A 56,680-nucleotide genomic window follows, 5' to 3' on the forward strand; every position below is an offset into this window, starting at 1 on the left:
AGCGAGATGACGACGACGAAAGCGCGGTAGTTCGGCAGGAACATGAAACCGAGATTGGTGCCGCCGGCAAGCTCGCGCGGAACCGAATAGGGCTGACCCGCCGCACCGTAAAGCCAGCGGAACGTGCCTTCCACCACCAGCGCCAGGCCGAAGGTGAAGAGCAGCCCATACAGCGGATCGAGATCGTAAAGCCGCGACAGTAGCAGGCGCTCGATGATCGCGCCGAAAAGTGCAACGACAAGCGGCGTCACCAACAGTGCCCACCAGAAGCTGATGCCGAAATATTGCAGGCCGAGAAAGGCGACGAAAGCGCCAAGCATATATTGGGCGCCATGGGCGAAATTGATGACGCGCAGCAGGCCGAAAATGACGGCAAGGCCGAGCGACAGGAGCGCATAGAACGACCCGTTGATGAGGCCGATCAGCAATTGCCCGAGCAGGGCCTGAAGCGGAACGCCGAAGAGCATCGTCATCGTTAAACCCCCAGCACTTTATTGAGTTCGCCCATGCGGCCGGAAAGCTCGCCCACCGGAAAATTGCTGACCATCCGGCCATGATCCATCAGGTAGAAACGATCCGCGATGCGGCTGGCGAAGCGGAAATTTTGCTCGACCAGAACCACTGTCATGCCACGACTTTTCAAGGTCTTCAGCACCTCGCCGATGCGCTGCACGATTACAGGCGCAAGCCCTTCGGTCGGCTCATCGAGCAGGAGAACCTTGACCCCTGTGCGCAGGATGCGCGCCATGGCCAGCATCTGCTGTTCGCCGCCGGAAAGCTTGGTGCCGGGGCTCGCCCGACGTTCGTAAAGATTGGGAAACAGCTCGTAGATTTCATCGAGCGTCATGCCGCCGGATGCGACGACGGGCGGCAGTTTCAGATTTTCCTCGACGCTCAGTGTCGCGAAGATGCCGCGCTCTTCCGGCACGAAACCGAGGCCGTATTTCGCCGTGCGATGCAACGGCACCGGCATCAGATCCTTGCCGCCGAGCTTGATCACGCCCTTGCGGTTGCGGATGATGCCCATGATGGTGCGCAGCGTCGTGGTCTTGCCAACCCCATTGCGCCCGAGAATGGTGATGGTTTCGCCTTCGCCGACGGTCAGATCGACGCCGTGCAGCGCCTGGCTTTCGCCGTACCAGGATTTCAGGTTGGAGACTTCGAGCATTGCCGCCATATCACGCCTCCTCCGTGCCCATATAGGCCGTACGCACGCGCGGATCGGCGGATACGGTGGCGTAATCGCCTTCCGCCAGAATTTCGCCCCGCTGCAGCACCGTGACCTGATGGCAGATATCTGCCACGACCTTCAGATTGTGTTCGACCATCAGCACCGCGCGCGTTTTGGCCACATCGCGGATGAGATCGGCGACATGCGCGACATCCTCGCCCCCCATGCCCGCCATCGGCTCATCGAGAAGCAATACCTTCGGGTCGAGCGCAAGCGTGGTGGCGATTTCAAGAACGCGCTTGCGACCGTAGGAAAGATCGGCCGCAAGTGCATTTTTTTCCCGTGTCAGGCCAACCGTTGCGATCAACTCCTCGGCACGTGCATTGAGCCTGTCGAGTGAAGAGAGCGGCAGCCAGAATTGCGTTGAAAGGTTATTCGGCCGCTGCAACGCCACCCGCACGTTCTCAAGAACCGTCAGATGCGGAAACACCGCCGATATCTGGAAAGACCTGACGAGACCGAGCCGCGCCACCTTGTCCGGCGGCGTCTTTGTTATATCCGTTCCCATGAAGGTGATCGCCCCGCCTGTCGGCTGGAGAAACTTGGTCAACAGGTTGAAGACCGTGGTTTTGCCGGCGCCGTTCGGACCAATAAGTGCATGCACGCGGGCATGATGGACGTCGAGATCGACGTTTTTCACGGCCGCGAATGCGCCGAAGGTCTTGGAGAGACCGCGCGCCGAAAGCACGACGCGGGGTTCCGCCTGACCGGCAGGGGCGGGAGCGATCATCATGAAGTTCCCCCTTTTTACTGCGTTACCAGCGGGCAACCGCTTTTTGCGGGGTCCATGAAGGCTTCCTTGCCGGGGATCGTGGCAAGCACCTTGTAGTAGTCCCACGGCTGCTTGCTCTCATCCGGCTTCTTCACTTCCATCAGATACATGTCGTGGATCATGCGGCCGTTGGCGGCCACATGGCCATCCTTCGAGAAGACGTCGTTGACAGGCATTTCCTTCATGGCCTTTGCCACAGCGTCAGCATCGTCGGTGCCGGCCTTATCGATGGCCTTCAGGTAATGCAGCACGGCGGAATAGGTACCAGCGTGTACCATGTTCGGCATGGCGCCGGTGCGTTCCTTGAACCGTTCGCCGAATTTGCGCGATTCATCGTCGCGGTCCCAATAGAACCCTTCCGTCAGCGTCAGGCCCTGAGCCGCTTCGAGACCGAGGCCGTGCACTTCGGCAAGCGTAAAGAGAAGGGCCGCCAGCCGCTGCCCGCCCGCAACGATACCGAATTCAGCGGCCTGCTTGATGGCGTTGGAGGTGTCGAGACCGGCATTGGCAAGGCCGATGACCTTCGCGCCTGATGACTGCGCCTGCAACAGGAAGGAGGAATAATCCGTAGAGGCCAGCGGATGGCGCACGGAACCCAGCACCTTGCCGCCATTGGCCTTGACGAAGTTGGACGTGTTTTCTTCCAGCGAATAACCGAAGGCGTAATCCGCAGTCAGAAAGAACCAGCTGTCGCCGCCCTGTTTCACCAGCGCACCGCCGGTGCCGACTGCCAGCGAATAGGTGTCGTAGGCCCAGTGGAAACCATAGGGGCTGCACTGCTTGCCCGTCAGTTCCGTGGTCGCAGCGCCCGTGTTGATGGTGATCTTCTTTTTGTCCTTCGAGAGAGCCTGCACGGCAAGGCCCACCGAGGAAGAGGTCAGTTCCATGATCGAATCGACCTGTTCGGTGTCGTACCACTGCCGGGCGATGTTGGAGGCGACATCCGCCTTGTTCTGGTGGTCAGCCGTTACCACTTCCACCGGCGCGCCCAGCACCTTGCCGCCAAAATCCTCGACCGCCATCTTCGCGGCCTCATAAGAGTATTTACCGCCGAAATTGGCGTAGACGCCCGACTGGTCGTTCAAGATGCCGATCTTGACCTTGCCGTCCGAAATCTCGGCAGCGTAAGCGGCGGTGCCTGCCGCCAGTGCCATGGCCGTGGATAAAACGATACTCTTGCGCATGACTTCTCCTCCCAGAGATGATTGCGAGCCTCAGATAGGTCTGTGCAACGGTGAACGAAGGCGCATGGCGATCGTCCCACGGTGTTGCATCACAACGGTCGCGCCACCCTCCTCAAAGCAGCGCCTCCCTATGTAGACTTCTCGAATTCGGCCGTTGACACAAGAGCGGGGCATCATCAAATTGCGAACAGGAACTGTTCATTTTTGAACAGACCTGGCAATGGAGACCGAATTGGCCACGCCTTTTACCTGGGACGACCTGCAATATTTTCTGGCGGTGGCCCGCACCGGACAACTTTCATCGGCAGCGCGTAGCCTGCGCACCAGCCACGCCACCGTCTCCCGCCACATCGACCGGCTGGAATTCTCGCTTAAAACCAAGCTGTTCGAGCGAAATCCACGTGGTTACGAACTGACGACGGTCGGGCGGCGCCTGGTCGATACCGTCGAGCGCATCGAGGCGGAAGCGGAAAGATTGCAATCGGATATTTCCGAAAGCGGCAGCCTGCTGCGCGGCGTGGTCAGGCTCAGTGCGCCTGAAGGTTTTTCCAACTTTTTCTTCGTGGAAAGGCTGAAAGACTTCGCCGTCACCCATCCGCACATCATGGTGGAGATGGTTACGATCCAGCAGATCATGGCATTGTCGAAGAAAGAAGCGGATGTGGCGGTCACACTCGATCCGCCGAAAGCAGGCCCCTACATCAACGAACAGATCGTCGATTACACGCTGCATATCTACGCATCGCGTTCCTATCTTGCCAGCCACCCGAAAATCACGCGGCGCGAAGATTTGCCCGATCATTTCTTTATCGGTTACGTGCAGGATCTGATCTTCTCGCCGGGCCTCGATTACATGCGCGACGTGATGCCCGGCCTCCGGCCCAACTTCCAGTCATCAAGCATTTTTGCGCAGTTGACTGCAACGCTGAGCGGACGTGGCCTTTGCATATTGCCCAACTTCATCGCCGCACGCTTTCCGGACCTGCAGATGGTGCTGGCAGGTGAAGTGGAACTGCGGCGGGGTTACTGGCTGACAAGCCATCAGGACCTTGCCAATGTGCCGCGCGTGCGCTCGCTGATGGATTTCATTCTCACGACAGCGCGCGCCCACCAAAATCTCTTCATCCTCGACCGCAAGACGATCGCCTGAAACGACCGTCGTTCACATTTCGGCGACACCGTGTCTACGCGTGGCGGATTGGAGAATCCGCACTGCAGCCTATATGACTGACAACAACGATGCCGGCTCAAGTCAGCTGCATCCTAAACATTTGGAAGGTCATCATGAAAAAGATCGGATTTCTATCCTTCGGACACTGGACGCCCTCGCCCCAGTCGCAGACCCGCTCTGCTGCAGACACCCTGCTGCAATCGATAGACCTGGCCGTTGCTGCGGAAGAACTCGGCGCCGACGGCGCTTATTTCCGTGTCCACCACTTCGCCCGCCAGTTGGGATCACCTTTTCCGCTGCTTGCCGCCGTTGGCGCAAGAACGAAAAGTATCGAGATCGGCACCGGCGTCATCGACATGCGTTATGAGAACCCCTTTTACATGGTGGAGGATGCGAGTTCAGCCGATCTCATCGCCGGCGGACGCCTGCAACTCGGCATCAGTCGCGGTTCTCCCGAACAGGTGATCGACGGCTGGCGCTATTTCGGCTACCGCCCTGCCGAGGGCCAGACCGAGGAGGACATGGCGCGCCAGCACACCGAAGTCTTCCTCGAGCTTCTGAAGGGCGAAGGTTTCGCCGAGCCGAATCCTCGGCCGATGTTTCCCAACCCGCCCGGCCTGCTGCGGCTGGAGCCGCACTCCGAAGGGTTGCGCGAGCGCATCTGGTGGGGTTCCAGCTCCAATGCGACGGCGGTTTGGGCGGCAAAGCTTGGCATGAACCTTCAAAGCTCCACCCTGAAAACGGATGAGACCGGCGAACCCTTCCATGTGCAGCAGGCCGAACAGATCCGTGCTTACCGCGCCGCATGGAAAGAGGCTGGACACGCCCGCGAGCCTCGCGTGTCGGTCAGCCGCAGCATCTTCGCTCTCGTCAACGATCGCGACCGATCCTATTTCGGTTACGGCAGCGAGGGCGACGACAAGATCGGTTACATCGACGACAAGACGCGCGCGATCTTCGGGCGCAGCTACGCCGCCGAACCGGAAGCATTGATCGAGCAGCTAAAAGCCGACGAAGCCATCGGCGAGGCCGACACACTGTTGCTGACCGTGCCGAACCAGCTGGGCGTCGACTACAACGCCCATGTTATCGAGACGATCCTCAAACAGGTGGCTCCTGCACTCGGCTGGCGCTAAGTCTGGCAAAACCTGCATCATGCCCGCACCGTCACCCCGGATTAGATTCTGGGTGACGGTGCGATCAAGTCTTCGATAGCGCACGATTCCTTTGACGGCGCCGACGCCCCGTGGCCGGATGCAATCCGGGCTGAACGCCTCTGTTTCATTTCACCGCTTTGCCGTAGCGGGCGATGCTTTCGGCCAAAGGCGTGGTGCTGGCGCCGGGATGCTCCGGGCGCTTGTAAACACCGTCGCGCACATGGATCGGCTCTTCGAAATGGTCCTTGATCCACGGAATATATTCGAGGATGGTCGATGCCGGATGCCAGTAACTCAGATGCACATGCACCTGGCTCATCTCACCGGCATGCGGAACGACAGGCAGGCGATTGGCGAGCGCGAGGTCAGCGACCTGGATATATTCGGTGATGCCGCCAAGTCGGGTTACATCCGGCTGGACATAGGCAACAGCGCCCGCGTCGATGAATGACCGGAACGCATCCACCGTATAAAGCTGCTCTCCGAGAGCGATGGGAATGGATGTGTTGCGTGCCAGCCGCGCATGGCTGGTCACATCGTCATACCAGAGCGGCTCCTCGAACCAGTAGATATCCAGATTCTTCGCCGCCGCGCAGAAGCGCTGGCATGTGGGCAGATCCCACTTGCCGTTACCGTCAATCGCAATCCTGATGGAAGAGCCGACCCGTTTGCGGACGGCGGCGAGGCGCGCGATGTCGATATTCGGATCGTCATGCCCGACCTTGAGTTTCAGGCGGGTGAACCCGTCTTCCTCAACGGCCCTGGCGCTGCCCGCCAGCAGATTTTCGAGGTTGAAGGAAAGCCAGCCTATATCGGTATTGTAGGCTTCGACCCCTGTGGTGTGCGCGCCGCCGAGGTATTGCCAGAGTGGAACGCCCGCCTTCTTCGCCTTCAGATCCCAGAGCGCCACATCGACCGCAGCCAGCGCCAGATGGGTGATGCCCGCGCGGCCGACCCATTGCAGGGACGGATAACGGGCAAGTTTTGTCCACAGCCGCGAATGTTCGGATGCGTCCTCGCCGATCAGCAGAGGCGCATAGCAATCGCTGATGCAGGATGTGATCAACCGGTCGGACGGCAGATGCGCATGGGTGCCGGTGAAGCCGTAGCCCTCAAGGCCGTCACTCGTCGTAATTTTTGCGCCGACGACGCCCCAATGGGTGATGCTGTGGGTGGAATCGGAAATGGATTCCGATGTCAGCGGCAGATGCAGGATGAAAGGTTCAACAGCGGTTATTTTCATGATCGGTCAATTCCTCGACGCTTGAGCAGCCTTTGGGGAGGAATAAACGGAAGTTCCGTTCTGATCGAAGCTCCACCGATCAACCAGTGGAATGTCGCCACTGCCCCGCAATCAATGACCGCAGGAGATGAAGCCTCAGGGGATTGCCCGGCCACCCTCCTCCAGCAGCCAGCTTCCGATGACGGATACAGCTAAGGCAAAATCGACCATTGTAAAATAAAAAATTTTTTATTTTTTATATTCTGTCATTGCCTGTCACTCGCGGTTAGACGATGGTATTGCCATGAACACACTGATCAAAGTCACGCTCGCCGACCAAGCGCATCAGGAACTGCGGGCGCGCATCGTCAGCGGCAGATTGCGTGGCGGCGAACGGCTGTTGCCCAACGAACTTGCCGCCGATCTCGGCATCAGCCCCACGCCGGTCAAGGAAGCATGCCTGAAACTCGAGGCAGACGGGCTGGTGGTCAATTCCTCAAGGCGCGGCATGGTAGTGCGCGATTTTACCGTGGAGGATGTGGAAGAACTCTACGCCGCCAGAATGCTGCTGGAAAAAGGCGCTGTGGAAGTGGCCTTCGATGCCGGGCAGCTGGACGAAGCCTTGCATGCGCAGCTTCTGGAAAGCCTTGCGAAACACCGCGAATTTGCCAAGAGCGCGACGCTGGACGATCTCTCCAAAGCGCTGTTTCACGATCGCAGCTTCCACACGGCCCTTGTTTCGGCCGCGCGCATTCCGGTCATTTCCGGCACGCATGGGCGCATTCTCGACCAGACCCACACGGTTTTCGTATCGATCCTTGGCGACTACGCCCGCTCTGTCGAGGAACACCAGAATATTGCCGACGCCATAGCCGCCCGCAGCAAGGCCCAGATTATCGACGCCCTATGGCGCCATCTGGAACGTAGCCGGCAGAATACGCTGCGGCAGGTGCGTCTGCTGAGAGAGGCCGGCGCCTGAGCGCACCCCCGCAATCTTTTGAAGTCCTGAAAAAACAACAGGCCGGAAATCCGGCCTGTTCCACTTATTCATCGGTCAATCGTCGATCTCAAGCCGTCGCAGCCTGCCGTGCCGCCTTGCGGCGCTCTACGCGGGCGCGGATGGCGTCTACATCCGTTACCGGAGTGGCGGCAAAAAGCTGGCGCGTATAGGCGTGCTTCGGATCGGCAAATAGTTCCTCGCGCGTGCCCTGCTCCACGGCTACACCCTTCGAGATGACCATGACGTCATCGGCGATATAGCGAACGACGGAAAGGTCGTGGCTGACGAAGACGTAGGTCAGCTCGAACTCTTCCTGGAGATCTCTCAGCAGGTTCAGCACCTGCGCCTGCACTGAAAGATCGAGTGCCGAGACAGGCTCGTCCAGCACCAGAAGTGCGGGGTTGAGCATCAGCGCCCGCGCAATCGCGATGCGCTGCCGTTGGCCGCCAGAAAACATGTGCGGATATCGGTTGAAGTGTTCGGGACCCAGCCCAACCTTCACGAGCATGGCTTCAGCCCGCTCACGACGCTCGGACGCCGGCATTTTGGTGTTGATGACAAGCGGCTCCATCAGCACGTCGCCAACCTTCTGGCGCGGATTGAGGCTACCATAGGGGTTCTGGAACACCATCTGCACCTTGGAGCGCATGTCCGTGCCGGAACGGCGCTTTGCGATATCGACCGGCTGGCCGTCGATCTTCAGCTCGCCACCGGATGCCGGGTCGATCAACGCGATGATGCGCGCAAGCGTCGATTTGCCGGAACCGGACTCGCCGACGATGGCGAGCGTCTTGCCGCGCTCGACGGCAAAATCGATGCCTTTCAACGCCTGCACGGTCTTTGCTCCGCCGAACAGGCCGCCCGGAACGTGATAATGGCGGGTAATGCCCTTGCCTTCGACAACGATGCTCATTGAACGCCCTCCTTGCCGAAGAAGTCGGAAACCGTGGGCAGGCGGTCGCCGGTCGCATGTTCCGGCAGCGCGGAAAGCAATGCCTTGGTATAGGGATGTTGCGGGGCCTCAAACAGGCTCAGCACATCCGCTTCCTCCATCTTGCGGCCCTTATATTGCACGACCACGCGGTCTGCTGTTTCGGCCACGACACCCATGTCATGGGTGATGAGGATCAGCGCCATGCCGTATTCTTCCTGCAGATCCATCAACAGATCGAGGATCTGTTTCTGGATCGTTACGTCGAGCGCGGTGGTCGGCTCGTCGGCGATCAAGAGACGCGGTTTGGAAGCGATGGCGATGGCTATCATCACACGCTGGCATTGACCGCCGGACATCTGGTGCGGATAGGCATTGAGCTTGGTTTCCGGATCGGGAATACCGACGGACCGGAACAGCTCCAGTGCGCGTGCACGCGCCGCAGACCGGCCCATGCCGAGATTGAGGCGCAGCACCTCCTCGATCTGGAAACCGACCGTAAAGGACGGGTTGAGCGAGGCAACCGGCTCCTGGAAGATCATGGTGATCTCGCGGCCGATCAGCTTGCGGCGCTCCTGCGGCGACATGGCCAGCAGGTTTATACCATCGAAGATCATCTCGTCGGCGGTGATCGTCGCCGTATCGGGCAAAAGCCCCATGACGGCGAGCATGGAGACCGACTTGCCGGAACCGGACTCGCCGACGATGGCCAGCACTTCATGCTTGTCCACGGAGACGTCGATGCCGTTGACGGCCGTGAACGCGCCGGTGGCGGTGGCGAACTTGACGGTGAGGTTCTTGATTTTCAGCAGGCTCATCGCTTAGCTCCGCTTCAGTTTGGGATCGAGCGCATCGCGCAGCCCGTCACCCATCAGGTTGATGGCGAGCACCGATACGAGGATCGTCAGGCCGGGAAGGGTAACGACCCACCAGGCGCGCAGGATGAACTCGCGGGCTTCGGCCAGCATCGTGCCCCATTCGGATGCGGGCGGCTGCGCGCCCATGCCGAGGAAGCCGAGAGCCGCCGCATCGAGAACGGCAGATGAGAAGGAGAGCGTCGCCTGCACGATCAAAGGTGCAAGGCAGTTCGGCAAAATCGTCTTGAACATCAGCCGGAAATTGCCGGCACCCGCCACACGGGCGGCGGTGACATATTCACGCCGAAGCTCGCTCATGACAGCTGCACGCGTCAGACGCGCGAAATGCGGCTGATAGACGATGGCAATCGCGATCATGGCGTTGGTCAACCCCGGACCAAGGATCGCAACCAGCACCAGTGCCAGAAGCAGCGATGGAAACGCCAGGATGACGTCCATCACGCGCATGATGACAGTGTCCACCCAGCCGCCGAAGAAGCCGGCGACGAGACCGATGACAATGCCGCCGACAAGGGCGATGGAAACAACGACGACGCCGATGAACAGCGAATATTGCGCGCCATAGATTAGTCGGGACAGCATGTCGCGGCCGACAGCGTCGGTGCCGAGCAGGAATGCGGTACGGCCTCCATCCTGCCAGACCGGCGGGACGAGCAACGCGTCTCTATATTGCTGGGTCGGGTCATGTGGGGCAATCACGGCTGCGAAAACCGCGATCAGAACCAGAAGAAGGAAGACGGCAAGGCCGACGACGGCGCCACGGTTCTGGCGGAAGTAGAACCAGAAATCGGCGATCATCCGGCGGCGGATGGCGGCGTCGGAAAGCCTGACGCCGGGAGCTGTGGTCACATCGCTCATTTGTGACGGATCCTTGGATTGATGAGGCCATAGGTGAGATCGACAAGCAGGTTGACGATCATCACCAGACCCGCGATCAGAAGCAGGCCGCTCTGCACGACCGGATAGTCGCGGCGCGAGATGGAATCGATCATCCACTTGCCGATGCCCGGCCAGGAGAAGATGGTTTCGGTCAGGATTGCACCCGCCATCAGCACACCGATCTGCAGGCCGATGGTGGTGATGACCGGGATCATGGCGTTGCGCAATGCGTGAACGCCGACGACACGGGACGGCGACATGCCCTTTGCACGCGCTGTCCGCACATAATCCTCACCGAGGACTTCGAGCATTGCCGACCGTGTCTGGCGGGCAATAACTGCAAGCGGGATGGTGGCAAGCACCACCGAAGGCAGGATGAGATGTGACAGAGCCGAAGCGAAAGCACCCTTCTGCCCCGAAATCAGGCTGTCGATCAGCATGAAACCGGTGACGGAAGGGAAGAAATACATCAACGAGATACGGCCCGACACCGGTGTCCATTGCAGGATGCCGGAGAACATGATGATGAGCAGCAGGCCCCACCAGAAGATAGGCATGGAGAAGCCAACCAGCGCCGTCGTCATGGAGATCTGGTCGAACCACGAGCCACGGCGGATGGCGGCGATGACGCCGACCGGCACACCGATCAGTGTGGCGAGGATGATGGCGACGAGGCCAAGCTCGACTGTCGCGGGGAAGAGCGCCAGGAACTCAGTCAGAACGGGTTTCTTGGTGACCAGCGAATTGCCGAGATCACCCTGAAGCAGCCGCCCCAGAAAATGGAGATATTGCTGCCAGATAGGCTGGCTGAAGCCAAGCTGTTCGGCAAGTTGTGCATGCCGCTCGGGCGAAATGCCACGCTCACCCGCCATCAACAGCACGGGATCGCCCGGCAGGACGCGAACGAAGGCAAAGGCAACGATGGTAATCCCGAGAAATGTCGGAACGAGATAGAGAAGTTTGCCGAAAATGAACCGGATCATGGTTTTGTCCTGAAAAGACGCGCGAAAGAACCTGAGTTCTTCCGCGCGTCCTGTTGTTTGGGATTACTCAGCGATATCGACGGATTCGAAGGTGAAGTCGCCAAGCGGGCTCATGGTGAAGCCGGAAACCTTGGCGGACATCGGAACGAACTGCGTGGAGTGCGCAAGCGTCGCCCACGGAGCCTGTTCCTTGAAGATCACCTGCGCCTGCTCATAAAGCTTGGTGCGCTCGGCAACGTCAGTGGTCTGCTTTGCCTTGGAAAGCAGTTCGGAGAACTCCTTGTTGCACCACTGAGCACGGTTTGCACCGCCTTCGCCGGTTGCAGCGCAGGAAAGCAGAACGCCCATGAAGTTATCAGGGTCACCATTGTCGCCGGTCCAGCCGAGGATGACGGCACCGTCGCGGTTCACTTCAGTCGACTTCTTGAGGTATTCACCCCATTCGAAGGAGACGATCTCGGCCTTGACGCCAACCTTCGCGAAATCCGACTGGATCAGCTCGGCGGTGCGGCGGGCATTCGGCATGTATGGACGCTGAACCGGCATCGCCCAGATCTTCATTGTCAGATCCTTGACGCCAGCGGCTTCGAGAGCCTTCTTGGCAGCTTCCGGATCGTAAGGATCGTCCTTGATGCTGTCGTTGTAGGACCACATCGTCGGCGGGATCGGGTTCTTGGCAACCGTGCCGGCGCCCTGGAATACGGCGTCGATGATCGCCTGCTTGTTCATCGCCATGTTCAGCGCCTTGCGGACTTCCGGCTTGTCGAAAGGTGCAACGGTGGTGTTGTAGGCGAAGTAGGCAACGTTCAGGCCCGGCTGTTCATCGAGCTTGAGGTTGGAGTCGGCACGGATGGTGGCGAGGTCGGCCGGGGCCGGATAAGGCATAAGGTGGCATTCGCCAGCCTTCAGCTTCTGCAGACGAACGGCAGCGTCCGGCGTGATCGCGAAGATCAGATCGTCGATCTTCGGAGCTTCGCCCCAGTAGTCGGCGTTCTTCTGGTAGCGGATGACCGCGTCCTTCTGATAGGCGACGAACTTGAACGGGCCGGTGCCGATCGGCAGGTTGTTGAAGTCTTCCTTGGTGCCGGCCTTATCAAGCGTATCAGCATATTCCTTCGAAACGATCGAAGCGAAAGGCATCGCGATATTGGCAAGGAACGGTGCTTCAGGACGGGTCAGCACGAACTTCACGGTGTAATCGTCAACCTTGACGATTTCCTTGATCAGCGACGGCATTTCCATGGAGTTGTAATATTCGTAGGTGATGCCTGCGATATACTGGTTCCACGGGTTCTTTGTGTCACCCTGGCGGTTGTAGCTGAAGATCACGTCATCGGCGTTGAAATCGCGGCTTGGCGTGAACTTCTCGTTGGAGTGCCACTTTACGCCCTTGCGCAGGTGGAACGTGTATTCGAGGCCATCGCTCGAAACTTCCCACTTTTCGGCAAGGCCTGGCTCAACTTCGGTCGTGCCCTTCTTGAACTCGGTCAGACGGTTGTAGACCGGATGCGCGGAGGCATCGAAGGTGCCGCCGGCAGTGTAAGGCGAAGGATCGAAGCCTTCCGGAGATGCCTCGGAGCAATAAACGAAGGTCTTCGCCATGGCGGGCACGGCGGAAGCCATCGCAAGCGCAGAGGCTATAAGCAAACTGCGGGTCAGCGTTTTCATCTGGTGGTCCTTTCCCTCTTTTTCTGAGTTTATGCGACCCCGTTTTAAGGGGCCTACCTGTCCTGGTCAGCGACGACGCGGAGCCCCGTGTCGCCGTTCGGTCCTGTGCCTCCCGACCAATTACCCGGCGACCGGCTGGAACAGCCGGTCGAGGTTCTTTTCCGGCGGGCAGAACCAGCGTGGTCCCGCCTCCGTCATATAAGCTATATCCTCGAGACGGACGCCGCATTCCCCATAAACGCACAGCATCGGCTCGATGGAAAAGCACATTCCCGGCTGAAGTGCCGTGGCATTTCCTGCAACGATATAGGGTTCTTCGTGAATATCCAGCCCAAGCCCATGGCCGGTGCGATGCGGTAGACCCGGAACCTGATAATCCGGCCCAAAACCGGCCGCTTTCAGGCTGTCGCGCGCGGCCTTGTCCACGTCCGAGCAGGCAGCCCCGACCCGGGCCGCGTCAAAGGCAGCAGCCTGCGCGTCCCGCTCGGCGTTCCAGAGAAAACGCTGCCGTTCCGTCGGCTGGCCGAACACATAGGTGCGGGTGATATCCGAACGATAGCCATGAAGGATGCCGCCGAGATCGACCAGCACCATGTCGCCGTCAACAAGCGTCTGCGCATAGGGCACGCCATGCGGATAAGCCGTCGCCTCGCCGAACTGAACCGCCACGAAAAGCGGCTTCATGCCAAGCGCAACATGTGCGGCGTTAACGAAGTCGGCCACTTCCGTGGTGGATATGCCGGGACGCAGCCCCTCGAACACGGCCTTCTGCACGCCGTAGCTCGCATCCATCGCCGCCTGGATGATGGCAATCTCGGCTGCGGATTTGACCTGCCGCTGTGCGACAATCATCGGCTGGGCGGAAATGATGCGGCCTTCCAGACGCTGCATCAGGGCCGATGCGAAAACGAAAGGAGTGGCAGGATCGATCGCGACAAGGTGGCCGGGACAGCCGAGCGCTTCGATGCGCTTTGCCATCAGGTCAAAAGGACTTTCATCCTCTTCCCAGACGGCAACTTCGCCCTCGATACGGATCATCGTCCGTAGTTTCGGCTCCTCAAATGCCGGACTGACATAGACCGGCTTGCCTTCTGCCGGCACCAGGGCGCCGTGAATGCGCTCCGAAAGACCAAGCGACAGGCCAGTATAATAGGTCAGCGACGATGATGCATCGAGCCAGACCGCCTTGATATTTTGCTGGATTAGCTGCGCTTGCAGGCCGCGCAACCGCAACCCGAGCTCGTCTTCAGCGATCGATGAAACCGCGATCGGCTGAAACCGCTTCAGCGCCTCTTGAAAGTCTGCCATTCTCTCCCCGCCGCTTTCAGGCGCACAGACACAAGCGTGTCGGCAACTCCCAAGCGTTCTTTTGCCAATGCTTAAACACAGGCCGGGGCCTAAGCAATGGGCCAGGACGATGCACCGCCACAAAACTGTGCATATTCATCTAGACATAACGAAATCGTGATCGACACGCGCCCGATTTCGACAATCATCGCCTTGACGGGAAAATCAGAAATCCCCCGAAAACTTAAGGGGAAAAGCGGGGTATCGGTCATCCGGGCGCAGACGGCGCGCAGAAACCTCACCGCAAGATGCATTGGAAAAAGAAGCCCAGAAAAGGAAAAAGCCTGCCGCGGGAGGAGGTGCGGCAGGCTTCAAACTTGATCGGTGATTGGGAGGAGGAGTACCACCGATCCGCATCGAGCGACACTGGGAGGAGGAGTGCGTCGCTTCGATGTTTTGAATATAGCGGTATCCGCGATTTTTAACAGAGCAAGTCTCGCAATGCAGCATTGCATTTTTGCATAGCTCGGAAATTCCTGCTTTGTTTTTTAGCACTCCCGCAGAAGACGTTGAAAATCAACTTTCCCGATGCACTTGGAAACCGGCAAAGGACTGGTTGACCGGCATGAGTTCGAGGCTGTTGATGTTGATATGTTTGGGCTGCGAGGCGACCCAATGGATCGTATTGGCGATATCCTCGGCCGTGATCGGATTGACGCCCTTGTAAAGATTGTCCGAGGCATCCTGATTGCCGCCGGTGCGAACAAGCGTGAATTCCGTTTCGCACATGCCCGGTTCGATCGAGGTGACGCGCACGCCCTTGCCATGCAGGTCGGAGCGCAGACCGAGCGAGAATTGCCGCAGGAAGGCTTTCGTTCCGGCATAGACATTGCCGCCCGCATAGGGCCAGTGCGCAGCTACCGAGGAAAGGTTGATGACAATGCCCTTGCGGTCGATCAACGTGGGCAAAAGATGGTGGGTGATGTTCAAAAGACCGGTGATGTTGGTGTTCACCATGGTCTGCCAGTCTTTCAGCGGCACCTGCGGTGCAGGTGCGGTGCCGAGCGCAAGCCCCGCATTGTTGACGAGAATATCGATGTCCCGGAAACCTTCCGGCAAAGCCGCAAGTGCCTTTTTAGTGGCATCTTCGTCGGTAACATCGAAGGCAGCGCCGTGAAAGGCGGAGCCGAGTTCTTGAGCCAGCGCCTCCAGCCGTTCCGCCCGCCGACCTGTGCCGATGACCTTCCAGCCTTCCTTGACGAAACGCCGCGCCGTGGCCTGTCCGAAGCCGGACGTGGCGCCGGTGATGAGGATGGTACCGCTCATGATGATGTCTCCACTAAATTCGTTCTGTCGGGATCAGTCTGTGTCAGTAATTTTTCAGCGGCGGCCGCCAGACAGCGCTTATACGCCTCGAGATCCGTATAAAGGGCCTCTGCCGTGGCGTTGCCAACGATGACGACGCCGCCACGCCGCAAAATTCCGCCGTGCAGCATGAGATTGTCGACCATGTCGAAATTCTCGATCGACAAACCGTCCGGGCCGCGATAGCGCCCTGTTTCATCGATTGCGGCAACACCGTTATATTGCGCCTTGATGCGGGTGAAGTGATTGGCCGCGACATTGGTGTAGGCGAAAACCGGCTTGCCTAGCGCGCACATGAACCCCAGTTCGTAGCTCGTTCCCGTATCGGCGGCGATGCCGCGAAACGGCGTGAGATTGGCGATAACCGCATCCGCTTCCAGCATCATCCGCTCGTCTATGGCATTGATGTTGCAGCCGTGGCCGATTTTCGTGTCCGCGGGCGGAATTTCCAAATCGCCCGGCGAAAGCGGCGTAAACCCGGCCTCGCGTGCAAGCGAGGCCTTGAGGTCGAGCATTTCACGGGCATTCGGGAGGAAGACCTCCGGCCCGGCGAGATAGATTTTCTTTGTCATAGGAAATTTCATACAATTTGGAGAAACAGGATTTTCGCAAACCTAACCCGGAGACTTTCGCAAACGCAAGTACCAAGCGGACATGCGCTAAGGCGCGTCGGAGCGACCTACAAAACGGTATCGTCAAACCTGTCTTTCCGTTATAGCCGGAGCAACGAACTGGACATTCCCGGAGCAAGACAATGGCAGCAACCATCCGTTATCACGAAGGCGATATTTCCGCCGTAGATGCCGCACGCTACCTTGGCGCCATCGCAATCGATACGGAAACACTGGGGCTGGTGCCACGCCGCGACCGTCTCTGTGTCGTTCAGCTTTCTCCTGGAGACGGTACGGCGGATGTCATCCGCATCGCCGCCGGCCAGAAGGAGGCTCCAAACCTCACCCATATGCTTGCAGACCCTGCCCGGCAGAAGATTTTTCACTATGGCCGTTTCGATATCGCCGTTCTGTTCCACACGTTCGGTGTGACGACGACGCCGGTTTTCTGCACCAAGATCGCCTCCCGCCTGACCCGCACCTATACCGACCGGCACGGGCTGAAGGACAATCTGAAGGAAATGCTTGAAGTCGACATCTCCAAGGCGCAGCAATCGTCCGACTGGGCAGCAGAAAAACTGTCACCCGCACAGCTCGAATATGCTGCATCCGATGTGCTGCATTTGCATGCGCTGCGCGACAAGCTGACACACCGCCTCGTGCGTGATGGTCGCCTCGATCATGCCGATGCCTGTTTCGCGTTTCTGCCGACCCGTGCCAAGCTCGATCTTCTGGGCTGGGACGAAACGGATATCTTCGCCCATAGCTGAGCGGTTTCACGCTTCGTTTAAGGACTGATTTACCGAAACTGCCTATTCTCGGCCGCAACTTTGGGTGGCCGGGGACTTCCAGATGATTACACCGTTGCAGCAGACGGCAAGCATTGCAGTCAGCGACCTCATGCGGTCGATGGTGGAAACCATTGAGGAGCGCCATCGCGAAGAGCAGGAAAAAGCGAACGGCACCAAAAAAGACGAGACGATAAAGACCCAGCCGCAGCCGGACCAAAGCCATAAAGTTGCCAATGAAAAGATAAGCGCCTATCTGTTCGGCGCCATGAAGCCTGATGGCGATGCCTTCGCCTCGCTTGTCTCCCGTTTCTCGTCTGCGCTTGGCATCACCCAGGAAAACGATGAATCGAACGCGGCTTTCGCGCAAAGGCTTCAGGACGCGCTGACCCTGACCGACGGCTTTGAAAAAACCGATGCGGCAGGAAAAGCCACGACGATTTCGCTGAAATCCTTCGGCGTTTCGGAAGCGCAGGTCGTGGAAGTCCTGAATAACGGCGTAACTGCCAAGACCGCGCCCATGGCAGCACTTGCCGCACGCATTGCCCAAAATGCCGGCCTGAGCGGCAAGGAAGAAGATTTCGGCGTGCAGATGTCGAAAGCAATCATGGCAGTGCGCGCCACCGCACCCAAAAATGTCAATGATCTCGAAGAATCGACTGGCCTCAAGGAACTTGGTATTTCCGCGCAGCAGATGATCGCCGCAATCGCAAACCCATTTGGCGATGCGGCGCGCGCCGTGAAGAATGCGCTGAACGATCAGGCGCAGGGCACCCAATTCATGACACGGGAAACGATGAAGGTCATCCAGCGCCTGGAAGACGTTGCCGATCCGAAAACCAAGGAAGAATTGCAGGCCGAACGCGGCAAAAACCGCATGGGCGAAATCAACGATGCCGAAGTTGCGGCGGAGCGGGAAGAGGATATCCAGACCCGAGACGCACAGGGCAAGCTGGAGGATGTGCAAAAACTTCAGGACGTCGTGAAGGAACACATAGACGCTGCCGCCGAAGAAAAAGCGCAAGGCACTGACGGGCAAGGCCCGGTCGATATTTCATCGGAAATCGCCCTTATCTCCGTGCTCGCGGCAACGCCATCAAGCGAAACGGCCCCGGCTGAAAATGACAACGAACCCGCAGAGACAGACGCCGCAACCAAGACGGAAGCCGATCAGAAAGACGACGCCGAAAAACTGCTTGATGCTCAGGCAGTCATCGATAACGACCGCAACGCCATTTTGCCGATCTCGATAGACGACAATGGAATTTATGCACTGCTGAAGAAGAAGGCGGCATGATCTCGCCGCTACCGATAGTCACCTGAGCGAAACATGATGTGAGTTCAAACATGTCTCAAATTTCCGGCATATCCGGCAGCGCCGGCCTCGATGCCGAACCAAATGCGGCGCAAGCGCTGCTCTCCATCGCCGCTCCGCCACTGGCGCCGAATGACGACAATTTCGTTGCCGCAAGCGAGGAAGACAACCTCATCGCCCCCGTGGAAAATCGCCCCGAGAGAGGTTTTCCCAAGGCAAGCTGGCTCGACGCGATGCCGCCGGAAGCCTTTGAGGCAGCGGATAGCGAACCGGACCATATTTCATCGGTCAATTCCGACGATAACGGGCTTTACCGCATGTTCATCAGCGTCTCTCCCTGATTGCCATATCGACACGATTTTTATGGTTAGCGAATTCTTAATATCTGCGGCCCAGACTCAGGGTTGATGATTCTGTGTGTATCGCGAAGAGCTGGCATTCCTGCCAGCGACGCACACGGCGCTCCCGCATGAGCGGGCGAGATGACACCTGTACATCACCGGCGCGGCAATCTTTCAACATAGGCCAAATGCGGATCAGAGAGCCAGGGACTGGCCCTTTCGCAGCCAGCGGCGGTAATCGATAGGAACGGAGCGCAGCATGTTACCGCCTGTACCGAAAATTCCGGCAGCCGATGCCGCCTATGGAGCCGCAGCCTCGCAGACGCAGCGCGGGGAGCCGAAGGAGGCCGTGCAGCCGCAGGCAAGCAATCTTGCTCCCGACAATGGCGGCAGTCTTTTCGCCAAAGCCGCAGTCACCTCTCTCGCCAGCGAATATCAGCTTTCCCGCAGCACCGCCGTTCTGGCGGAGGCGCTTGGCAAGCTGATGAACCTGCCAAGGCGCGATGGCGAAGCCATTCAAACCTATGTGATGCGTCTGACGGATGCGCTGCGCGCCCTGCCCGCACCGCAGCGCCTGGCGCTGGAACAACAGGTCAGCAAAGTCCTGCAGGGGTTGAGCCTTTCGATGCTGGCAGAAATCCTGAAACAGCCAACCGGGCCGGATGCCGCAAGGCTTGCGCTGCTGATCGAGCTTTCCCGCTACAAGGGAACGGATCTTGCGGCGAAGGCTGTGGTGTCCTCTTATCAGCAGAACAACTCGGCCAATCCGGTGACCGCGCAGCCAGTACAAGCGAGACAGCAGAACGGCCCGAGCCAGAGTGCTGACGGCCGCCCAAACCCGGCAACGACCACCACAACAACAGCACAACCGGCAACCGCCGCCGCGCCCGGCCGGCTGTTGCCTATGCTCATCGGCCCGCTTGCCCAAAGCGCCGCCGCAATAAAAGCCATGGTTGCGGCGCAGGCAGCGCCGCAAGGCCCGCAGGCCAATCTTCCCGCCCCACCTGCCGACATGTCCGACTCTCCGCGCGATGCGGCAAAACCGGAAGGGAAAGCCGCCGAAAGCACCGTACGCTCGCCTCAGCCGCAAACGAGCAGCACAACAAAAGAAGCTTCGACAGATGCCCGCCCGGCAAATCCGCCACGGGCTGAGAACGCCGAGATGCGCCCTGCACTTCAGCATCGGGACACGATGAAGCTGGAGCCGAGGGAAATCCGCACTACCTTGAACCCACCATCCGGCCAGTCCACGGCTGGCGCCAAGGATATGGAAAACCTGCTCCTCGCTGCATTGGCCGGCAAACTTCCCGCCAAGGCCACCACCGCTGCCCAGCTTTCCGCCACGCCACCGGGCGCCATACCGCAACCACTCGAAGAGCAGCCTGCCGAAAAAACTGCCCTCGCAACGCCCATCCACCCGACCGGGGAGGAAACGGAGACGATTACCAACCGGCCAGAAGCCCAGCCCATGCCCCGCGCCGCTCTCGACCCGGAAGCAAGAATGGCGATGCTGGAACAAACGGCTTCGCAATCGCTGATCGCTGCGGCTCTGGCAAAAGACGGCACGCCGTTACCGCTCGTCGCATACCCACCGGCGGAAGAGGACCACGAATCGGAAACGCCGCATCGCGGGCGTGGTCCATTTTCCGAGGATGAAGCGAATGGCGAGGCGGAGGGCGAAAATCCCGACGGTCAGGACGAGATGGAAGAGAGGGTGGCCGCCAATGACGAGATTGGGGATGGGGAAAATCCGCGGACAGCGGCTTTCGACGACAGTGCGGAAAATTATTACCTCAAGATGAGTGGCATGCACTGAATTCCGCGCCGCCCATTGGCCTGTGCCACGAACACTATAGCCAACAAAAAACCCGCCGGAAAATTCCGGCGGGTTCTTTATATAAAACGATCTCTAGCGATTATTCGCTGCGGTTCTTCAGAGCCGCACCGAGGATGTCGCCGAGCGAAGCGCCAGAGTCGGACGAACCGAACTGTGCGACGGCTTCCTTCTCTTCAGCGATTTCCAGAGCCTTGATCGAAAGCATGACCTTGCGGTCCTTCTTCGAGAAGTTGACGACGCGAGCGTCGAAAACCTGGCCAACTGCGAAACGCTCCGGACGCTGATCGTCACGATCGCGTGCGAGGTCGTTGCGGCGGATGAAGGAGGTGATGTCCTCGTGGTTGACGAGCTTCACTTCCACGCCACCGTCGTTAACGGCGATGACTTCGCACGAAACGACTGCGTTCTTGCGCAGGTCGCCGGACGTTGCGGCTTCACCGACAGCATCCTTGCCGAGCTGCTTGATGCCGAGCGAGATGCGTTCCTTCTCGACGTCAACATCGAGAACGACGGCCTTGACCACGTCACCCTTGTTGAACTCTTCGATGACCTGTTCGCCCGGACGGTTCCAGTCGAGATCCGACAGGTGAACCATGCCGTCGACATCGCCTTCGAGGCCGATGAACAGGCCGAATTCGGTCTTGTTCTTGACTTCGCCTTCGACTTCAGTGCCGGCCGGATGGCTGAAGGCAAATGCCTGCCACGGGTTTTCCAGCGTCTGCTTGAGGCCGAGCGAGATACGGCGCTTGGACGGATCGACTTCAAGAACGACAACGTCAACTTCCTGGCTCGTGGACAGGATCTTGCCGGGATGTACGTTCTTCTTGGTCCAGGACATTTCGGAAATGTGGATCAGGCCTTCGATGCCCGGCTCCAGCTCTACGAATGCACCGTAGTCGGTGATGTTCGTGACCGTACCGGAGATCTTCTTGCCAACCGGGTACTTGGCGGAGATGCCATCCCACGGATCGGACTCGAGCTGCTTCATGCCGAGCGAGATACGGTGGGTTTCCTGGTTGATGCGGATGATCTGAACCTTGACCTGCTGGCCAATGTTGAGGATTTCCGAAGGATGGTTGACGCGGCGCCATGCCATGTCGGTGACGTGCAGCAGGCCGTCGATGCCGCCGAGGTCAACGAACGCACCGTAATCGGTGATGTTCTTGACGACGCCGTCAACAACCTGGCCTTCTTCGAGGTTCTGAACGATTTCAGAACGCTGCTCGGCGCGGGACTCTTCGAGAACCGTGCGGCGCGAGACAACGATGTTGCCGCGACGCTTGTCCATCTTGAGGATTTCGAAGGGCTGCGGGTTGTGCATCAGCGGGGTAACGTCGCGGATCGGACGGATGTCGACCTGCGAACGCGGAAGGAAGGCAACGGCGCCGTCCAGATCGACGGTGAAGCCACCCTTGACCTGGTTGAAGATAACGCCTTCGACGCGCTCGCCAGCTTCGAACTTGGCTTCGAGCTTGACCCAGCTTTCTTCGCGGCGAGCCTTCTCGCGCGACAGAACGGCTTCGCCGAGTGCGTTTTCGATGCGCTCAACGTAAACTTCGACTTCGTCGCCGACCTTCAGCGTGCCGTCCTTGGACTTCGCGCCGAATTCCTTCAACGGTACGCGGCCTTCAACCTTGAGGCCAACGTCGACGATGGCAACGTCCTTCTCGATTGCCGTTACGATACCCTTGGCAACATAGCCTTCGGCAAGATCGTTAGAGGCAAAGGATTCTTCGAGAAGCGCTGCGAAATCTTCGCGCGTGGGGGTAGATACTGACATGAAATCTCCTGATTGCATCCGCGCGAGAGCGAATACAAAAGCGCCGGTGGGCTAGCGTTGTTGATACCCGAACCCATGCCCGCCTTTTTAAAAGGCTTCCCGGCGCAAGGACATGTCTTCAGGCAATTCCGGACTAAACGCGGACCGATTCAAGCGGTTCCGCGAAAAACCTGTTTCTTCAGGGCGGCGTCGATAATCATCCGCGCGGCCTGAAACGCCGCCTCTATACTCATTTCCGACGTATCTAGCAAGTGCGCGTCTTCAGCCGGTTTCAACGGGCTGTCGGCTCGGCCCATGTCGCGCTCGTCGCGTTTCTTCACCTCGGCGAAAATGGCGTCGTAATCGGCAACGCTGCCGTTGGCGACGATTTCATCATAACGCCTGCGTGCCCGCACGTCCGGCGAAGCGGTGACGTAGAGTTTCACTGGCGCCTCCGGGCACACCACCGTGCCGATGTCGCGGCCATCCAGAACCGTGCCCGGCTCCTTTGCCGCAAACCGCTGCTGCGCTGTCACGAGCGCGCGCCTCACCGGCGTCATCACCGCAATCCTGGACGCCGCCTCGCCGATATCGTGCCTTGAAAGCACCGCGCGGTCGAGGCCGGCAAGGTCGAGTTGCAGCGCCACGTTTTCAGCGACGTTCTCGTCATCGAGCGGCAGGCCGGCGTCAAGAAGTGCCTTGGCCGTGGCTCTGTAGGTCAGCCCGGTGTCGAGATGATGGAAACCATAGGTCTCCGCAATCTTGCGTGACAAGGTCCCTTTGCCCGCCGCAGCTGGCCCATCTATGGCAATCGTAAAGGTCATGAAGCTTTCTGCCTGTGCGTCCATCATTAATACAGTAGAGTGCGTCGGCCTCCAATCTTTATGAGCAGCCTGACATACAAGTCGCATCATGGGAGGGCGGCCTCCAAAGTTTGTCTTTGACACGAAAGACCGCAACGATTAAGGGGACCGGCTAGAAATTTTACCGTCTATGCCGGTTTTACGGCGTACACACCGAAACTCATTCGACAATTTGAGGCTTAGACAGTGGCAAAAGCGGACCTTGGTACCAAGCGCACAGACCCCGATACCGGCAAGAAGTTCTACGATCTGAACCGCGACCCGGTCGTTTCTCCCTATAGCGGCAAGTCCTGGCCGCTCTCTTTCTTTGAAGAAAGCACCGCTCAGGCAAAGCTCGAGCAGGCTGAAGAAGAAGAAGTCGCGGAAGTCGATGCCGAAAACACGGAAGTCGAACTCGTATCGCTGGAAGACGCCGACGGCGACAACAGCGGCGACGATATCCCGGACCTGGGCGACGATGACGACGACGTGGAAATCGGCGACGACGACGACACCTTCCTAGAAGCCGACGAAGACGACGATGACGACGACATGTCCGGCATCATCGGCGTACCGGGCGACGACGAAGAAGCTTGATCTTATTGGATAAACCAGCCCGGCGACAAAAAAATGAAGCCGGGCTGTTTTTTGTGCTTGCACTCTTCGATTAGCCGAAGTAGTAAGCCGCCACCGAACGGAACAACAGCCGCTTCGGTTCCCGGAACCGGACGAAATGCCGGAACCCTTATGGGGCTATAGCTCAGCTGGGAGAGCGCTTGCATGGCATGCAAGAGGTCAGCGGTTCGATCCCGCTTAGCTCCACCAAACCTTCTAAAATACAAATTTCCATCGTCCAGCACGGGCTTTCGTGCGGCATTGTCTGTTCTTCGCGTTGACTATTGCAAGAGCGCCCGCACATCCTGCCCGTTGATCCGGCATTCCACCGACGGAACGCCGCCGCCTTCTTCCAGCATGCGGCATTCCAGATATTTGCCGCGCAGGCGGTTCTCCAGCGCCTTGAAGGCGTTCAGGCCGCAGGCATAACGGCGGCCGTCAGGTCCGGCGCAAACCCGGTTGCGGTCGATGTCTTCCACGCCGGCGAGGCGGAACTCCTGTCCTTTGAAGGTGAAGCGATTGTTGGACGCAACGCGCAAGCGCTGATCCGCGTATATTTTCAGGGGGTATGGATCGGGCGGGGTCGGAATACGCTCATAATTCTGATGGCGGGGATCGACCCGGACCGGAGAGGTCGTCCACAGCGTTTCCGTGTTTGCGGAGAGGCCAGTCGCTGGATATGCCGCCTCGCCATTCACGAGGGAGGCGATGCGGATGCCGGCTATACCAAGCCCCGTGACCAGCACGATCTGAAACAGCAAAATGAAAACCTGCCGAACCATGTCACCGCAACATCAAAACAATCGACAAGAAATAGATCGGCGTTTTTCAAGACAGACCGAACGCGATAAATATTACATCAATAAAATCTTGCGCGAGGTGATATCTCGCACCGTGCCCATCGCCATGATTGGAATGCGGTCACCATCAAGGATAACCCTGCCCGTTGTCCGCAGCCAGCGAAAATCGCCGGATTTGAGTTCAATGCGGTATTGCTGATCATAGAACACGCCGTTCGTCAGCGAGTTGTAAACCGCCTTGGCCACGCGCGCGCGAGAGCCGCTTTCGATCTGATCTATGAAATCCTCCACGGGAATGCCGCGGGCGGCTTTCTCTTCGGAAAATTCGCGCAGGCGAGCCGCCACAGCATCCAGATAAACCAGATTCTGCCCCACGTTCCAGGTGTAATAACCCACAAGTGTTTCTTCGAGATATATATCCTCTAACATCGGCCTTCTACATTATGGATGCTTTTGACGCGGGTCTTAACATAAAGGACGATACGCGACTAACCACAAGCACTTATTCTTTTGTCTGATCGCTACGTAAAGTTTTACATGCGCGGCGGCATCCGCGTTTCCCCGCCCGCTTGTTGGCGAACAGGCATTCCTGTGCCAAAGAAGGTCGATACTGACGCCATCTACCAGAGGACCCGCCGTGACCATAGGGCTTGCCCACGCCGAACTCATCGCCGTCGTCACCGCCATCACCACGGACGAGCCGCGGGTAATGACCGTGCGGGCGGGCGCGGCACTTCCATCAGGGCCGTTTGAATTCGGACACAGGACGCTTCAGAGCGGGTTGAGAGAGTGGATACACGAACAGACACATCATCCCGTCGGCTATCTCGAACAGCTCTACACCTTCGCCGACCGGGACCGCAACAATGACATTCTTGGCGGAAGAACCATATCGATCGGTTATCTCGGGCTGGTTCGCGAACAGGAGCCGCCCGGCAATGGCCGCCCTCTCTGGCATGGCTGGTACGAGTATTTTCCCTGGGAAGACCATCGGCAGGGCCGGCCGGCGGTTCTGGACACCATCATCGAAAAGCTGCGCTGCTGGGCGGATTCCGACCCTGCCTGCAAAGGCCAGCGCCATTTACGGGCCGACTTCACCTTCGGCCTTGATGGCGGCGGCTGGAACGAGGAACTGACCCTCCAACGCTACGAATTGCTCTATGAGGCCGGACTGGTCGAAGAAGCCCAGAGTGAGCTTCGGATCAATTTCGGCAGACCGATGTTTGCCGATCACCGCCGCATTCTTGCCACCGGCATCGCGCGCCTCCGGGCGAAGATCAAGTACCGGCCTGTAGTTTTCGAACTGATGGCCGACGCTTTCACCCTGCTGCAATTGCAGCGCGCGGTGGAGGCGCTCGCCGGTCTGACGCTGCACAAGCAGAACTTCCGCCGGCTGATAGAACAGCAGCAGCTGGTGGAAGAAACTGGCGATGTGGCGACCGAAACCGGCGGACGCCCTGCAAAGCTCTTCCGGTTCCGCCAGACCGTTGTGGATGAACGCGCCCTTTCCGGAACCAAACTGCCACTCTCCCGCAATTGACATATGCTCACAATGAGAATATCTCTTTGCCGTAGATATACTCAAATAGAGTATAAATGGGAGAGTGCCGTGAACGAACAGATATCTGCCGCAAGCCTTTACGACCGCGTCAGCCGCGTTATTCCCAAGGCGGAATGGATGGGTTTTCAGGATGATGTGGAGGCGATCCTCGATCTGAAGCGCAGGCGCAACGCCGTCATCCTCGCCCATAATTACCAGACGCCGGAAATCTTCCACGGCGTTGCCGATATCGTTGGCGATAGCCTCGCCCTTGCGCGCAAGGCAATGGAAGTAGAAGCGGATGTGATCGTTCTCGCCGGCGTGCATTTCATGGCCGAGACGGCAAAGCTGCTCAATCCGGGAAAAACCGTGCTTATTCCGGATATGGCCGCCGGCTGCTCGCTCGCCGATTCCATCACGCCCGAAGACATCGCACTTCTGCGCAAGGCCTATCCCGGCGTTCCTGTTGTCACCTACGTGAATACCTCGGCGGCGGTGAAGGCGGCTTCCGACATATGCTGCACCTCCGGCAATGCCCGCCAGGTGGTGGAATCGCTCGGCGTGCCGCGCGTGCTGATGCTGCCGGACGAATATCTGGCGAAGAATGTGGCGCGGGAGACCAATGTCGAACTCATCGCATGGCGCGGCCATTGCGAGGTGCATGAGCTTTTCACCGCCGACGACATCAGGGAATTGCGCGAAAGCCATCCCGGCATCACCGTTCTCGCGCATCCCGAATGTCCGCCCGATGTCGTCGAGGCCGCAGATTTTTCCGGCTCGACCGCTGTCATGTCGGACTACGTCGGCCGGGAAAGACCGGCCCGCGTGGTGCTTTTGACGGAATGCTCGATGAGCGACAATGTCGCCGTGCATCATCCCGATGTCGAATTCATCCGCCCCTGCAACCTCTGCCCGCACATGAAGCGCATCACGCTCGGCAATATCCGCACTGCGCTTGAAGAAAACCGCCACGAGGTGACAATCGATCCGGCTGTTGCGGTCGCCGCCCGCCGCGCGGTGGAAAGGATGCTGGCGGTATGAGTGACGCTCTGTCGCAATATGCGGGCAGGACGGTCATCGTCGGCAGCGGTATTGCCGGCCTGATGGCAGCATTGACGCTCGCACCGCAACCGGTCCTGCTTCTGACCCGCGGCGCGCTCGGTGGCGAAACGTCCAGCGCCTGGGCGCAGGGCGGCATTGCTGCAAGCCTTGGCGCTGACGACAGCACTGCACTGCATCTTGCCGATACGCTCGCCGCAGGCGACGGCCTCTGTGACGCGGCTATGGCAGCGGATATCGTCTCCACCGCCCCCGCCGTCATCGATGCCCTGGAACGAGCCGGAGTTCGTTTCGATCGCGATGCACAAGGCAGGCTCGTTTTCGGGCTGGAAGCTGCCCATGGCCGCCGGCGCATCCTGCATGCCGAAGGTGACGGCTCGGGTGCGGCCATTGTGAGGGCTCTTGCAGCCGCCGTTCTCAACACGCCGTCCATCGCAGTCCTGGAAGGTGCGGAGGTGCGCCGGCTGCTGACAGAGGGCGGGGCCATAGCCGGTCTCATCTGCGCCGGGCAAAAGGGCAGCTTTGTTCTGCCGGCCACAAACGTCATTCTTGCAACCGGTGGCCTCGGCGGGCTGTATGAGGCCACTACCAATCCCACCGGCAATTTCGGACAGGGGATCATGCTCGCCGCGCGCGCCGGAGCCATCCTCACTGATATGGAATTCGTCCAGTTCCACCCAACGGCGCTTTCCTCTCCCCGGCGGCCGCTGGCTCTGGTCAGCGAGGCGGTGCGGGGCGAAGGTGCCGTTCTTCTCAATGAAAGCGGCGAACGTTTCATGGCGACCGTTCCGGGTGCAGAACTTGCCTCCCGCGATATTGTCGCCCGCGCCATCGACCGGGAAATCCTGCGCGGCGGCAAAGTCTTTCTCGATGCCCGCAAGGCGATCGGCAGCGGTTTTTCGGCGCGTTTCCCGTCAATCGACCTGCTATGCCGCGAGGCTGGCATAGACCCCGCCCGCGAACTCGTGCCCGTCCGTCCCGCCGTGCACTACCACATGGGTGGCGTCGCCACAGATGGTAATGGCCGTAGTTCCGTGCCGGGCCTATGGGTTGCGGGCGAAACCGCCTGCATCGGTCTTCACGGGGCCAATCGGCTGGCCAGCAATTCCTTGCTGGAGGCGGCTGCCATGGGCATGCGTGCGGCAAAAGATATTGCCGCCCGACCGGCATCAAAACGGGTGACAGCTGTCACGCCATTCGCAACGCCTGTTCTTTCGGCAGCAGACCCCTCTATCGTCCGGCCCATCGTCTCCCGCCATCTCGGCATCGCCAGACATGAAGCGGGGTTGATCAGCGCGATCAGCGAACTTCTCCCACTGGCCGAACAGAACGGCCCCGCATCCGATCCCGCCATCGTCGGGCTCGCAATCGCCGTCTTCGCCGCCTTGCGAAGAGAATCGCGCGGGGCCCATTTCCGTAACGATTTCCCGGAAAAGGACGCGACCGCCACAAGGCGCAGGCTTTGCCTGTCCGATGTCATCGCCATTGCCTGTGACCTCTCATCGTCCAATCTTTTTTCTTCCAGCATTGCGCGGAGCGCCTGACATGACCCTCACCCCTCTGCCACGCATTATCGTGGAGCCGCTTGTCCGCAACGCCCTTCTGGAAGACCTGGGTCTGGCGGGCGACATCACGTCCGCCGCAGTCATCCCCGCCGATCATCGCTCAGTCGTCGTCATGGCGGCGCGTGAACCGGGTGTCATCGCAGGTCTTGATGCCGCAGAACTGGCTTTCCAGTTGGTGGACCCGACAATCGTGATGAGGCGTCAGGTGCAGGATGGCGCGGCGGTCGCTCCGGGCGATATTATCGCGACAATCGAGGGTCCCTCGCGCGGTCTTTTGACGGCGGAGCGCACCGCCCTTAATTTTCTCGGCCATCTCTCAGGCATCGCGTCCGTCACCGCTACAATTGCTGCCGCCATCTCCGGCACCAGAGCCTCGGTTGCCTGCACCCGCAAAACGACGCCGGGCCTCAGGGCGCTGGAAAAATATGCCGTGCGCGCCGGCGGCGGCATGAACCACCGTTTTGCCCTTTATGATGCTGTACTCATCAAGGACAACCACATCGCCGTAGCCGGCGGCGTGCGTGACGCTATCCGCAGCGCCAAGGCGGGTGTCGGACATCTGGTCAAGATCGAGGTCGAGGTCGATACGCTCTTGCAATTGCGCGAAGCGATGGAGGAAGGAGTCGATGCGGTTCTACTCGACAACATGCCGCCGGAACAGCTGCGCGAGGCGGTGCAGATCGTCGCCGGCCGCGCCATCACCGAGGCCTCCGGACGCATCACCCCTCAAACCGCTGCAGCCATTGCAGCAACCGGCATCGATCTCATCTCCGTCGGCTGGCTGACCCACAGCGCGCCGGTTCTGGATATCGGGCTGGACTTCCAAAGCCAAAGCTGACGAAAGCAAGGAGACCGGAACAAAATCCTCGATTGGCCGTTAATTCCCTGCCTGGGGTCAAGAGGCGGGGGGATCAGTGCGCGCAGAAGCCTGTCCATATGCCTGCGGACCTCTCTCACAAAGGAAAGGCCTGTTATGGAAGACGCACAAATCGGCTGGATTGCAGCAATCATCATCGGCGGCGTAGCCGGTTGGCTTGCCGAACAGTTCATGAAAAGCAACATGGGTCTTTTCATGAACATAATTCTCGGCATCGTTGGCGCCATCGTCGCCAATTTCCTGCTTGGGCTTGTGGGCATTTCGCTCGGAGGCTGGATTGGATACCTTATCGCCGGTTTCATCGGCGCATGCATTCTCATTGCCATCGGGCGCGCATTTCGCCGATAGAGGGAGGACACAATGAGCTTTTTCGACAAGATCAAGAACGCGATTTTTGGCAAGGCAGAGGCGGCACCGCAGACTTCGGCGCCAGCTGGCGCGCCCACGACAGGCGCAAGCCCGGCCGCTCCGGCTCAGCCAGCAGCACCCGCACCGACAGCCGCTGCTCCGGCATCCACCGGCAGCGTCGATGTCGCATCCATTCTGGACGCGGCGGTCAAGCAGAACGGGCAGAAACTCGACTGGAAACATTCGATCGTCGATCTTCTGAAAGCGCTCGATCTCGACAGCAGCCTAACCGCTCGCAAGGAACTGGCAAGCGAACTCGGCTATACCGGTGATACCTCGGACTCAGCCACAATGAACATCTGGCTGCACAAGGCTGTCATCAAGAAGCTGTCTGAAAACGGCGGCAAGGTTCCGGCAGAACTTCTGCATTGAACCAGTGACCGGGAGAACCGCGATGGACGACTATTCAAACTTGCGAGAGCAGATCGGCCAGGACCTCGACACCCTGCACAGGACCGAGAATCCGAAATCGATTTTCGAGATTGCCGACGACTATCTTCTGGGAAACCCAAATCTCAAGAGAGCGCTGGTTGAAGACATCATCAAGGAAGAAGCGGACAAGCGCGGCATCGCGATCCACTGAAACCGCGCGTGTCAATCGCGGCGATTTCTACAAGAAGGGCGGCATCCAGATAGGACGCCGCCCTTTTTTGCCCCGTGCCCCGAAGCGTTATTTTTCCGGCTTGGCCTCGGCCTTTCTGGCGTTTTCTTCCATCAGCTCATACCACATGGCGTTCATGACGGCGAAAATGGCGGCGAGAGGCAGGCCGAGCAGCCAGGCGAAATACCACATGTTCGATCTCCTTGTATTTGTTCGATATTAATAAGCGTGGCCGCTGTCTTCACGGATCGCCTTTTCATCCACCTTGCCCCACAGCACGCGATAGACCCATGAGGTGTAAGCGACGATGATGGGGATGAAGATGAGGGCGACGACCAGCATGATGAACAGCGTCATATGGCTCGAAGATGCGTCCCAGACCGTAAGGCTCGATTTCGGATCGATCGAAGAGGGCAGGATGAAGGGAAACATCGTCAGACCGACCGTCGAGATGATGCCGAATATGGCAAGCGAACTGGAAAGCAGCGCCAGCACCTCTCGCCCGCCCCTTAACAACAGGAAGGCGACGAGCGGGAAGGCAAGACCGAGCGCCGGTGCCAGCATCATCCATGGATGGGCCGCGTAATTCGCAAACCAGACGCCGCTTGCAACCTCGACCGTCTTTGACAACGGATTGGACGGACCGTCGGTCACGACTTCCGAGGTGAAGCGGTACCCGTCGATACCGAGCCACAACAATACGCCACCAAGCGCAAAGAGAACTGTGGTGGCAAGTGCTGCAATACTGCCGAAACTGCGGGCACGCGCAGCGACCGGCCCTTCGGTCTTCAGCACCAGCCAGGCCGCACCATGCATCACCAGCATGCAAACAGAAACGAGGCCGCAAAGGATTGCGTAAGGGTTGAGAAGCTCGAACAAAGTCGTGCCGTCGTAAAAAATCCTGAGGTCATCGTTGAAGCGGAAGGGTACGCCCTGCAGCACATTGCCGATCGCCACACCGAAAATCAGGGCGGGAACAAAGCCCCCGACAAACAGCGCCCAATCCCAGGTACTGCGCCATGTCGTGCTCTCGCGCTTGGAGCGGTATTTGAACCCCACCGGCCGCAGGATCAGCGCAAACAGGGTGGCGAACATCGCCAGGTAAAAACCTGAAAACGACACCGCATAAAGCGGCGGCCACGCGGCGAAGATGGCGCCGCCGCCAAGGATGAGCCAGACCTGATTGCCTTCCCATACCGGGCCGATGGAATTGATGACGACACGCCGCTCGAGATCCGTTTTCGCAACGAAAGGCAGCAGCGCGCCCGTGCCAAGATCGAAACCGCCGGTCACGGCAAAACCGATCAGCACCACGCCAAGCAGCAGCCACCAGATGACGCGGAGGACTTCGTAGTCAATGAGTTGATGCAATATCATGATCGTTTACTCCGCAGCGACGAGTTTTTCAGGAACGAGCGGCGCTTCCGGCTCGTGATCCGGATCCGGCCCCTTGCGGATCGCCTTCAGCATCAGCCCCATTTCGACGATGAACAGCACCGTATAGATGGCGATGAAGCAGAGAAGCGTAATCAGAACCGTTGAAGCGCTGAGGCTGGAGACGGCGGCGGCCGTCGGCAGCACGCCTTCGATGATCCATGGCTGACGGCCGAATTCCGCGACCACCCAGCCCATTTCCGCAGCAATCCACGGCAGCGGTATGGCGAAGACGGCCACCTTCAGCAAGAACGGATAGTGATCCAGCCGGCGCCGTGCCGAGAGATAAAAGAAGGTCGCCGTCAACAGGATGAAGAATATGCCAAGACCGACCATGATGCGGAACGCCCAGAACAGCGTCGGCACATGCGGGATGGTATCGGCGGCGGCCTTGGCAATCTGCTCCTCCGTCGCCTGGCGCGGATCGTCGACATAACGTTTCAGCAACAGGGCGTAACCAAGCTCGTGGCCGAGTTCCGCAAAGGTGCCACGCACCTCTTCGGGCAGTTCCGCGCCCTTGCCGGTGGCACGTATCTGCATCAGCGCATCATAGGCCTTGATGCCATCGCGGATGCGGGTCTTTGCGAGTTCCACCAGATCGTTGATGCCGGGGATTTCCGTGTCCAGCGAGCGCGTGCCGATAAGGCCCATCACCCACGGAATTTTCACGGCGAAATGCGTCTCGCGGGCTTCCTGATCAGGAAAACCGATGGCAGTAAAGGGGGCGGGTGCCGGTTCCGTTTCCCACATGGCTTCGATCGAGGCGAGCTTCATCTTCTGGTGTTCGGTCGAAAGATAACCGCTTTCATCACCCAGCACGACGACCGACAGTGCAGCAGCCAGGCCGAAAGAAGCTGCAACCGTCATAGACCGCTTGGCGAGATCGACATGGCGGCCTTTCAGCACGTACCAGGCGGAAACGCCGAGCACGAAGATGGAGGCAGTGACATAACCCGCAGAAACCGTGTGCACGAACTTCGCTTGGGCGACCGGGTTCATCAGCACCGCGAAGAAATCCGTCACCTCCATGCGCATGGTCTGGGGGTTGAAAGCCGATCCCGTCGGGTTCTGCATCCAGCCATTGGCGATCAATATCCACAACGCCGAGAAGTTCGAGCCGATCGCCACGCACCAAGTTGCGATGAGATGGCCGAGCTTGGACAGCTTGTCCCAGCCGAAAAAGAACAGACCGACGAAGGTGGCTTCCAGAAAGAAAGCCATCATTCCTTCGATCGCCAGCGGCGCACCGAAGATATCGCCGACATAGTGGCTGTAATAACTCCAGTTCATGCCGAACTGGAATTCCATGACGATGCCGGTGGAAACACCAAGCACGAAGTTGATGCCGAACAATGTACCCCAGAATTTCGTCATCTGCCGCCAGATGGTGCGGCCGGTCATGACATAGACCGTTTCCATGATGGCGATCACCACGGACAGTCCGATCGTCAGGGGAACGAATAGAAAGTGATATAAAGCGGTAACAGCGAATTGCAGGCGCGATAGCGCCACGATGTCGAGTTCCATGTTTTTACCCCACCTTTCAGGAAAGGCCGGCCTTCTGTTACGAAACGGCGCCGGCCCTGAAAAAATCACTCAGTCCGGACGCAATGTTTGCAGCATTACGTCGTATTCCGGGGTGCCGCTTTGACATTGATCAAGTTGGCGCCCCTCTCTCAGCACGATGATGCGATCGGCAAATTCCGCCTCACGGCGATTGTGGGTTATCATCACGACAGTCTTGCCTTCCGCCCTTGCAAACAGCCGGCTGAGCACGTCACGGGCGGTTTCGCCGTCCAGCCCTTCCGTCACCTCGTCGAGAAGCCAGAGTGGTTTGTCGCGTAGAAGGAAACGGGCAAGGGCGAGCCGTCGTGACTGCCCGCCGGAGAGACCCTGCCCCGCCTCGCCAAGTCTCGTATCCAGCCCTGCGGCGAGGGTTTTGACATGCTCGCCAAGGCCTGCCGATTGCAGGGCATCCCACAGTTCACGCTCGGTCGCGGCAGGTTTTGCCAGCCTCAGATTATCAGCGATGCTGTCTCGGAAAAGCTGGCTTCTCTGCGTCATGAGCGAGCAAGGCAAAGCGCTGACCCTGCCCGCCGCCGGTAGCACTTCACCAGCCAGAAGCTGGATGAGGCTGGTCTTGCCCGCACCGCTCGGGCCGATAATCGCAATCGTCTCTCCGGCGGCGATTGCAAGGTTGATATTCGTCAGGACAGGGTTTTCGTTCCCATCCCGCTCCAGCCGCACACCATCAAGCTCAGCCACCAGGCCCATGGCAGGCACGCGCGGACAGTTGGCGGCTGCCTCGGCGGAAAGACGCGGCGCAATGCGTCTTGCCGAAAAAAGCGTGCGCCCGAGTTCCATTGCACCACGGCGCAGCGCCGTGAAGGGCTCCAGCGCGGCGAAACAGACGAGCAGGCCGAGGGCGGCAGTCGGCGCGGTCACAACGCCCTGCTCCGCAAGCCAGGCCATGCCGAGGAGAGCCACACTCAAAAGAACCGCCGCTGACATGCCGAATGAGAAACCGGCATTGGTTTCGATCCGGTTCAAGCGGTCATCGCAGGCGAGCAGATAATTGTCGGCCCGTTCAATCGCCGCAACCTGCGCGGAGAGACGGGCAGTCGTGAGCAATTCCACCTGCCCGTTGACCAAGTCCGCCGTGCGGGCACGAAGCGCTTCAAGCCCGATTGCCCGGCGACGCGCAAATTTTTCCGCCGTCAACGCCGAGCGCACTGAAATGCCAAGACCCGCCGCAATGAGGAAGAGGGCCGCCAGAACGCCCGCAAGCGGATTGAGGAGGGCAAGACCGATGCCTGTTGCGATTGCGGCGAGGATTGCGACGGCGGCGGGTACCAGCACGCGCAGATAAAGCGAATCCAGCGCGTCGATATCCGCAGTCAGCCGGTTCAGCAGGCGGGCGGGCCTCGCCTCCAGATGTTTCGCCGCCTGCGGTGCGGCAAAGCCACGAAACAGCTTTTCGCGAAGCGCTGCAAGCACGGACAGCGTCGCCTCATGGGTGGTCATGCGTTCGCCATAACGGGCAGCGGTGCGTGACAACGCCAGCAGACGGATGGCCGCCGATGGCGCAAAGACGTCGAAAGCATAGGCCGTCGCAGGGACCAGACCGGCAATCGCGGTCGCAGTAATGAACCAGCCGGAAACGCCGAGAAGGCCTATACCCGCCAGCACCGTGGTTGCTGCCAGAACCGCGCCAACGAGCAGCATGCCGCGACGTGCCGACCAGAACAGGGAAATGACAGGTTTCAATATGGCAAAACGCGCGATCATGACTGCCCCCTCGAATGGATCGTCGTCATATTCACGACCCTGTCCATGCGCGCGGCGAGCACAGGATCATGGGTTGCGACGATCAATGTCCTGCCTTTTGCGAGTTGCAGCAGGTTTTCGGTGACAAGCGCAGCCGTCTCCCGGTCAAGATGCGCTGTCGGTTCATCGACCAGCACAAGCTGCGTCGCCGGATCGGCGAAAGCACGCGCAATGGCGAGGCGCACCGCCTCCCCGCCCGAAATACCGTAGCCGCCGTCTCCTATAGGCAGATGCCGGCGTGCTTTCGACAATGCATCCAGCCCGGTGCAGCGCAGCGTCTCATCGACCATGCCTTCGCTGACACCGGCGCGGCCAAAGCGAATATTCGCCTTCAGGGAACCGGCAAAAAAGAACGGCTTCTGGCTGACCCAGCCGATTGTCTTGCGCAGTCCATCGGCCGTCGCATGACCAAGCGTTACGCCCCCGATCCCTATTGTACCGCCGTCAGCCTCGGCCAAGCCGGCAATCAAGGAGAGTACAGTGGATTTACCACAACCGGAAGGCCCAAGAATCGCAACTGTCTCGCCTGACTGGACCGTAAGATTTAGATTCCGAATGACAGGCGGAGCATTCGGATAGGCGAAGGAGAGATTAGCCAACTCCACCAGACCGGGCGTCGGAAAAGGGGCCATTGCGACCTCCTTACCCCCACCCACGATGGCTTTGCCAGCCCGCGTCAATGTGTCGAGCGCGCCCAGCGCCGCCTCGCCGGCTGCGCGGTCGTGCCAGACGGCGGACAACTCCCGCAGCGGTTCGAAAAAGGCAGGCGCCAGAAGCAGGATGAACAGCCCCTCGGAAAGTGTCAGCTTCTCGCCCCACGCGCCGAAATCGAGAAAACCGAGCAGATGGAAACCGATATAAACGGCTGTCATGGCAACGCCGAGGGCAGCGAAAAGCTCCAGCACCGCCGAGGACAGAAAGGCGATCCGCAGGACAGCCATCGTCCGCTTCTTGAGGTTCTCTGCGTCCGTGCGCAGGCGTCCAGCGGTCAGATCAACGGCTTCCAGTGCGCGGATCGTTTCCAGGCCACGCAGGCGATCGAGCAGGAAAGCATTCATGTTGCCGGTCTCGGCCAGCTGCTTTTCACTGGCAGTCTTCGCCTGCCAGCCGATCAGCGCCATGAACAGCGGTATAGTGGGCATGGAAAGCAACAGAACAAGCGCCGCGATCCAGGTAAATGGCAGGATTGCCAGCACGAAAACCAAGGGGACAATGGTAGCTTTCATCCGCGCAGGCTGGAACCTGGAAAGATAAGGTACCAGCGCTTCGGCTGCCTCCGCGATGACGCTTGCCGCCTCGCCGGAGGCCGTACGCGCCAGATCAAGCGGCGACACCTCCGCAATGGCATGAAGCGCTTGCAGCCGCCGCCGCGAAAGGGCGGCACGCGCGGCGCGAAACGACAGTCTCGCGGCAACTTTTTCCAGCCATGCCTTGATGAGACCGAGAACGAGAACAGCCACGGCCGCCGGCAGGATCGCCGTCATCGGCGCACCGTCGGCAATGTTTCCGACCGAAAATGCAAGCAAACCCGCCTGGGGCAACCAGAGCAGAGCCGGCAGGACATGCAGCAGGGCGACCGATCTTCCTACCGCGGGTGCCTTCGCGATTTCCGCCGTACCGACACCCTTGTCATTGGTGGATTTACCGAAGAAGCGCCGCCGTGCCTTATCTGGAGAGACCGCCGCTGGAACTGGACAGTCTGCATCATCGCCATTGGCGGATTGCCGGATTTCTGCGGACATGCTCACGGACGATCTCCTCACCTGTCCTTCTTGGCACGGGGTCTGGCAAGAGAGACGATCTTGTCCTTGGCCTCCAGAAGCTTCGTGACCTTCGAGCCGAGTGCCAGAAGCGAAGCCAACCGCTCCGTCTCCAGCTTCTTCACATCGTCATACCAGCCGGTGAGCTGCTCGATCAGCGTTTTCATCTCATCGATGCGCTTCTGCGCATGCCGCTCCTCTTCGTTTTCCGGCTTCTCCATCAGGATTTCACGAAGCACGCTGAGTGTCGGGTCGATCTCGCGCTTCTTGCGCTCTTCGGCAAGGGTGCGCAGAATTTGCCACACATCCTCCGGCGTCGTGAAAAAATCGCGCCGGTCGCCGGGGAAATGCTTGAGAATTGCAAGGTTCCACGCCTGAAGCTCCTTCAGGCTCATCGACACATTGGAACGGGAAATGCCAAGCGCCTCGACAATGTCGTCGGCGCAGAGCGGCTGCGGTGAAATGTAAAGCAATGCATAGACTTGGCCGACCGTGCGGTTGATGCCCCAGCGGCTGCCCATCTCGCCAAAATGCAGCACGAAGGACTGAACGAGTGGAGAAAGACTAGTCGGCATTTCTTTGCTTTCTGTAGTTTCAGTAATTTCTGAAATTTCGATAAAGCAAAAAATGGCAATCGGCAAATCACCTTTTTGACCTGCGTCAAAATGTGCAAATCAGAAGAGGCAGCGTCTGCCGGGGATCAGGGCTGCGCCCTCTGGCACACTTTCACAGCCCGCGATGCACGAAATGATATCGATAACATCAAAGACGTCATGTTGTAGATGGAAGCGCGCGCATGAAAAATCGGCGGGGATTAATCCACCGCCGATCAAGACGTCGACAAACCGGCGTGCGCAACAGGCGCTTACGAAAAAGCGATCTGCACCTTCATGGCGCGGCTGCGGTCGGAGGCAAATTCGAAGGCCGAGATGGCGTCATCGAGGTCCACCGTCTGGGTGATGAACGGCTTGACGTCGATCAGGCCTTTGCGCATCAGTTCGACGCCCGTCGCGAATTCCTCATGGAACCGGAAAGAGCCGCGCAGATCGAGTTCCTTGGCAGTAATCGCCATCATCGGTAGGCTCATATCGCCACCAAGGCCAAGCTGGACAATGATGCCGCGCGGACGCAACGCCGTAATCCCGCCCGCAAGTGCAACGGCGGCACCGGAGCATTCATAGAGAACGTCGAAGGTTCCCTTGTTCGCGCCGTACGCCGCCAGCGCATCAGGCTCATCCTTGCTGTTTATGACGCGGTCCGCGCCCGCTTCCCGCGCCTTGGCAAGCGTGAAGTCCGAAAGATCGGTCGCGACGATTTCAGCGGCACCGGCACGGCGGGCAGACAGGATGGAGAGAATGCCGATGGGGCCGCAGCCGGTGACGAGCACGCGTTTTCCGAGCAAATCGCCGGCGCGGCGGGTGGCATGCAGCGTTACCGCCAGCGGTTCCGCCATAGCTGCCTCACCGGCACTCAAACCGTCGGCCGGAACGCATTGCAGGGCATCCGCGATGAGAACCTCGCGGAAAGCGCCCTGAATATGCGGAAACGGCATGGCGCTGCCATAAAAGCGCATGTTGAGGCACTGATTGTGCAGGCCTTCCTGGCAAAAGCGGCAGGTCCTGCACGGACGGGACGGCGAAACCGCGACCAGACCGCCAACCTTCAGCCCCTCGACGCCCTCGCCCAGCTCCTCAACAATGGCGGAGACCTCATGTCCCAGCACCATTGGTTCGCGAAGCCGTACCGCGCCGAAACCGCCGTGATTGTAATAGTGAAGATCGCTGCCGCAAATCCCGCCCCGAGCCAGACGAAGACGCACTTCTCCTGCCCCCGGCGCCTCCTCCGGCCGCTCCTCGATGCGCACATCCTTTGCCCCGTGGGCGACAATCGCTCTCATAAATATCTCCCGTTCGATATCGCGCCTTAAACGGCGCAACAAAATAATCCCTATCCCAATCATTGCCGCCGGCCGCGTCTCCGCCGCCCTGCAGCCTCCCCGCGCGCATGTTGCGTACCGGAAACAGGCGTTTAAGCCTTGACATCCACGTCTGAAAGGGATGAATGTTATCGATAACATAAACCGGCATGAAAGCAATGTCGAGAGACTGGAGGAAACAGTGGGCCTTAATTTGTTCGATCTTTCCGGCCGCCGCGCCCTGATCACCGGCTCGTCGCAGGGCATCGGCTTTGCGCTGGCGCAGGGCCTGGTGGAGGCGGGAGCCGAAGTGGTGCTGAACGGCCGCGACGAGGCAAAGCTGAAAGCAGCCGCCGCAGGCATCAAGGGTGCCAAGACACTCGCCTTCGATGCCACCGATCATGACGCGGTGCGCAAGGCCATCGACGGTTTCGAGGCGGAAGTCGGCCCCATCGATATTCTGGTCAACAATGCCGGCATGCAGCACCGCACACCGCTGGAGGATTTTCCGGCCGACGCCTTCGAGCGCCTGTTACAGACAAACATCGCCTCGGTGTTCCATGCAGGGCAAGCCGTCGCGCGTCATATGATCAGCCGTGGACGTGGCAAGATCATCAACATCGCCAGCGTCCAGACCGCTCTTGCCCGCCCCGGTATCGCGCCGTACACCGCCACCAAGGGCGCCGTCGGCAATCTGACGAAGGGCATGGCGACGGACTGGGCGAAATATGGCCTGCAGTGCAACGCCATTGCGCCGGGCTATTTCGACACGCCGCTCAACGCGGCCCTGGTGGCAGACGAGACGTTTTCAGCATGGCTTGAAAAACGCACGCCGGCCGGCCGCTGGGGCAAGGTCGAAGAGCTTGTCGGCGCCTGCATTTTCCTGTCGTCCGATGCCTCGTCTTTCGTGAACGGACATATTCTTTACGTCGACGGCGGCATTACCGCCTCGCTTTGAAGAAGCCGTAACCACGACGCTTTGGGAGGAGACCGTGAGCACCATGACCGAGAAGAACAAAATCGCCCTCATCGGCGCTGGCGCGATGGGCGGCGCGATCGGTGCGCGGCTGATCGAGACCGGCAATCACCTGACGGTTTTCGATCTGGACGCGGAAAAGGTGGCGGCTTTGACCAGCCTTGGTGCGCATAGCGCCGAGACGGCGGCGCAAGCGGCTTCGGTCTCCGATGTCGTGATCCTAAGCCTCAATTCGCCGAAAATCGTCCGCGCCGCCGTTTTCGGCAAAGACGGCGTGGCGGCGGGGGCCAGGCCCGGCACGCTGATCATCGACATGTCCTCCATCGATCCGGAAGCGACAAAAGAACTGGCGGCGGATGCGGCTGAAAAAGGGCTGCGCTGGGTGGACAGCCCGCTTTCCGGCGGCGCGCCGAAGGCACTCGTCGGGCAACTGACCCTGATGGCCGGCGGCACCGAAAAGGATGTGGCCGATGCCCATCGCGTGCTGCGGCACGTGGCCAGCAACTACACCCATATGGGTCCAAGCGGCGCCGGCCAGACGACGAAGCTCATCAATCAGGTTCTTTGCGGGCTGAACTTCCTTGCCGTAGCGGAAGCAACGCAGCTTGCGCTGGATGCCGGCGTCGATGCCGCCAAAATTCCGCAGGCGCTGAAAGGCGGCCGCGCCGACAGCGCAATCCTTCAGGAATATATGCCACGTTACGTGGCGAAGGATTACCGCCGCACTGGCCGCATCGACAACATGGTCAAGGACCTGAACGGCGCGCAGGATCTGGCCCGACGCACCAACACGGCCATGCCGCTGACGGCGGTTTGCGCCGAGGTGCACCGCATGCTGACAGCAGCGGGACTTGGCGGCGAGGATCAGGCCGCCCTAATGGAATTTTTCACCGGCGCGAAACACACCTTCACGGAATGATTTGCGCCATGGCCAGGGCAATAACACCTTATTGGCCGGGCTGACGCGAGGTCATTAAGGTGTGCCACCGTCATGGCCATTGCGAAATGTCTCCGCAGCGAAGATGATCGGGCGAATCGGCGGCGCAATCGGCCCGACGGCCGCAGACGCTTGCATGAAGGACAATTTCCCGATGACCACTTCCGCAACAGGCACGGGGATTGCCAGCCTGACCGTTTCCGGAAACGGCTTCAGCGCCGAGATCGCTTATGAGGGCGCTACCCTTCTGAGCTGGCGGCCACGACTTGCCGATGGCAATGAAAAAAACCTTGTCGACGGCTATTCGTCGCTTCAGGAATTGCAGTCGCAGAACGGCGTGAGAAACGGCATTCTCGCCCCCTTCACCAATCGCATTCCTCAGGGCCAATTTAAATTTGGCGGGGAGATGCACCGTATCGAGCCGGTGCTTGCCCACGAGGACCTCGTCTTCCACGGATTTGCCCGTGCCCTGCCCTTCGCCCTCGACCGGTCTTTCGAAGAAAACGACGCGCACATTATCGTCTTTCGTGCCGAGATATTGCCGGCCGAATTCAAGGGCTATCCCTACCATCTCGCCATCGAGGTGGAATACCGGTTTGCCGGCCATGGGGTTACCATCGATATACGCGGCATCAATGGGGACGACCGGCCTTTGCCCTTCGCGGCCGGCTGGCATCCCTATTTCCGTCTGCCCGGCATATCCTCCATCGACGATCTCCTTCTCACCCTACCGTCGCAAACAGCGATCGAAACGGACGAGAATTTGATACCACTCACCGACAGTGAGACGGGCATTCTCAAACGGGACAATGCAGCGTTTCTTTCTGCCGCGCCGCTCGCAGGCCATGTGCTGGATGTCTGCTTTACCGATCTGATCCCATCCGCAAACGGGCTTTACGAGACTAGGATCGAAAACCGGAACGATGGTTCGAGCCTGACCGTTTGGCAGGAGCGCGGCCACATGCATGTCTTTACCGGCGATACGCTTGCCCGCGACAGGCGAAAATCCATCGCGCTCGAACCTGTGGAAACACCGACAAACGCCTTCAACCAGCCGCAACTTGAAGCGGACATTACCCTTCAACCGGGTGAGACCCGAAGTTTCCGCTTTGGTTTCCGTTTTGAAGCCGGGCGCTGAAAAAAGACCAAATATTGCGATTAGATATGCGTTGTCGGGAGTGAAGACGACAGCTTCACCGTCTCCATGGAGATATAGGCGGACATGTCGTAAAGCTCGACCCGCCGGAGGATCTGTTTGTAGATGGTGTCGTAATATTCGACATTTGGAAGCACGAGTTTCAGAATATAATCGAAATTGCCGGTCAGCCGGTGCACCTCGACGATCTCCGGTATGGTGCTGACGGCGGCATGGAACCGGTCCAGCCAGTCCTCCGCATGCAGGCCGGTTCTCACGAGCAGGAAAACCGTGGTCGGCAGGTTGATTTTCCGCCGGTCGAGCAGCGCCATCGTGCCGGTCACATATCCTTCCGCACGCAGACGCGTGATACGGCGGGAACAGGCGGAAAGCGATAACGACACCTCATCCGCGATATCGGCGAGAGGTGTTTCTGCATTCTCCTGGAGAATCGCAAGGATTCGGCGGTCACGGTCGTCAATCATTGCTTCAGAATGCATCAATTAACGTAGTGGCGCAAGAAATTTGCGAGCTGAGCACAATGCACGCCCAGAATTTGCAATCTGCCTTCTAAATCCCTGAAAAAACGCATGCCGTTTTCATCGCGGCAATGGCATTCTTGTCATCAATCAAACTTTTATAAGGGAACGCCTATGAAACGGATCGGTCTGATCGGCGGCATGAGCTGGGAATCCACCGCAACCTATTATCGCATGATCAACGAGGCCGTTCGTGACAGCCGCGGTGGGCTCGTATCGGCCGATATCGTCATGCATTCGCTCGATTTTTCCGAGGTTGTCGCCCTTCAGAAGGCCGACCGCTGGGATGAGGCCGGCGCGCTTTTGGGCGCTGCGGGTGCGCGTCTTGCCAATGCGGGTGCCGATTGTGTGCTGATCTGCACCAACACCATGCACCTCGTTGCGGAAACCGTTGAAAAAATGTCGGGCGTCACTCTCATCGACATCATTGATGAAACTGCCACCGCATTGAAGGCGGATGGACGCCGCAAGCCGCTTCTGCTCGCCACGCGCTACACGATGGAACATGGCTTCTACACCGACCGCATGCGCCGCCACGGCGTCGATGTGGTCGTGCCGGATGAGGAAGACAGGACCGCCATCCACGACATCATTTTTGGCGAATTGTGCCAGGGCGAGATCAAGTCGTGCTCGCGCGAGCGCTACATGTCGGTCATCGAGAAAGCCCGTGCGCTCGGCGTCGATTCCGTCATTCTCGGCTGCACCGAAATTTCCCTGCTGATCGATCCCGATGCCCTGCCTTTGCCGGGCTACGATTCGACCGCCATTCACGCCCAGGCCGCTGTCGGCTTCGCGCTCGGAAACAAGGCCCTGAACAGAGCTGCATGAATGTGCCGCCTTTTTGCCTATTCCGGTAAACCGGTCTGGCTCGACAGTCTTCTGATCGAGCCGGAAGCATCGCTGGTCAGCCAGTCCATGGCCGCAAGGGAAGCTAAAACCGTCGTCAATGGCGACGGTTGCGGTCTTGGCTGGTATGGCGAGCGCGGAACGCCCGGCGTTTTTCGCGACACCAGACCCGCTTGGTCCGACGCCAATCTGGCCGCCCTTTGCCACCAGCTTCGCTCGGGCATGTTCATGGCCCACGTCCGCTCCGCCACATCAGGCGAAGTATCCCGTGCCAATTGCCACCCCTTTGCGCATGGTCAATATCTCTTCATGCATAACGGCCAGATCGGTGGCTACGAGCAGATCAGGCGCGACATTGATTCCCTCATACCCGATGATATTTATTCCGCCCGGCGCGGCACCGGCGACAGCGAAGCCATCTTCCTGATTGCCGCCGGCCACGGCCTTGATGCGGACCCGGTTCGGGCCATTTCCACCGCGCTGTGCCTCTGCCTGGAAAAGATGATCGCGGCGGGTGTTTCTTCCGCGTTGCGGTTCAGCGCCGTGTTGATGGATGGCGATTGCCTGCACGCCTTCCGCTGGTCAAGCGACGACAAGCCGCCAACGCTTTACTGGCGCGGGCTTGAAGAGGGCATCGCGCTAAGCTCGGAACCCTTTTCCTTCGATTGCACCCCTTGGTGTGCGGTGCCGCCAAATACCCGGGTGACGATCCGCGCCGGCGGTATGACCACTGAACCTTTTTCCCTGCCGTAAACGTCGCATTTCATGACGACCGAGGCCATTTTTTTCAGTTTGGCCGCCACCGGTGGGCGCGGCTGCGGCTGCGTCGTGTTTATTTTCATTGAATTATCTCCGCCGCGAAGGCTAGTGTGTGATCCGATAGACCGAAACAGATTTCAGGACCGGTGAACCATTTCAGAAGTGTTGCAGCCCCTCTCCCTTTCTTGAACGATGCCCTGCATCGCAACGACCATGCAAACCCGTTCATGAATGACGGACAATGGGCAGGCAATGCCTTTGGCGATCCTCGGGACGCTGAAGAAAAAGTGTTATTTTTCATTACCCTAAGCTGTTCAAATTTCCACAAAAAATGCTGTTGCCACGCCTCCATATCGATGCATAAACTGGCATCAGTAAAGGCAAACCGGATCGACCTCATCAGACCCTCTCCTCCCACCAAGGTGCTGACCGACCAATGATCAATAATCTAAACGCCGCCGATCTTCCCCGTCCCGCCCCGCGCAGTTCCAACCCGGAAATCATGGCAGCGGAAATCATCGAGCGCCTCACCTACCGTATCGGCAAGGACGTAAAAGTTGCCAAGCCGCATGACTGGCTGACCGCGACCATTCTCGTCGTCCGTGACCGCATCATCGACAAGTGGATGGCCTCCACCCGCAAGGCCTATGCCAACAATTCCAAGCGCGTTTATTACCTGTCGCTCGAGTTTCTGATCGGTCGCCTGATGCGCGATGCGATCTCCAATATCGGGCTGATGCACGAAATCAGGGACGCGCTTTCTTCGCTCGGCGTCGATCTCGATGTCATTGCGGGACTGGAACCGGATGCGGCACTTGGCAATGGCGGCCTTGGCCGTCTCGCTGCCTGTTTCATGGAATCCATGGCAACCGTCGATATTCCCGCCTATGGCTACGGCATCCGTTATGTGCACGGCCTTTTCCGCCAGCAGATGGCGGACGGATGGCAGGTGGAATTGCCGGAGACGTGGCTGGCGCACGGCAATCCCTGGGAATTCGAACGTCGCGAAAGCTCGTATGAAATCGGCTTTGGCGGATCGGTGGAAACCATCGGTGGATATGAGGAGCCGCAGCGCTTCGTCTGGAAACCTGCCGAACGCGTCATTGCCATGGCTTACGACACGCCTGTCGTCGGCTGGCGCGGCACCCGCGTCAACACCTTGCGCCTATGGTCGGCGCAGCCTATCGACCCCATTCTGCTTGCCGCCTTCAATGCCGGCGACCACATCGGCGCGTTGCGGGAAAGCAACAAGGCCGAAAGCCTGACGCGCGTTCTCTACCCCGCCGATGCGACCCCAGCCGGCCAGGAATTGCGTCTGCGGCAGGAGTTTTTCTTCTCCTCCGCCTCCCTGCAGGACATTCTGCGCCGTCACCTGCAGCAATATCCGGATTTCACCTCGCTGCCCGACAAGGTTTCGATCCAGCTCAACGACACGCATCCGGCCATTTCCATCTGCGAAATGATGCGCCTGCTATGCGATGTCCACGGCCTTGAATTCGACGAAGCCTGGAAGATCACGCAGGGCACCTTCTCCTACACCAACCACACGCTTTTGCCCGAAGCGCTGGAAAGCTGGCCCGTCCCGCTGCTCGAGCGGCTTTTGCCGAGGCACATGCAGATCGTCTATGCGATCAATGCCAATACGCTGGTCTACGCCCGCAAGGAAAAGAAGATGCCGGATCAGCAGATCCGGTCCATCTCGCTGATCGACGAAAACGGTGAGCGGCGCGTGCGCATGGGCAATCTCGCCTTCATCGGCTCGCATTCCATCAACGGTGTCTCGGCACTTCATACCGAACTGATGAAGGAAACGGTCTTTGCCGACCTGCACAGCCTTTATCCCGAGCGCATCAACAACAAGACCAACGGCATCACCCCGCGCCGCTGGCTGATGCAGTGCAACCCCGGCCTGACCGGATTGATCCGGGAAGCGATCGGCGACGATTTCCTCGACGATGCGGAAAAGCTGACAGCGCTCGACCGCTTCGCCGACGATGCCGGTTTCCGCGAAAAATTTGCCGAAGTGAAGCGTCTGAACAAGGTGCGGCTTGCCAATACGGTGGCGCAGCGCATGGGCATCCGTGTCGATCCCTCGGCCATGTTCGACATCCAGATCAAGCGCATCCATGAATATAAGCGCCAGCTTCTGAACCTTATCGAAACGGTGGCGCTTTACGACCAGATCCGTTCTCACCCGGAACTGGATTGGGTACCGCGCGTTAAGTTCTTCGCAGGCAAGGCAGCGCCGAGTTATCACAACGCGAAGCTGATCATAAAACTTGCCAACGATATTGCCCGGGTCATCAACAACGATCCGGCCGTGCGCGGGCTTCTAAAAGTGGTGTTTATTCCGAACTACAACGTCTCGCTTGCGGAAATCATGGTTCCGGCCGCCGATCTGTCCGAACAGATCTCGACGGCTGGCATGGAAGCCTCGGGCACCGGCAACATGAAGTTCGCGCTGAACGGCGCGCTCACCATCGGCACGCTGGATGGTGCGAACGTCGAAATGCTCGAACATGTCGGCGAGGACAACATCGTCATCTTCGGCATGACGGCGGAAGAGGTGTCGAAAGCGCGCGCCGAGGGCCACAACCCCCGCGCGATTATTGAACAGTCGGTGGAACTGTCGCAGGCGCTGTCATCCATCGCCTCCGGCGTATTCTCACCCGACGACCGCTCCCGCTTTGCCGGGCTGATCGACGGCATTTACAACAGCGACTGGTTCATGGTCGCGGCCGACTTCGACGCCTACGCCGAAGCGCAGCGCAAGGTGGATGCGATCTGGAGCGATCCGGAAAGCTGGTATGCGAAAACAGTCCGTAACACGGCGCGTATGGGCTGGTTCTCGTCCGACAGGACGATCCGGCAATACGCCGCCGATATCTGGAGAGCCTGATGAAAAAACCGCTCAATTCGGCCGAAGAGAAAAAGACTGGCGAAATCACGAAGGCTGAAATCGAGGCGATCAAGAGCGGTTTGCATTCCAACCCCTTTGCACTTCTCGGCGTTCACGAAACGCCGGGAGGTTTTTCTGCACGGTGTTTCATTCCGGGGGCTGAAGAAGTATCTGTCCTCACACTGGACGGATCTTTCGTCGGCGAACTGAAGCAGCTCGATCCGGAGGGTTTTTTCGAAGGCCCGGTCGATCTCACCTCGCGTCAGCCGGTGCGTTATCGCGCCTGTCGTGACGATGCGGAATGGGCAGTGACCGACCCCTACAGCTTTGGTCCGGTTCTTGGACCGATGGACGATTATTTCGTCCGCGAGGGATCGCATCTGCGACTGTTCGACAAGATGGGCGCTCATCCGCTCAAGCTTGAAGGCGTCGAAGGTTTCCACTTCGCCGTCTGGGCTCCCAATGCGCGGCGCGTCTCCGTCGTCGGCGATTTCAACAATTGGGATGGTCGACGGCATGTGATGCGTTTCCGCAAGGATACCGGCATCTGGGAAATTTTCGCACCTGACGTCTATGCCGGCTGCGCCTATAAATTCGAGATTCTCGGCGCAAACGGCGAGCTTCTGCCGCTGAAGGCCGACCCCTATGCACGGCGTGGTGAACTGCGGCCGAAGAACGCCTCCGTCACCGCACCGGAACTGGCGCAGAAATGGGAAGATCAGGCCCACCGGGAACATTGGGCGCAAGTGGACCAGCGCCGGCAGCCGATCAGCATTTACGAGGTGCACGCCGGTTCCTGGCGGCGTCGCGAGGACGGCACCTTCCTCAGCTGGGACGAAATGGCCACCCAGCTCATTCCCTATTGCACGGATATGGGCTTCACCCATATCGAGTTTCTGCCGATCACCGAACATCCCTACGATCCGTCCTGGGGTTACCAGACGACCGGGCTTTATGCCCCGACCGCCCGTTTCGGCGATCCGGAAGGTTTCGCCCGCTTCGTCAACGGCGCCCACAAGGTCGGCATCGGCGTGATCCTCGACTGGGTTCCCGCGCATTTTCCAACTGACGAGCACGGCCTGGGCCTGTTTGACGGGACAGCGCTTTACGAACATGCCGACCCGCGTCAGGGTTTTCACCCCGACTGGAACACGGCCATCTACAATTTCGGCCGCATCGAGGTATTGTCCTACCTCGTCAACAACGCGCTTTATTGGGCCGAAAAATTCCATCTCGATGGATTGCGCGTCGATGCCGTCGCCTCGATGCTCTATCTCGATTATTCCCGCAAGGAAGGCGAGTGGATCCCCAACGAATATGGCGGGCGCGAGAACCTGGAATCCGTCCGCTTCCTGCAGAAGATGAACTCGCTCGTCTACGGCACCCATCCGGGCGTCATGACCATTGCTGAAGAATCCACATCCTGGCCGAAAGTGTCGCAGCCGGTTCACGAGGGCGGCCTCGGTTTCGGCTTCAAATGGAATATGGGTTTCATGCACGACACGCTGAGCTATTTCTCACGTGAGCCGGTGCACCGCAAATTCCACCATCAGGAACTGACATTCGGCCTTCTTTATGCCTTCACCGAAAATTTCGTGCTGCCGCTTTCCCATGACGAAGTGGTGCACGGCAAGGGATCGTTGATCGCCAAGATGTCCGGCGACGACTGGCAGAAATTTGCCAATCTCCGGTCCTATTACGGCTTCATGTGGGGTTATCCCGGCAAGAAGCTGCTGTTCATGGGGCAGGAGTTCGCCCAGTGGAGCGAATGGAGCGAAAAGGGATCGCTCGACTGGAACCTTCGCCAATATCCGATGCATGAGGGTATGCGCCGCCTCGTGCGCGATCTCAACCTCACCTACCGTTCGAAAGCCGCTCTGCACGCCCGTGACTGCGAACCCGAAGGTTTCCAGTGGCTGGTAGTCGATGATCACGAAAACTCGGTCTTCGCCTGGCTGCGCTCGGCGCCCGGCGAAAAACCGGTTGCGGTTATCTGCAATCTGACCCCGGTCTACCGGGAAAACTATTATGTGCCGCTTCCTGTTGCGGGGCGGTGGCGGGAGATTCTCAACACCGATGCCGAAATTTATGGCGGCAGCGGCAAGGGAAATGGCGGACGCGTTCAGGCGGTCAATGCCGGTGGGGAGATAGGGGCGATGCTCGTCCTGCCGCCCTTGGCAACGATCATGCTCGAACCGGAAAACTGACAGACAGAACGGGAGGACAACCATGTCGGAAAAAAGAGTTCAGCCCCTGGCGCGTGATGCAATGGCCTATGTTCTCGCGGGCGGTAGAGGAAGCCGTTTGAAGGAATTGACAGACCGCCGGGCAAAACCAGCGGTTTATTTTGGCGGTAAGGCCCGCATTATCGATTTTGCACTTTCGAACGCGCTGAATTCCGGCATTCGCCGCATTGGCGTCGCCACGCAATACAAGGCTCACTCCCTCATCCGCCACCTGCAACGCGGCTGGGACTTCTTCCGTCCAGAGCGTAACGAAAGCTTTGACATTCTGCCGGCCTCGCAGCGCGTGTCCGAAACGCAATGGTACGAAGGCACCGCCGACGCCGTTTACCAGAACATCGACATCATCGAGCCCTATGCGCCTGAATATATGGTCATTCTGGCCGGCGACCATATTTACAAGATGGACTACGAATACATGCTGCAACAGCATGTCGATTCCGGCGCGGATGTAACGATCGGTTGCCTTGAAGTGCCACGCAAGGAAGCGTCGGGCTTCGGCGTGATGCATGTGAACGAAAAAGACGAGATCATCGACTTCATCGAAAAGCCGGCTGATCCGCCCGGCATTCCCGGAAATGAGAATTTCGCGCTTGCCTCGATGGGGATCTACGTCTTCCACACGAAATTCCTGATGGAAGCGCTGCGTCGCGATGCCGCCGACCCCACCTCCAGCCGCGACTTCGGCAAGGACATCATTCCCTACATTGTCCAGCACGGCAAAGCCGTCGCCCACCGTTTTGCGGACTCCTGCGTGCGTTCGGATTTCGAGCACGGACCATACTGGCGCGATGTCGGAACCATCGATGCCTATTGGCAGGCCAATATCGACCTGACGGATGTGGTGCCTGACCTCGATATCTATGACAAGTCCTGGCCGATCTGGACCTATGCGGAAATCACTCCGCCGGCGAAATTCGTGCATGACGATGAGGACCGCCGCGGTTCTGCCGTCTCGTCGGTTGTGTCAGGCGATTGCATCATTTCCGGCGCCGCCCTCAACCGTAGCCTTCTGTTCACAGGCGTGCGCGCCAATTCATACTCCCGCCTTGAGAATGCCGTAGTACTGCCGAGTGTGAAGATCGGGCGCCACGCCCAGCTCAGCAACGTCGTCATCGACCATGGAGTGGTCATTCCGGAAGGACTGATTGTAGGAGAAGACCCCGAACTGGATGCCAAACGTTTCCGGCGCACGGAAAACGGCATTTGCCTTATCACCCAATCGATGATCGACAAGCTGGACCTGTAGAGCCCATGAATGTCCTTTCGGTTTCATCCGAAATTTATCCCCTGATCAAGACCGGAGGGCTCGCCGACGTTACCGGCGCCCTCCCCATCGCGCTCGAAGCCTACGGCGTGAGAACGCGCACATTGATACCCGGATATCCGGCGGTGAAAGCCGCCGTGACGGACCCCGTCAAATGTTTTGAGTTCACCGATCTGCTTGGCGAAAAGGCCGATCTGCTCGAAGTCGAACATGAGGGGCTAGACCTTCTGATCCTTGACGCGCCCGCCTATTACGAGCGTTCCGGCGGCCCCTATCTCGGCCAGACCGGCAAGGATTATCCTGATAACTGGAAGCGCTTTGCGGCGCTCTCGCTGGCAGCGGCACGAATCGGCGCCGGTGTGCTTCCCGGCTGGCGGCCTGATATGGTGCACGCCCATGATTGGCAGGCAGCGATGACCCCGGTCTATATGCGTTATGCCGAAACGCCAGAGATTCCGAGCCTTCTCACCATCCACAACATTGCTTTTCAGGGTCAGTTCGGGGCCAACATCTTCAGCAAGCTCGAATTGCCCGCCCACGCCTTCGGCATGGAAGGCATCGAATATTATAACGATGTCAGCTTCCTCAAGGGCGGCTTGCAGACGGCAACCGCGCTCAGCACGGTCAGCCCATCCTATGCGGAAGAAATCCTGACCGCGGAATTCGGCATGGGGCTGCAAGGGGTGATCGGCAGCCGCGCCCATGTGCTGCACGGTATCGTCAACGGCATTGACGCCGATGTCTGGAACCCGGCCACCGACCATCTGATCCACGACAACTATTCCGCCACCAATCTCAAGAACCGCGCGCTGAACAAGAAGGCCGTCGCAGAACATTTCCGCATCGACCAGGATGACAGCCCGCTTTTCTGCGTCATATCCCGCCTCACCTGGCAGAAGGGCATCGATCTGATGGCGGAAGCCGTGGACGAGATCGTTTCCCTCGGCGGCCGTCTGGTTGTGCTGGGCGCCGGCGATGTGGCATTGGAAGGCGCGCTACTGGCGGCGGCATCCCGCCACCATGGCCGCGTCGGTGTCGCCATCGGTTATAATGAGCCGCTATCGCATCTGATGCAGGCGGGTTGCGATGCGATCATCATCCCCTCACGCTTCGAGCCCTGCGGCCTCACCCAGCTTTACGCGCTGCGTTATGGCTGCGTTCCCGTGGTTGCCCGAACCGGCGGCCTTGCCGATACGGTGATCGACGCCAACCATGCCGCCATCGCCAATAAATCGGCGACCGGTGTACAATTCTCACCCGTCACGCTCGACGGTCTGAAACAGGCGATCCGCCGGACCGTGCGTTATTATCACGACCCGAAACTTTGGACACAAATGCAGAAACTCGGCATGAAATCCGATGTTTCCTGGGAAAAAAGCGCTGCGCTCTACGCCGCGCTTTACAGCCAGCTTATTTCGAGAGGCCATTGAAACAATGATCAAGACCGTTCAGACGACACCCTTTCAGGATCAGAAGCCGGGCACATCCGGCCTGCGCAAGAAGGTGCCCGTCTTCGCCCAGGAAAATTATGCCGAAAACTTCATCCAGTCGATCTTCGACTCGCTTGAGGGCTTTCAGGGCCAGACGCTGGTGATCGGCGGCGATGGCCGTTATTACAACCGCGAAGTCATCCAGAAGGCGATCAAGATGGCGGCCGCCGCCGGTTTCGGCAAGGTGCTGGTCGGTCAGGGCGGCATTCTCTCCACCCCCGCCGCCTCCAATATCATCCGCAAATACAAAGCCTTCGGCGGCATCGTGCTTTCCGCCAGCCATAATCCTGGTGGCCCGACCGAAGATTTCGGCATCAAATACAATATCGGCAATGGCGGCCCAGCGCCGGAGAAGATCACCGACGCGATCTATGCCCGCTCGAAGGTCATCGACAGCTACAAGATTTCCGACGCTGCCGACGTCGATCTCGACAAGGTGGGCAGCTTCAAGGTGGATGAACTGACGGTCGACGTCATCGATCCGGTCGCCGATTATGCCGCTTTGATGGAAGAACTGTTCGATTTTGCCGCCATTCGCGCCCTGATTGCCGGCGGCTTCAAGGTTGTTGTCGATTCCATGAGTGCCGTCACCGGCCCCTATGCCGTGGAAATCATCGAAAAGCGTCTCGGCGCGCCGAAGGGCTCCGTCCGCAACGCAACGCCTCTGCCCGATTTCGGCGGCCACCATCCCGACCCCAACCTGGTGCACGCCAAGGAGCTTTATGACGATGTCATGAGCCCGGAAGGTCCCGATTTCGGCGCGGCGTCGGATGGCGACGGCGACCGCAACATGGTGGTCGGCAAGGGCATGTTTGTCACCCCGTCCGACAGCCTGGCGATCATCGCCGCCAATGCGCGGCTCGCGCCCGGTTATGCCGCCGGCATTTCCGGCATCGCCCGTTCCATGCCGACAAGTGCCGCAGCCGACCGCGTCGCCGAAAAGCTTGGGCTTGGCATGTACGAGACGCCAACCGGCTGGAAATTTTTCGGCAACCTCATGGATGCCGGCAAGGTTACAATCTGCGGTGAGGAAAGCTTCGGCACCGGCTCCAACCACGTGCGCGAAAAGGATGGCCTGTGGGCCGTGCTCTACTGGCTGAACATTGTCGCCGCCCGCAAGGAAAGCGTGAAGGACATCGTTACCAAGCACTGGGCCGAATATGGGCGCAACTATTATTCCCGCCACGATTATGAGGAAGTGGATTCGGACGCAGCAAACACTCTGGTGGCCATCCTGCGCGAAAAACTCGCAACACTTCCCGGCACCAGCTACGGCAATCTTAAGGTCGCAGCTGCTGATGATTTCGCCTATCTCGACCCGGTCGACCAGTCCGTCAGCAAGAACCAGGGTATCCGCATCCTGTTCGAAGGTGGTTCGCGCATCGTGCTGCGCCTTTCCGGCACGGGCACTGCGGGCGCAACGCTCAGACTTTACGTCGAGCGCTATGAGCCGGATGCGGCCCGTCACGGCATCGAAACGCAGGCGGCGCTTGCCGACCTTATTTCCGTTGCCGATACGATCGCCGGCATCAAGGCCCATACCGGCCGCAACGAACCGACCGTCATCACGTAAGGTTTTGCATTGCACGCACCGTTTCCGGCAACGGGCATAGCGAAAAACTTGGCAGGCGGCCATGAGGCCGCCTGAGGTTACCGACTAACCTCCCGCCAGACTCGATATCATCATCTTCCGGAGAGAGAGACCATGCAGAAACCAGCCGTTTTCCCCAAAGGCGTAACCCAGACGGAAAACGGAACGGAATTTGCGGTCTATTCCCGGCACGCCTCACAAATCGACCTTTGCCTTTTTGATGCGACGGGCGAAAAAGAGACGGCGCGTTTGCCAATGAGGCGCGATGAGAATGACATTCACCGGCTGACAGTTGCCGAGACCGGCCCCGGTGCGCGATATGGCTACCGCGCCGACGGCATTTATGCCCCCGAACATGGCTTGTGGTTCGACCCCGCAAAACTGCTGCTCGACCCCTATGCCACGGAGATAGACCGGCCATTCCGGCATGATGCCGCGCTTTTGGCCTATGGCGAAGACACGGGCGCGATCATGCCAAAGGCGATCCTGTCGCAATATGAGCAGGTCAGGCGCCAGCCGCCACGCTTTGTCGAAGGCGGGCTGATTTACGAACTCGCGGTTAAATCCTTCACCAAATTGCATCCTGCCGTGCCGGAAGAGCTGAGAGGCACGGTGGCAGCGCTGGCTCATCCTGCCATTATCGCGCATTTGAAAAAAATCGGTGTCGATGCGGTGGAGCTGATGCCGATCACCGCCTGGATCGACGAGCGCCACCTGCCGCCGCTTGGCCTTTCCAATGCATGGGGATACAATCCCGTCGGCTTCATGGCGCTCGATCCGCGCCTCTGCCCCGGCGGAGTGCGGGAGCTGCGCGACACGGTTGCAGCCCTGCACGCGCAAGGCATTGGCGTCATTCTCGATCTGGTCTTCAACCATACGGGTGAAAGCGATAGCGGAGGCTCCATCCTGTCTTTGCGCGGACTGGACAATCTCACCGCTTTCCGTCACCCGGAAGGAAAGCCGGGCGTGCTGGTCAATGACACCGGCACCGGCAACACGGTGGCCTGCGATCATCCCTATGTGCGCCACCTCATTATCGATTCCCTCAGGCATTTCGCTCTCAATGCCGGTATCGATGGCTTCCGTTTCGATCTCGCGCCCATATTGGGACGAACGGCTAGTGGCTTCGACATGGCCAGCGAAACGCTTGCCGCCATGCACTCTGACCCGGTACTATACGACCGCGTGCTGATCGCCGAACCATGGGATATCGGCCCCGGCGGCTATCAGCTCGGCAATTTTCCGGAGAGCTTTCTGGAATGGAACGATCGCGCCCGCGACGACATGCGCCGGTTCTGGCGCGGCGATGCGGGAACGACCGGGGCGCTGGCCAATGCGCTTTCCGGCTCTTCGCCGATCTTTTCCCGCCATGGACGTTCGAAAAGCCGCAGCGTCAATTTCCTTGCCGCCCATGACGGTTTCACCCTGTTCGATCTCGTCAGCCACGAACACAAGCACAATGAGAAAAACGGCGAGAACAATCGCGACGGGCATAATGAAAATCATTCCTGGAACAATGGTTTGGAGGGATTGACGGACGATCCTGCCGTCGTGGCCGCCCGCCACGCGGATGTGAAAGCGCTGCTTTCCACGCTCTTCGTCAGTCGCGGCACGTTGATGCTGACCGCCGGCGATGAGGGTGGCCGCAGCCAGCATGGCAATAACAATGCCTATTGCCAGGACAACGAGATAACGTGGGTCGACTGGTCGTCGCTCTCCCAGGAGCTGACTGACCACACGGCATTTCTTGCCGCACTTCGCAAACGCTTCGGCGTGTTTTCGCAAACAGAGTTTTTCTCCGGCAACGGCGATGTGGCATGGCTTGCCCCCGGCGGAGAACCGATGACGGTCGCGGAATGGGAAAGGCCGGACATGCCGGCTTTCGCCATGGTGCTTGCCACGCCGGACCACGAGACCGAAAACGACGCGGAGCTTGCCGTGCTCATCAACCGCAGCCATGAGATCGTGCCCTTCACCCTGCCGGGCGACGACTGGCAGGCGATCGGCACGGATTTCGGCAATCCGGCCTTCCTGCCTGCCCGCTCGGTGGTGTTTTATCTGCGCGGTTGATCGCTTGGCCCCGGCACCTTTATAAGTTCCGAAAGGCAATCGAGAAGAGGTAACATGGCAAAGGAAATAGCGCTGGCGGAAATGAAAAATTTCGTCGGCACGGAGCTGGGCGTTTCCGACTGGATCACCGTCGACCAGACAATGATCGACGCCTTCGCAAAAGCGACGCTGGACGAACAGTTCATCCACACCGACCCGGAACGCGCCAAGGCGGAAAGCCCCTTTGGCGGCACTATCGCGCATGGGTTCCTGACGCTCTCGCTGCTTTCGGCTCTGAATTACGATGCCCTGCCCCGCATTCGCGAAACGACCATGGGCATCAACTACGGCTTTGACGCCGTCCGCTTCGTCACGCCGGTCAAAAGCGGAGCACGGGTGCGTGGCCGTTTCACTTTGGCCGAGGCGCGGTTTCGCGGCGCCGCCATGCTGGTGACGACCTATGATGTTACGGTGGAGATAGAAAACGAGAAAAAACCGGCGCTCACTGCCCGCTGGACAACCATCACCCAGTTCAACCCCGAGGACAGGCCGCAAGACGCCTGATGGCGAAGTAAATCCCAATTTGAGATCGGAGTGTCTGTGAGATTCGCATATTTGATAGAACCTCCGTTCAACTACAGGAACGAATGCGGCGATGTGACCGGGTGCGATGTGGAGTTGGCGCGAGTCATTCTAGCCATGATCGGTATTCATGAAATTGAATTCATCGAAACCGAATTCTCGCAATTGTTGCCTGGGCTGAACGAAAACCTTTGGGATATGACTACTGGCCTCTTCGATACCGCTGAACGCAGAAAGATCGTGAC

Annotated in this window: 53 protein-coding genes and 1 tRNA gene (2 of these 54 cut by a window edge); 29 read left to right on the top strand and 25 right to left on the bottom strand. The window is 59.1% G+C overall.

Going from position 1 to position 56,680, the window contains the following annotated elements; genetic code table 11:
* The 4 genes in view from ACZ5A6_RS22515 to ACZ5A6_RS22530 are tightly spaced (at most 14 nt apart) and all read right to left on the bottom strand, a layout consistent with a single transcriptional unit that may run on beyond the window.
* On the bottom strand, positions 1–473 hold the 5' portion of the coding sequence (locus ACZ5A6_RS22515; protein WP_019566514.1) for a branched-chain amino acid ABC transporter permease. Its footprint begins 415 nt before the window's first position; only the first 473 of its 888 coding nucleotides appear in the window; it begins with the start codon at positions 471–473; its stop codon lies off the left edge, out of view.
* A 2-nt stretch (positions 474–475) separates the two neighbouring features.
* The gene (locus tag ACZ5A6_RS22520; protein WP_111799410.1) at positions 476–1,177 is read right to left on the bottom strand and encodes an ABC transporter ATP-binding protein; all 702 of its coding nucleotides are present in this window, start codon (positions 1,175–1,177) and stop codon (positions 476–478) included.
* A gap of 1 nt (position 1,178) precedes the next feature.
* On the bottom strand, positions 1,179–1,964 hold the full coding sequence (locus ACZ5A6_RS22525) for an ABC transporter ATP-binding protein (protein WP_111799409.1): 786 nt from the start codon (positions 1,962–1,964) through the stop codon (positions 1,179–1,181).
* 14 nt (positions 1,965–1,978) lie between these two features.
* Positions 1,979–3,187: an ABC transporter substrate-binding protein gene (locus ACZ5A6_RS22530; RefSeq protein WP_013762102.1), complete on the bottom strand. Its 1,209-nt coding sequence runs from the start codon at positions 3,185–3,187 to the stop codon at positions 1,979–1,981.
* A 232-nt stretch (positions 3,188–3,419) separates the two neighbouring features.
* Between ACZ5A6_RS22530 and ACZ5A6_RS22535 the strand changes: the two genes are divergently transcribed.
* Positions 3,420–4,337, top strand: a complete 918-nt coding sequence (locus ACZ5A6_RS22535; RefSeq protein WP_025595208.1) for a LysR family transcriptional regulator — start codon at positions 3,420–3,422, stop codon at positions 4,335–4,337.
* 134 nt (positions 4,338–4,471) lie between these two features.
* Complete coding sequence (locus ACZ5A6_RS22540) at positions 4,472–5,494, top strand: LLM class flavin-dependent oxidoreductase (RefSeq protein WP_111799430.1); 1,023 nt, start codon at positions 4,472–4,474, stop codon at positions 5,492–5,494.
* A 145-nt stretch (positions 5,495–5,639) separates the two neighbouring features.
* On the opposite strand, the gene ACZ5A6_RS22545 is transcribed toward ACZ5A6_RS22540, so the two are convergent.
* Positions 5,640–6,758, bottom strand: coding sequence for a mandelate racemase/muconate lactonizing enzyme family protein (locus tag ACZ5A6_RS22545; protein ID WP_111799408.1), 1,119 nt, complete (start codon positions 6,756–6,758; stop codon positions 5,640–5,642).
* 283 nt (positions 6,759–7,041) lie between these two features.
* On the opposite strand from ACZ5A6_RS22545, the gene ACZ5A6_RS22550 reads away from it, so the two are divergent.
* Positions 7,042–7,716: a GntR family transcriptional regulator gene (locus ACZ5A6_RS22550; RefSeq protein ID WP_025595209.1), complete on the top strand. Its 675-nt coding sequence runs from the start codon at positions 7,042–7,044 to the stop codon at positions 7,714–7,716.
* Between the two features lie 88 nt (positions 7,717–7,804).
* On the opposite strand, the gene ACZ5A6_RS22555 is transcribed toward ACZ5A6_RS22550, so the two are convergent.
* The 8 genes from ACZ5A6_RS22555 to ACZ5A6_RS22590 all read right to left on the bottom strand — a co-directional run bounded on the left by ACZ5A6_RS22555 (position 7,805) and on the right by ACZ5A6_RS22590 (position 16,300).
* On the bottom strand, positions 7,805–8,650 hold the full coding sequence (locus ACZ5A6_RS22555; RefSeq protein ID WP_464111412.1) for an ATP-binding cassette domain-containing protein: 846 nt from the start codon (positions 8,648–8,650) through the stop codon (positions 7,805–7,807).
* On the bottom strand, positions 8,647–9,486 hold the full coding sequence (locus ACZ5A6_RS22560) for an ABC transporter ATP-binding protein (RefSeq protein WP_004431942.1): 840 nt from the start codon (positions 9,484–9,486) through the stop codon (positions 8,647–8,649). The genes ACZ5A6_RS22555 and ACZ5A6_RS22560 overlap by 4 nt, the downstream gene beginning before the upstream one ends.
* Positions 9,487–9,489: 3 nt before the next feature.
* A complete protein-coding gene (locus tag ACZ5A6_RS22565) occupies positions 9,490–10,404 on the bottom strand; it encodes an ABC transporter permease subunit (protein ID WP_004431940.1) in 915 nt (304 codons plus the stop codon).
* Complete coding sequence (locus ACZ5A6_RS22570) at positions 10,401–11,408, bottom strand: ABC transporter permease subunit (protein ID WP_004431937.1); 1,008 nt, start codon at positions 11,406–11,408, stop codon at positions 10,401–10,403. The genes ACZ5A6_RS22565 and ACZ5A6_RS22570 overlap by 4 nt, the downstream gene beginning before the upstream one ends.
* A gap of 63 nt (positions 11,409–11,471) precedes the next feature.
* The gene (locus ACZ5A6_RS22575) at positions 11,472–13,076 is read right to left on the bottom strand and encodes an ABC transporter substrate-binding protein (RefSeq protein ID WP_004431933.1); all 1,605 of its coding nucleotides are present in this window, start codon (positions 13,074–13,076) and stop codon (positions 11,472–11,474) included.
* Between the two features lie 120 nt (positions 13,077–13,196).
* Positions 13,197–14,384 (bottom strand): M24 family metallopeptidase, encoded by a 1,188-nt coding sequence (locus tag ACZ5A6_RS22580; protein ID WP_038494675.1) that lies wholly within the window; start codon positions 14,382–14,384, stop codon positions 13,197–13,199.
* Between the two features lie 555 nt (positions 14,385–14,939).
* The gene (locus tag ACZ5A6_RS22585; protein ID WP_004431929.1) at positions 14,940–15,689 is read right to left on the bottom strand and encodes an SDR family oxidoreductase; all 750 of its coding nucleotides are present in this window, start codon (positions 15,687–15,689) and stop codon (positions 14,940–14,942) included.
* Positions 15,686–16,300 carry a nucleoside 2-deoxyribosyltransferase gene (locus ACZ5A6_RS22590; RefSeq protein WP_041694659.1) on the bottom strand — a complete coding sequence of 205 codons (615 nt, stop codon included), beginning with the start codon at positions 16,298–16,300 and terminating at the stop codon, positions 15,686–15,688. Before ACZ5A6_RS22590 ends, ACZ5A6_RS22585 begins: the two co-directional genes overlap by 4 nt.
* Before the next feature lie 182 nt (positions 16,301–16,482).
* Here ACZ5A6_RS22590 and ACZ5A6_RS22595 point away from each other — a divergent pair, with 182 nt between their 5' ends.
* From ACZ5A6_RS22595 to ACZ5A6_RS22610, 4 genes are all read left to right on the top strand, one after another.
* Positions 16,483–17,109, top strand: a complete 627-nt coding sequence (locus tag ACZ5A6_RS22595; protein WP_112290783.1) for a ribonuclease D — start codon at positions 16,483–16,485, stop codon at positions 17,107–17,109.
* A gap of 82 nt (positions 17,110–17,191) precedes the next feature.
* Positions 17,192–18,424 carry a hypothetical protein gene (locus ACZ5A6_RS22600; protein WP_112290780.1) on the top strand — a complete coding sequence of 411 codons (1,233 nt, stop codon included), beginning with the start codon at positions 17,192–17,194 and terminating at the stop codon, positions 18,422–18,424.
* Positions 18,425–18,474: 50 nt separating this feature from the next.
* Positions 18,475–18,783 (top strand): hypothetical protein, encoded by a 309-nt coding sequence (locus ACZ5A6_RS22605; protein ID WP_004431913.1) that lies wholly within the window; start codon positions 18,475–18,477, stop codon positions 18,781–18,783.
* A gap of 259 nt (positions 18,784–19,042) precedes the next feature.
* Entirely contained in the window at positions 19,043–20,599 is a 1,557-nt protein-coding gene (locus tag ACZ5A6_RS22610; RefSeq protein ID WP_112290779.1) for a hypothetical protein, read from the top strand.
* A gap of 100 nt (positions 20,600–20,699) precedes the next feature.
* Here the strand turns inward: ACZ5A6_RS22610 and rpsA are convergent, their stop codons facing one another.
* Together rpsA and cmk are read right to left on the bottom strand one after the other, a co-directional pair.
* Positions 20,700–22,400: a 30S ribosomal protein S1 gene (gene rpsA, locus ACZ5A6_RS22615; protein ID WP_004431908.1), complete on the bottom strand. Its 1,701-nt coding sequence runs from the start codon at positions 22,398–22,400 to the stop codon at positions 20,700–20,702.
* A 149-nt stretch (positions 22,401–22,549) separates the two neighbouring features.
* The gene (gene cmk / locus ACZ5A6_RS22620) at positions 22,550–23,230 is read right to left on the bottom strand and encodes a (d)CMP kinase (protein ID WP_162696523.1); all 681 of its coding nucleotides are present in this window, start codon (positions 23,228–23,230) and stop codon (positions 22,550–22,552) included.
* A 198-nt stretch (positions 23,231–23,428) separates the two neighbouring features.
* On the opposite strand from cmk, the gene ACZ5A6_RS22625 reads away from it, so the two are divergent.
* The gene (locus ACZ5A6_RS22625; protein WP_004431900.1) at positions 23,429–23,818 is read left to right on the top strand and encodes a TIGR02300 family protein; all 390 of its coding nucleotides are present in this window, start codon (positions 23,429–23,431) and stop codon (positions 23,816–23,818) included.
* Positions 23,819–23,970: 152 nt separating this feature from the next.
* A tRNA-Ala gene (locus tag ACZ5A6_RS22630) sits at positions 23,971–24,046 on the top strand.
* Positions 24,047–24,117: 71 nt separating this feature from the next.
* Here the strand turns inward: ACZ5A6_RS22630 and ACZ5A6_RS22635 are convergent.
* Both ACZ5A6_RS22635 and ACZ5A6_RS22640 read right to left on the bottom strand, forming a co-directional pair.
* Positions 24,118–24,618, bottom strand: a complete 501-nt coding sequence (locus ACZ5A6_RS22635) for a thermonuclease family protein (RefSeq protein ID WP_112290776.1) — start codon at positions 24,616–24,618, stop codon at positions 24,118–24,120.
* A 72-nt stretch (positions 24,619–24,690) separates the two neighbouring features.
* Positions 24,691–25,065, bottom strand: a complete 375-nt coding sequence (locus ACZ5A6_RS22640) for a PAS domain-containing protein (protein ID WP_004431894.1) — start codon at positions 25,063–25,065, stop codon at positions 24,691–24,693.
* A 208-nt stretch (positions 25,066–25,273) separates the two neighbouring features.
* On the opposite strand from ACZ5A6_RS22640, the gene ACZ5A6_RS22645 reads away from it, so the two are divergent.
* The 7 genes from ACZ5A6_RS22645 to ACZ5A6_RS22675 all read left to right on the top strand — a co-directional run bounded on the left by ACZ5A6_RS22645 (position 25,274) and on the right by ACZ5A6_RS22675 (position 30,668).
* A complete protein-coding gene (locus tag ACZ5A6_RS22645; RefSeq protein WP_112290774.1) occupies positions 25,274–26,176 on the top strand; it encodes an NUDIX hydrolase in 903 nt (300 codons plus the stop codon).
* 69 nt (positions 26,177–26,245) lie between these two features.
* Entirely contained in the window at positions 26,246–27,217 is a 972-nt protein-coding gene (gene nadA, locus ACZ5A6_RS22650) for a quinolinate synthase NadA (RefSeq protein WP_013762087.1), read from the top strand.
* Positions 27,214–28,779, top strand: coding sequence for an L-aspartate oxidase (locus ACZ5A6_RS22655; protein WP_112290772.1), 1,566 nt, complete (start codon positions 27,214–27,216; stop codon positions 28,777–28,779). The genes nadA and ACZ5A6_RS22655 overlap by 4 nt, the downstream gene beginning before the upstream one ends.
* A 1-nt stretch (position 28,780) precedes the next feature.
* Positions 28,781–29,638: a carboxylating nicotinate-nucleotide diphosphorylase gene (nadC, locus tag ACZ5A6_RS22660; protein ID WP_038494650.1), complete on the top strand. Its 858-nt coding sequence runs from the start codon at positions 28,781–28,783 to the stop codon at positions 29,636–29,638.
* A gap of 135 nt (positions 29,639–29,773) precedes the next feature.
* Positions 29,774–30,025 (top strand): GlsB/YeaQ/YmgE family stress response membrane protein, encoded by a 252-nt coding sequence (locus ACZ5A6_RS22665; RefSeq protein ID WP_004431872.1) that lies wholly within the window; start codon positions 29,774–29,776, stop codon positions 30,023–30,025.
* A 12-nt stretch (positions 30,026–30,037) separates the two neighbouring features.
* The gene (locus ACZ5A6_RS22670) at positions 30,038–30,457 is read left to right on the top strand and encodes a DUF3597 domain-containing protein (RefSeq protein WP_004431862.1); all 420 of its coding nucleotides are present in this window, start codon (positions 30,038–30,040) and stop codon (positions 30,455–30,457) included.
* A gap of 22 nt (positions 30,458–30,479) precedes the next feature.
* Positions 30,480–30,668: a hypothetical protein gene (locus ACZ5A6_RS22675; RefSeq protein WP_004431853.1), complete on the top strand. Its 189-nt coding sequence runs from the start codon at positions 30,480–30,482 to the stop codon at positions 30,666–30,668.
* Between the two features lie 87 nt (positions 30,669–30,755).
* On the opposite strand, the gene cydX is transcribed toward ACZ5A6_RS22675, so the two are convergent.
* The 7 genes from cydX to ACZ5A6_RS22710 form a co-directional block, all read right to left on the bottom strand.
* On the bottom strand, positions 30,756–30,878 hold the full coding sequence (gene cydX / locus ACZ5A6_RS22680; RefSeq protein ID WP_003498405.1) for a cytochrome bd-I oxidase subunit CydX: 123 nt from the start codon (positions 30,876–30,878) through the stop codon (positions 30,756–30,758).
* A gap of 27 nt (positions 30,879–30,905) precedes the next feature.
* Positions 30,906–32,063: a cytochrome d ubiquinol oxidase subunit II gene (gene cydB, locus ACZ5A6_RS22685; RefSeq protein WP_025595220.1), complete on the bottom strand. Its 1,158-nt coding sequence runs from the start codon at positions 32,061–32,063 to the stop codon at positions 30,906–30,908.
* Between the two features lie 6 nt (positions 32,064–32,069).
* Positions 32,070–33,647 (bottom strand): cytochrome ubiquinol oxidase subunit I, encoded by a 1,578-nt coding sequence (locus ACZ5A6_RS22690; RefSeq protein WP_004431849.1) that lies wholly within the window; start codon positions 33,645–33,647, stop codon positions 32,070–32,072.
* A 69-nt stretch (positions 33,648–33,716) separates the two neighbouring features.
* Positions 33,717–35,408, bottom strand: a complete 1,692-nt coding sequence (cydC, locus tag ACZ5A6_RS22695) for a thiol reductant ABC exporter subunit CydC (protein WP_112290769.1) — start codon at positions 35,406–35,408, stop codon at positions 33,717–33,719.
* Positions 35,405–37,189, bottom strand: a complete 1,785-nt coding sequence (gene cydD / locus ACZ5A6_RS22700; protein WP_112154387.1) for a thiol reductant ABC exporter subunit CydD — start codon at positions 37,187–37,189, stop codon at positions 35,405–35,407. Before cydD ends, cydC begins: the two co-directional genes overlap by 4 nt.
* A 17-nt stretch (positions 37,190–37,206) precedes the next feature.
* Complete coding sequence (locus ACZ5A6_RS22705) at positions 37,207–37,782, bottom strand: GbsR/MarR family transcriptional regulator (protein ID WP_111804767.1); 576 nt, start codon at positions 37,780–37,782, stop codon at positions 37,207–37,209.
* A 290-nt stretch (positions 37,783–38,072) separates the two neighbouring features.
* Positions 38,073–39,104, bottom strand: coding sequence for an L-idonate 5-dehydrogenase (locus ACZ5A6_RS22710; protein ID WP_004431840.1), 1,032 nt, complete (start codon positions 39,102–39,104; stop codon positions 38,073–38,075).
* Between the two features lie 220 nt (positions 39,105–39,324).
* Here ACZ5A6_RS22710 and ACZ5A6_RS22715 point away from each other — a divergent pair, with 220 nt between their 5' ends.
* From ACZ5A6_RS22715 to ACZ5A6_RS22725, 3 genes are all read left to right on the top strand, one after another.
* The gene (locus tag ACZ5A6_RS22715; RefSeq protein ID WP_025595224.1) at positions 39,325–40,080 is read left to right on the top strand and encodes an SDR family oxidoreductase; all 756 of its coding nucleotides are present in this window, start codon (positions 39,325–39,327) and stop codon (positions 40,078–40,080) included.
* A 43-nt stretch (positions 40,081–40,123) separates the two neighbouring features.
* The gene (locus tag ACZ5A6_RS22720; RefSeq protein ID WP_112290766.1) at positions 40,124–41,017 is read left to right on the top strand and encodes an NAD(P)-dependent oxidoreductase; all 894 of its coding nucleotides are present in this window, start codon (positions 40,124–40,126) and stop codon (positions 41,015–41,017) included.
* 172 nt (positions 41,018–41,189) lie between these two features.
* Positions 41,190–42,173 carry an aldose 1-epimerase gene (locus ACZ5A6_RS22725; protein WP_112290799.1) on the top strand — a complete coding sequence of 328 codons (984 nt, stop codon included), beginning with the start codon at positions 41,190–41,192 and terminating at the stop codon, positions 42,171–42,173.
* A gap of 20 nt (positions 42,174–42,193) precedes the next feature.
* Here the strand turns inward: ACZ5A6_RS22725 and ACZ5A6_RS22730 are convergent, their stop codons facing one another.
* Complete coding sequence (locus ACZ5A6_RS22730) at positions 42,194–42,655, bottom strand: Lrp/AsnC family transcriptional regulator (RefSeq protein WP_003498392.1); 462 nt, start codon at positions 42,653–42,655, stop codon at positions 42,194–42,196.
* Positions 42,656–42,823: 168 nt separating this feature from the next.
* Between ACZ5A6_RS22730 and ACZ5A6_RS22735 the strand changes: the two genes are divergently transcribed.
* The 10 genes from ACZ5A6_RS22735 to ACZ5A6_RS22780 form a co-directional block, all read left to right on the top strand.
* Entirely contained in the window at positions 42,824–43,537 is a 714-nt protein-coding gene (locus ACZ5A6_RS22735; RefSeq protein WP_065658713.1) for an aspartate/glutamate racemase family protein, read from the top strand.
* A complete protein-coding gene (locus tag ACZ5A6_RS22740) occupies positions 43,538–44,308 on the top strand; it encodes a class II glutamine amidotransferase (protein ID WP_112290763.1) in 771 nt (256 codons plus the stop codon).
* 442 nt (positions 44,309–44,750) lie between these two features.
* The gene (locus ACZ5A6_RS22745) at positions 44,751–47,213 is read left to right on the top strand and encodes a glycogen/starch/alpha-glucan phosphorylase (protein WP_004431815.1); all 2,463 of its coding nucleotides are present in this window, start codon (positions 44,751–44,753) and stop codon (positions 47,211–47,213) included.
* On the top strand, positions 47,213–49,420 hold the full coding sequence (glgB, locus tag ACZ5A6_RS22750; protein ID WP_019566535.1) for a 1,4-alpha-glucan branching protein GlgB: 2,208 nt from the start codon (positions 47,213–47,215) through the stop codon (positions 49,418–49,420). The genes ACZ5A6_RS22745 and glgB overlap by 1 nt, the downstream gene beginning before the upstream one ends.
* Before the next feature lie 22 nt (positions 49,421–49,442).
* On the top strand, positions 49,443–50,705 hold the full coding sequence (gene glgC / locus ACZ5A6_RS22755) for a glucose-1-phosphate adenylyltransferase (RefSeq protein WP_004431809.1): 1,263 nt from the start codon (positions 49,443–49,445) through the stop codon (positions 50,703–50,705).
* Between the two features lie 5 nt (positions 50,706–50,710).
* Positions 50,711–52,153: a glycogen synthase GlgA gene (glgA, locus tag ACZ5A6_RS22760; protein WP_112290760.1), complete on the top strand. Its 1,443-nt coding sequence runs from the start codon at positions 50,711–50,713 to the stop codon at positions 52,151–52,153.
* A 4-nt stretch (positions 52,154–52,157) separates the two neighbouring features.
* Complete coding sequence (locus ACZ5A6_RS22765; protein ID WP_004431805.1) at positions 52,158–53,786, top strand: alpha-D-glucose phosphate-specific phosphoglucomutase; 1,629 nt, start codon at positions 52,158–52,160, stop codon at positions 53,784–53,786.
* Between the two features lie 132 nt (positions 53,787–53,918).
* Positions 53,919–55,874, top strand: a complete 1,956-nt coding sequence (gene glgX / locus ACZ5A6_RS22770; protein ID WP_464111413.1) for a glycogen debranching protein GlgX — start codon at positions 53,919–53,921, stop codon at positions 55,872–55,874.
* 54 nt (positions 55,875–55,928) lie between these two features.
* On the top strand, positions 55,929–56,417 hold the full coding sequence (locus tag ACZ5A6_RS22775; RefSeq protein ID WP_004431798.1) for a MaoC family dehydratase: 489 nt from the start codon (positions 55,929–55,931) through the stop codon (positions 56,415–56,417).
* Positions 56,418–56,453: 36 nt separating this feature from the next.
* On the top strand, positions 56,454–56,680 hold the 5' portion of the coding sequence (locus ACZ5A6_RS22780; protein ID WP_112290755.1) for a transporter substrate-binding domain-containing protein. The gene runs 496 nt beyond the window's last position; the window shows 227 of its 723 coding nt (coding positions 1–227); its start codon is at positions 56,454–56,456; its stop codon lies off the right edge, out of view.

Source organism: Agrobacterium sp. 6Ca8 (genome assembly GCF_055382765.1).

What these genes read in the sequence shown, in the direction of transcription:
- ACZ5A6_RS22520 (WP_111799410.1), bottom strand. Translation starts at nt 1,177, where the DNA reads ATGGCGGCAATGCTCGAAGTCTCCAACCTGAAATCCTGGTACGGCGAA.
- ACZ5A6_RS22525 (WP_111799409.1), bottom strand. Translation starts at nt 1,964, where the DNA reads ATGATGATCGCTCCCGCCCCTGCCGGTCAGGCGGAACCCCGCGTCGTG.
- ACZ5A6_RS22530 (WP_013762102.1), bottom strand. Translation starts at nt 3,187, where the DNA reads ATGCGCAAGAGTATCGTTTTATCCACGGCCATGGCACTGGCGGCAGGC.
- ACZ5A6_RS22540 (WP_111799430.1), top strand. Translation starts at nt 4,472, where the DNA reads ATGAAAAAGATCGGATTTCTATCCTTCGGACACTGGACGCCCTCGCCC.
- ACZ5A6_RS22545 (WP_111799408.1), bottom strand. Translation starts at nt 6,758, where the DNA reads ATGAAAATAACCGCTGTTGAACCTTTCATCCTGCATCTGCCGCTGACA.
- ACZ5A6_RS22550 (WP_025595209.1), top strand. Translation starts at nt 7,042, where the DNA reads ATGAACACACTGATCAAAGTCACGCTCGCCGACCAAGCGCATCAGGAA.
- ACZ5A6_RS22555 (WP_464111412.1), bottom strand. Translation starts at nt 8,650, where the DNA reads ATGAGCATCGTTGTCGAAGGCAAGGGCATTACCCGCCATTATCACGTT.
- ACZ5A6_RS22560 (WP_004431942.1), bottom strand. Translation starts at nt 9,486, where the DNA reads ATGAGCCTGCTGAAAATCAAGAACCTCACCGTCAAGTTCGCCACCGCC.
- ACZ5A6_RS22565 (WP_004431940.1), bottom strand. Translation starts at nt 10,404, where the DNA reads ATGAGCGATGTGACCACAGCTCCCGGCGTCAGGCTTTCCGACGCCGCC.
- ACZ5A6_RS22570 (WP_004431937.1), bottom strand. Translation starts at nt 11,408, where the DNA reads ATGATCCGGTTCATTTTCGGCAAACTTCTCTATCTCGTTCCGACATTT.
- ACZ5A6_RS22575 (WP_004431933.1), bottom strand. Translation starts at nt 13,076, where the DNA reads ATGAAAACGCTGACCCGCAGTTTGCTTATAGCCTCTGCGCTTGCGATG.
- ACZ5A6_RS22580 (WP_038494675.1), bottom strand. Translation starts at nt 14,384, where the DNA reads ATGGCAGACTTTCAAGAGGCGCTGAAGCGGTTTCAGCCGATCGCGGTT.
- ACZ5A6_RS22585 (WP_004431929.1), bottom strand. Translation starts at nt 15,689, where the DNA reads ATGAGCGGTACCATCCTCATCACCGGCGCCACGTCCGGCTTCGGACAG.
- ACZ5A6_RS22590 (WP_041694659.1), bottom strand. Translation starts at nt 16,300, where the DNA reads ATGACAAAGAAAATCTATCTCGCCGGGCCGGAGGTCTTCCTCCCGAAT.
- ACZ5A6_RS22595 (WP_112290783.1), top strand. Translation starts at nt 16,483, where the DNA reads ATGGCAGCAACCATCCGTTATCACGAAGGCGATATTTCCGCCGTAGAT.
- ACZ5A6_RS22600 (WP_112290780.1), top strand. Translation starts at nt 17,192, where the DNA reads ATGATTACACCGTTGCAGCAGACGGCAAGCATTGCAGTCAGCGACCTC.
- ACZ5A6_RS22605 (WP_004431913.1), top strand. Translation starts at nt 18,475, where the DNA reads ATGTCTCAAATTTCCGGCATATCCGGCAGCGCCGGCCTCGATGCCGAA.
- ACZ5A6_RS22610 (WP_112290779.1), top strand. Translation starts at nt 19,043, where the DNA reads ATGTTACCGCCTGTACCGAAAATTCCGGCAGCCGATGCCGCCTATGGA.
- rpsA (WP_004431908.1), bottom strand. Translation starts at nt 22,400, where the DNA reads ATGTCAGTATCTACCCCCACGCGCGAAGATTTCGCAGCGCTTCTCGAA.
- cmk (WP_162696523.1), bottom strand. Translation starts at nt 23,230, where the DNA reads ATGATGGACGCACAGGCAGAAAGCTTCATGACCTTTACGATTGCCATA.
- ACZ5A6_RS22635 (WP_112290776.1), bottom strand. Translation starts at nt 24,618, where the DNA reads ATGGTTCGGCAGGTTTTCATTTTGCTGTTTCAGATCGTGCTGGTCACG.
- ACZ5A6_RS22640 (WP_004431894.1), bottom strand. Translation starts at nt 25,065, where the DNA reads ATGTTAGAGGATATATATCTCGAAGAAACACTTGTGGGTTATTACACC.
- ACZ5A6_RS22655 (WP_112290772.1), top strand. Translation starts at nt 27,214, where the DNA reads ATGAGTGACGCTCTGTCGCAATATGCGGGCAGGACGGTCATCGTCGGC.
- nadC (WP_038494650.1), top strand. Translation starts at nt 28,781, where the DNA reads ATGACCCTCACCCCTCTGCCACGCATTATCGTGGAGCCGCTTGTCCGC.
- ACZ5A6_RS22665 (WP_004431872.1), top strand. Translation starts at nt 29,774, where the DNA reads ATGGAAGACGCACAAATCGGCTGGATTGCAGCAATCATCATCGGCGGC.
- ACZ5A6_RS22670 (WP_004431862.1), top strand. Translation starts at nt 30,038, where the DNA reads ATGAGCTTTTTCGACAAGATCAAGAACGCGATTTTTGGCAAGGCAGAG.
- ACZ5A6_RS22675 (WP_004431853.1), top strand. Translation starts at nt 30,480, where the DNA reads ATGGACGACTATTCAAACTTGCGAGAGCAGATCGGCCAGGACCTCGAC.
- cydX (WP_003498405.1), bottom strand. Translation starts at nt 30,878, where the DNA reads ATGTGGTATTTCGCCTGGCTGCTCGGCCTGCCTCTCGCCGCCATTTTC.
- cydB (WP_025595220.1), bottom strand. Translation starts at nt 32,063, where the DNA reads ATGATATTGCATCAACTCATTGACTACGAAGTCCTCCGCGTCATCTGG.
- ACZ5A6_RS22690 (WP_004431849.1), bottom strand. Translation starts at nt 33,647, where the DNA reads ATGGAACTCGACATCGTGGCGCTATCGCGCCTGCAATTCGCTGTTACC.
- cydC (WP_112290769.1), bottom strand. Translation starts at nt 35,408, where the DNA reads ATGATCGCGCGTTTTGCCATATTGAAACCTGTCATTTCCCTGTTCTGG.
- cydD (WP_112154387.1), bottom strand. Translation starts at nt 37,189, where the DNA reads ATGTCCGCAGAAATCCGGCAATCCGCCAATGGCGATGATGCAGACTGT.
- ACZ5A6_RS22705 (WP_111804767.1), bottom strand. Translation starts at nt 37,782, where the DNA reads ATGCCGACTAGTCTTTCTCCACTCGTTCAGTCCTTCGTGCTGCATTTT.
- ACZ5A6_RS22710 (WP_004431840.1), bottom strand. Translation starts at nt 39,104, where the DNA reads ATGAGAGCGATTGTCGCCCACGGGGCAAAGGATGTGCGCATCGAGGAG.
- ACZ5A6_RS22720 (WP_112290766.1), top strand. Translation starts at nt 40,124, where the DNA reads ATGACCGAGAAGAACAAAATCGCCCTCATCGGCGCTGGCGCGATGGGC.
- ACZ5A6_RS22725 (WP_112290799.1), top strand. Translation starts at nt 41,190, where the DNA reads ATGACCACTTCCGCAACAGGCACGGGGATTGCCAGCCTGACCGTTTCC.
- ACZ5A6_RS22730 (WP_003498392.1), bottom strand. Translation starts at nt 42,655, where the DNA reads ATGATTGACGACCGTGACCGCCGAATCCTTGCGATTCTCCAGGAGAAT.
- ACZ5A6_RS22735 (WP_065658713.1), top strand. Translation starts at nt 42,824, where the DNA reads ATGAAACGGATCGGTCTGATCGGCGGCATGAGCTGGGAATCCACCGCA.
- ACZ5A6_RS22740 (WP_112290763.1), top strand. Translation starts at nt 43,538, where the DNA reads ATGTGCCGCCTTTTTGCCTATTCCGGTAAACCGGTCTGGCTCGACAGT.
- ACZ5A6_RS22745 (WP_004431815.1), top strand. Translation starts at nt 44,751, where the DNA reads ATGATCAATAATCTAAACGCCGCCGATCTTCCCCGTCCCGCCCCGCGC.
- glgB (WP_019566535.1), top strand. Translation starts at nt 47,213, where the DNA reads ATGAAAAAACCGCTCAATTCGGCCGAAGAGAAAAAGACTGGCGAAATC.
- glgC (WP_004431809.1), top strand. Translation starts at nt 49,443, where the DNA reads ATGTCGGAAAAAAGAGTTCAGCCCCTGGCGCGTGATGCAATGGCCTAT.
- glgA (WP_112290760.1), top strand. Translation starts at nt 50,711, where the DNA reads ATGAATGTCCTTTCGGTTTCATCCGAAATTTATCCCCTGATCAAGACC.
- ACZ5A6_RS22765 (WP_004431805.1), top strand. Translation starts at nt 52,158, where the DNA reads ATGATCAAGACCGTTCAGACGACACCCTTTCAGGATCAGAAGCCGGGC.
- glgX (WP_464111413.1), top strand. Translation starts at nt 53,919, where the DNA reads ATGCAGAAACCAGCCGTTTTCCCCAAAGGCGTAACCCAGACGGAAAAC.
- ACZ5A6_RS22775 (WP_004431798.1), top strand. Translation starts at nt 55,929, where the DNA reads ATGGCAAAGGAAATAGCGCTGGCGGAAATGAAAAATTTCGTCGGCACG.